Below are 56,809 nucleotides of genomic sequence, written 5' to 3' on the forward strand. Positions count from 1 at the left end.
GAAGCTCGTCACGACCTACAGCGGCCTCGCGCTGCTCGGCCCCGACTATCGCTGGAAAACGACCGCCTACACCGATGGCGAGGTCGACGCCGCGGGCACCCTGCACGGCAATCTCTACATCAAGGGCACGGGCGACCCCAAGCTCGTGCCCGAGGAACTGGTCGACCTCGTGCAGAAGATCCGCGCGGCGGGCATTGCGCGCATCGACGGCGCGCTTGTGCTCGACAAGAGCGAATTCGACGTTTCGACGCGCGACCTGCCCTCGTTCGACGGCGACGAAAATGCGCCCTACAACGTGGGGCCCGATCCGCTGATGTATGCGTTCAAGTCGCTTTCGTTCACCTTCGCGCCGTCTCGCGACGGCGTGACGATCGACGTCGTGCCGCCCGTCGCGCAGTGGCAGATCGACAACCGTATCCGCGAGCGCGCGGGCGCCTGCCGGGGCCTCATCCCCTCGCCGCAGATCGTTCCCGGCCAGAACGGCCTCGTCACCGCGAGCTTCGACGGCAGCTATGCGCTTCGCTGCGGCGAGCGCACCATCAACATGGCCGCGCCCGTCGATCACAGCACCTTCTTCGCCGACGGCTTCCTTGCGCTGTGGCAACAGGCCGGCGGCACCTTCGGCGGCACCGTGCAGAACGGCGTCGTGCCGCCTCAAGCGCGCGTCGTCGCGGTTCACGAGAGTCCGCCGCTGGCCGACGTCGTGCACGACATCAACAAGTTCAGCAATAACGTGATGGCGCGCAATCTGTTCCTCACGCTCGGCGCCGTGGAGGGCAAGCCGCCCGCCACCACCGCGAAGGCCGCGGCGGCCGTCGGCGCGTTCCTGCGCAAGAGCGGCATCAACATGCCCGAGCTCGTCCTCGACAACGGCTGCGGCCTCTCGCGCGAGGAGCATATCAGCGCCCTCTCGCTCGCGAACCTGCTGCAAGCGGCGAACGCGAGCCCCGTGGCCCAGCCGTTCATCGACTCGCTGCCGGTGCCCGGCGTGGACGGCACGATGCGCAACCGCCTCACGCATGCCGCCGTGGAAGGCAACGCCCATATCAAGACCGGCACGCTGCGCGACGTGCGCGCGATCGCAGGCTACGTCGCGGCGCAGACGGGCGAGACGTGGATCGTCGTGAGCATCATCAACGACCCGCACGCGGAAGGCGCGCGCGAAGCGCACGACGCCCTGCTCGAATGGGTCTACAACGGCATGCCCGAAGAGGCGCCGATGTACGTGCAGGCGCATCCGAAGCGCGCGCCGAAGCAGGTCCGTAAAAACCCGCAACGCCGCCACGCGTACTGAGCAAGCACCAGCCGCGCCGCCCGTCCCGGGGGCGGTGGACCGAAGCATTCCTCTAGCAAAGCCGCGTGAGGCGCGCGCGTTAGACGTGTACCCTGACGGGCATCGTCCGACAGCGCGCCACAGTCACGCGCGCCGCCGAGACAGGACAACTAAGGGACAACAACGCCGCGCTGCACCGCAGCGCCGCCACCGGGACGAGGAGGACGACGCTCATGCAGTTCGATGCGCAATGGCTGCTGCTCGCGCTCGCCCCCGTCTTTCTCGCCTGCATCGGCTGGGAGGCCTGGCACTTCGCCCGCACGCGGCCCGGCGCCGCGCTCTACAGCTGGCCCGACACGCTTTGCAACGCCGCGCTCGCGCTGATGCACCAGGGCGCCGACAAGCTTGCCTGGCTCGTCGCGATCCCCGTCTACGCTTACGTCTACCGGCATTTCCGCATTGTCTCGTGGCAGCCGGGCTGGCTCGCGTGGATCGTGCTGTTCGTCGCCCAGGACCTCCTCTACTACGGGTTTCATCGCGCGAGCCACCGCGTGCGCTGGCTCTGGGCCGCGCATGTGGTCCATCATTCGTCGGGCCGGCTCAATCTCTCGACGGCGTTCCGCCAGAGCCTCATGTACCCGGTCGCGGGCATGTGGGTGTTCTGGATTCCGCTTGCCGTGATCGGCTTCACGCCCATGCAGATCGTCGGCATCGTGCTCGTCAATCTCGCGTTCCAGTTCTTCGTGCATACCCAGGCCATCGGCAAGCTCGGCTGGCTCGAGTACGTGCTCAACACGCCTTCGATGCATCGCGTCCATCACGCCCGCAACAACCGCTATATCGACCGCAACTACGCCGGCGTGCTCGCGATCTGGGACCGTCTGTTCGGCAGCTACGTGGAGGAAAACGCGGGGGATCCGCCCGTGTACGGCATCGTCGAGCCGCTCGATACGTATAACCCGCTGAAGGCGACCTTCCACGAGTGGATTTCGATGGTGCGCGACTTCACGCAGACGCGCGGCTGGCGCGCGCGCTGCGCCGCGCTGTTCGCGCCGCCTGAATGGGCCGTGCGCCATCATGCGCAACGCATTGCGCCCGCCGGCGGAGCAGCCTGGATGCCGCAACAAAACAACACCAGGGGCGCGCAGGGATCGCGCGAAACCCGAAAGATTCGGTAGTCTGTCGGCCTCGCCCCAAGGGGAAACCGCGAGACAGGGCAAGGCCGGCGTTACATGGCATCAAAGGCCACAACAGAGGAGATGAAGTGAATATGAAGCATCGAGCATCGGGACACCGTACGCTGCTGCGCACGACGCAGATCGCCATCGCGAGCGCGGCCTTCGCGCTGCTGGCCGCCTGCGGCGGCGGTGGCGGGGGAAGCAGCAGCTCCAGTTCGACGCCGCCGGGCGGCGTCAATCTGCAGGTCGTGACGTTCGGCGACAGTCTCTCCGACGCCGGCACGTATTCGCCGAACATCCTGCCGGGCTTCGGCGGCGGCCGCTTCACGACGAACCCGGGCCAGGTGTGGACACAGAACGTCGCCCAATACTATGGCAACACACTTACACCGGCCTTCGAAGGCGGCTTCGGCGTGACGCCCTATGCCACGGGCGGCCTGGGCTACGCGCAGGGCGGCGCGGACGTGGTCCTGGCCGAAGGCGAAGGCTGGGAGCCGGACAACGCCGCGGCAACGACGATGCCGATCGTGACGCAGGTGCAGAACTACCTCAGCACCTACAAGGCGTTCAATTCGAACCAGCTCATCCTGGTCGACGGCGGCGCGAACGACATCTTCCAGTGGGCGACGACCGCGAACCTGACCGCGCTCGGCACGGCGCTGCAGACCGAATACCCGGTGGAAGTGCAGAACGGCGCACTGCCTGCCACGCAGGCCGGCCAGGTGGAATTCATCGCCGGCTACCTGCAGCAGACCAACGCCCAGATCGCAACGGCCGCCGCGGCGATGGCGCAGCAGATCCAGACCATCGTCAGTTCGGGGGCGAAGCATGTGGTGTTCATGACCGTTCCCGATATCGGCCAGACGCCGCTCGGCGTGGCCGCGAACGCCCAGCAGGCCGGCGCGGCCGCGCTGCTGACCGGCGTCAGCGCCGCGTACAACGGCATGGTCGAGCAGCTCATCGCGCCGCAGATCCAGTCCGGCGCCGTGATCATCGCCGATGCGTTCACGTGGTTCGACACCGTCCTGCTGCCGGATTACCAGTCGCTGGGCTTCACCGTGTCGAACACCGGCACCGCCTGCAACCTCGCGGCAATGGAAGCCAACGCAACGGCCTATGCGCAAAAGAACCCGGCGGTGCTCGCGGGTAGCGGCCTGACCGCGGCGGAGTACGGCTCGGCGTTCGGCTCGTCGCTGTTCTGCTCGCCGTCGACCTACACGGTCGCGGGCGCGGACCAGACCTACGTGTTCGCGGACTCGGTCCACCCGACTACCCACACGCACGCGCTCTTCGCGCAGTTCGTCGAGCAGACGATCGCGAAGACGGGGCTTGGGAAGTAAGGGTTCTGGCGCCCTTTTTTTGGGGTGCCTTCGATGTAAAAAAACCCGGCTCGCCTTCCAGCAAGCCGGGTTTTTGTTTTCGACCGATGGATTGCGCGGCGCGCAACGCGCCCTACTCCCCCTGCGCCTCGAACGCCGCCGCCGCACGCCCGAGGCGGTCGTTCACGGCGATCCACTCGATCGTCTCCGGCAACTTTTCGATCAGAATGCGCGCGACATTGGCCCGATCGAGGGCGCGCAGCAGGCTGTAGAGTTCGCGCGCGTAGGCTTGGGGATCCTCTGGCGCGGCGACGAAATGCACGTGAGGCGCGCTCGCCCACGCCAGCGCGCGCGAGGCGCGCGCCACCAGCGCCACCGTTTCGCCCTGTGCGGCTGCCGCAGCAAGCAGCGGCTCCAGCGCCTCGAACGGCAGCAGCGCGAGCGGCGTGCGCGGCGCGTAGTGCGCCTTCAGCGTGCCGGAGGCGCGCGGCGCCGTGGCGTCCGATCCGTCCGGCAAACGCGGTGCCTCGCCGAGCACGCGCGCAATATCGTCCGGCGTGATGTGCCCCGGGCGCAGCAGCGCGGGAAAACCGCGCGACAGATCAAGTATTGTCGATTCGATGCCGACGTCGCACGCCCCGCCATCGAGCACGTGCACGCCGTCGCCGAACTCGTCGCGCACGTGCTGCGCCGTGGTCGGGCTCACATGGCCGAAGCGGTTCGCCGAAGGCGCGGCCACGCCGCCGTGGCCGCCGCGACGCTTCGAGAACGCCGCCAGCAGCTTTTGCGCGACGGGATGCGACGGGCAACGCAGCCCAACCGAGTCCTGGCCGCCGCTCACCGCGTCGGGAATGCGCGCATGGCGCTTGACGATCAAGGTGAGCGGGCCGGGCCAGAATGCGGCGACGAGCTTCTGCGCCGTCTCGGGCCACTCGCCCGCCCAGTAGCCGGGATCGCCGCCTGGCGGCAGGTGCACGATCACCGGATGATTCGCCGGCCGTCCCTTGGCCGCATAGATACGCGCGACCGCGTCGGGATTCGCGGCATCGCCGCCGAGGCCGTAGACGGTCTCGGTCGGAAACGCCACGAGTTCGCCCGCGTCGAGCAGCGCGGCGGCCTTGTCGATATCGGCGTCGGTCGGAGCCGGCGCGGCGCCGGATTGCAGATCGGTCATGATGTCGGGCTGTTTAGCTCGTGACGATGTGCAGAAGGCGCGCGCAGTCGCGCGCGGCCGTGCGCGCTTCTTCGAGCGTGGCCGCCGTGAAATTCACGTGGCCCATCTTGCGGCCCGGGCGCGCGTCTTCCTTGCCATAGAGATGCAGGCGTGCGGCCGGCATCGCAGCCACCTGGTCCCACGGCGGCGTGATGGGCGCAGCGCCCGAACGCGGCCCCTGCGGAGCCCTGGCCTCGCCGGCGCCGGCCGGGAACCATACGTCGCCGAGAATATTGAGCATCACGGCCGGCGAGTGCTGACGCGTATCGCCGAGCGGCATGCCCGTCATCGCGCGCACCTGTTGCTCGAACTGGCTCGTGGCGCATGCGTCGGTCGTGTAGTGCCCGGAGTTGTGCGGACGCGGCGCCATTTCGTTGGCCACGAGCGAGCCGTCCTCCAGGATGAAAAACTCCACGCAGAGCACGCCCACGTAGCCGAGCTTCGCCGCGATCTGCAGCGCCGCCTGCTGCGCCTGCTGCACGAGCGCCGGGCTCGCGTCGGGCGCCGGAACGATCGTGTGCGACAGCACGCCGTTACGGTGCGTGTTCTGCGCGAGCGGGTAAACCACGCTCGCACCGGCGCTGCCGCGGGCGATCAGCGCGCTCACCTCGAACTTCAGCGGCAAGCGCTTTTCCAGCACGCACGGCACGCCGCCGAGCGCGGCATGCGCCTCGCGCACTTCATCGGCATTGCCCACGCGCACCTGCCCCTTGCCGTCGTAGCCCATGCGCGCGGTCTTGAGGATGCCGGGCAGCACGGCGGCGAGCGTCGCATTGTCGATGGCGGCCAGCGCCTCGGACGACTCGATCACCACATGCGGCGCCACCGGCACGCCCGCCGATGCGATAAAGCGCTTTTCCGCGATGCGGTCCTGCGCCACGGCCACGCAGCGCCCGGCGGGAGCCACGAACGTGGACTTCGCGAGCGCATCGAGGCTCGCGGACGGCACGTTCTCGAATTCGGTCGAGATGGCCGCGCACAGGCGCGAAAGCTCGGTGAGCGCGGCTTCGTCGTCGTAGGCCGCGCACAGGTGGCGGTCCGCGACGGCGCCCGCCGGGCTCGCCGCGTCGGGATCGAGCACGGCGACGCGATAGCCCATCGCCTGGGCCGCAAAACAGAACATGCGGCCAAGCTGGCCGCCACCCACCATGCCAAGCCAGGCGCCGGGCAGGATCGGTGAAACCGGAGTGTTGTCAGGGGTCATCTCAGTGGTCACTCACAGCGCCGGCAACACCATGGCGTGCGCGGCTTCGTTCTGGCGCACGCGGAAAGCCGCGAGCTTGTTCGCGTATTCGACGTCGGTGACGCTCAGGATCGAGACCGCGAAAAGCGCCGCATTGGCCGCGCCGGCCTCGCCGATGGCGAAAGTCGCGACCGGCACGCCCTTGGGCATCTGCACGATCGAATGCAGCGAATCCACGCCCTTCAGATACTTGCTCGCCACCGGCACGCCGAGCACGGGCACCGTGGTCTTGGCCGCCAGCATGCCCGGCAGGTGCGCCGCGCCGCCCGCACCCGCGATGATCGCGCGCAGGCCGCGCTCGCGGGCCTTTTCGGCATACTCGAACATCTCGTCGGGCATGCGGTGCGCCGAGACCACCTTCGCCTCATACGCCACGCCGAATTCCTGCAGCATCGCGACCGCGTGCTTCATGGTTTCCCAGTCGGAGCTGGAGCCCATCAGCACGCCGACGAGCGGCGCCGCATGCTGGTGAGCCGTCTGGACTTCACTCATTTCCTTCCCTTCCCCGCTTCTTCGCAGTTTTACGCCAGCTTCTGGCCGGTCAGGCGCTCGAGCGCCTCCTGATATTTCGCCGAGGTCTTCTCGATCACCTCGTCGGGCAGCTTCGGCGCCGGCGGCTCCTTCTTCCAGTCCTGGGTTTCGAGCCAGTCGCGCACGAACTGCTTGTCGAACGACGGCGGGTTCGAGCCCACCTGGTACTGATCGGCCGGCCAGAAGCGCGACGAGTCGGCGGTGAGCGCCTCGTCCATCAGATAGAGCTGGCCGTGGTTGTCGAGACCGAATTCGAACTTCGTGTCGGCGATGATGATGCCGCGCGTGGCCGCATAGTCGGCCGCTTCCTGATAGAGCTTGATCGAAATTGCTTTGATGGTGCGCGAAAGCTCGGTGCCGATGCGGCGCTCCATCTCTTCGTAGGTGATGTTCTCGTCGTGGTGGCCCATTTCGGCCTTCGCCGCGGGCGTGAAGATCGGCTCGGGCAGCTTTTGCGCATTCTGCAGGCCCGGCGGCAGCTCCACGCCGCACACGGCGCCCGTTGCCTGGTAGTCCTTCCAGCCGCTGCCGGCCAGATAGCCGCGCACCACGGCCTCGACGAGGATCGGCTCGAGACGCTTCACGACGACCGCGCGGCCCTTCACCTGCTCCGCTTCGTCCGCTGCCACGACCGTCTCCGGCGCGATGCCCGTGAGGTGGTTCGGCACGACATGCTTCAGCTTCTCGAACCAGAAATCGGCCATCTGGTTGAGCACCTGGCCCTTCTTCGGAATCGGCTCGCCCATGATCACGTCGAAAGCCGAGAGGCGATCGGTGGTGACGATCAGCAGCTTGTCGTTGCCCACGGCATAGTTGTCGCGGACCTTGCCGCGGCCGAGAAGCGGCAGCGAGCGGAGCGTGGATTCGTAAAGGGTAGACATCGTCGTGTTTCGCTATAAGAACGTGGCGGGACCGGCACCAAAACCGGACCAATAGGGTAAATCAAAAAGCTTGTCGCCGTTTCCCCGACCTGCGGAAACGGCGACGATCCTGCAATGCGTCGGAAAGAGGCCCGCCGTGCCGGCCAGGCCTCGTTCCAGGCAAAATCGCGGGCAAACCCGCGCTCGTTAGCGAACGATCTGCGCAAGCTCGCCCGACTTGTACTTCCCGGCGATCTTGTCCAGCGACACCGGCTTGATCTTGCCCGCCTGGCCTTCGCAGCCGAACGCGAGGAAGCGGTCCAGGCAGACCTTCTTCGCGGCTTCGCGGGCCGGCTTCAGGTAGTCGCGCGGATCGAACTTCGACGGATTCTGATACATATAGCGACGGATCGCACCGGTAATCGCGAGACGCAGGTCCGTGTCGATGTTGATCTTGCGCACGCCGTAACGAATGCCTTCCTGGATCTCTTCCACCGGCACGCCGTAGGTTTCCTTCATGTCTCCGCCGAACTCGCGGATCTCGGCCAGCAGTTCCTGCGGCACCGACGACGACCCGTGCATCACGAGGTGCGTGTTCGGAATGCGCGCATGGATTTCCTTGATACGCGCAATCGACAGGATGTCGCCCGTGGGCTTCTTCGAAAACTTGTAGGCGCCGTGCGAGGTGCCGATCGCAATCGCGAGCGCGTCGCATTGCGTCAGCTTCACGAAGTCGGCGGCCTGCTCCGGATCGGTCAGCAGTTGCTCGCGCGTCATCGTGCCTTCGGCGCCGTGACCATCTTCCTTGTCGCCCTTCATCGTTTCCAGCGAACCGAGCACGCCCAGTTCCGCTTCCACCGTCACGCCGATCGAGTGCGCCATTTCAACGACTTTGCGCGACACTTCGACGTTGTATTCGTAAGATGCCACCGACTTGCCGTCGGCTTCGAGCGAGCCGTCCATCATGACGCTGGTGAAACCGCTGCAGATCGCCGCCATGCAGACCGCCGGCGACTGGCCGTGGTCCTGGTGCATCACGACGGGGATATGCGGATACGACTCGACGGCGGCTTCGATCAGGTGGCGCAGAAACGGTTCGCCCGCATACTTCCGCGCGCCCGCCGACGCCTGCATGATCACCGGCGCGCCCACCTGGTCGGCCGCGGCCATGATGGCCTGGACCTGTTCCAGATTGTTCACGTTGAACGCCGGCAAACCGTAGCCGTGTTCAGCCGCGTGGTCGAGCAGTTGACGCATTGATACGAGAGGCATTGTGCTACTCCTTTGATATGAAACGAAATCTTGCGTTTCGCCGGCCATCTGACGCGGCCGGTCAAGGGCGGCCAAAAGGCCGCTGCCCGCGTGCTCGTCGCGGGCTTAATTTCGGGATTTTATCGCGAAGCGACACCGCGCCCGGCGCCAGACACGTAATTGGCACGAAAATGGCGTGTCTCGGCGTCAGAAACGGAAAGAGTGTGCAAAAGAGGTTGACAGCCCGCACGCGGTCTTTATGCCCGCGGGCTGCATTTGCGGCGAAAAGGCGTTCAAATAGCGCCTAAGTGGCGGCGAAGTAGCACCCATCTGGCGCCAGTGTGATACCAGTATGGCACCAGACAAGTGCCAAGGCGGCGCTGCCCTCGCCTGTCTCGAAATCCAGGCGAAGGCAGACGCCGGCAGCTTACAGCGCGTCGCCCACGCGCACGATCTTCAGCGTGTTGGTGCCGCCCGCCTGGCCCATCGGCTCGCCACAGGTCAGCACGATCATGTCGCCGCGCGCCGCGTAGCCCTTGCTCACCACGGCCTCGACCGCCTGCTGGAGCGCCGTGTCCTGGTCGTTGCTCGTGTCCAGATGCAGCGGCGTGACGTTGCGGTAGAGCGACATCGCCCGTTCGCTGCCCGCGCGCGGCGTGAGCGCGAAGATCGGCACGTGCGTCCAGTGGCGCGACATCCACAGTGCCGTCGAGCCCGACTCCGTGAGCGCCACGATCGCCTTGGCACCGAGGTGGTAGGCCGTGAAGAGCGCGCCCATGGCGATCGACTGGTCGATGCGCGTGAAGGTGCGGTCGAGGAAGTCCTTGTCGAGCTCGGACTGCTCCGACTTTTCGGCTTCGAGGCAGATGGCCGACATTGCCTCGATGGTCTGCACCGGGTACTTGCCCGCCGCCGATTCGGCCGAGAGCATCACGGCGTCGGTGCCGTCGAGCACGGCGTTGGCGACGTCCGACACTTCCGCGCGCGTGGGCACCGGCGCGTGGATCATCGACTCCATCATCTGCGTGGCCGTGATGACGAGCTTGTTCGACTCGCGCGCCATGCGGATCATGCGCTTTTGCAGCGCGGGCACCGCGGCGTTGCCGACTTCGACCGCGAGGTCGCCGCGCGCGACCATGATGCCGTCCGACGAATCGAGAATCTCCTGCAGCACCGGAATGGCCTCGGCGCGCTCGATCTTCGCGATCATCTTCGGCTTGATGCCATACGGCGCACCCGCGATATTTGCGAGCTGGCGCGCCATTTCCATGTCGGTGGCGTTCTTCGGGAACGACACGGCAACGAAGTCCGCGCCGAGCGACATGGCCGTGCGGATGTCCTCCATGTCCTTCGCCGTCAGCGCCGGCGCCGTGAGGCCGCCGCCCTGACGGTTGATGCCCTTGTTGTTCGAGAGCTCGCCGCCCACACGCACCGTCGTGTGGATCTCGCTGCCGATCACGCGCACGACGTCGAGCACGAGCAGGCCGTCGTTGAGCAGCAGCACGTCGTTCGGCTTCAGGTCGCGCGGCAGGTCCTTGTAATCGAGGCCCACGCGCTCGTCGTTGCCGAGCTCGCACTCGGCGTCGAGGACGAACGGCTGGCCCGGCTCGAGCAGCGTCTTGCCGTTCTCGAATTTGCCGACGCGAATCTTCGGGCCCTGCAGATCGGCCATGATCGCAACTTCGCGACCGGCCCTGCGGGCACACTCCCGCACGGTTTCGGCACGCTGACGATGGTCGTCGGCCGTGCCGTGCGAGAAGTTGAGACGCACCACGTCCAGTCCCGCATGAATCATCTTCTGCAGGACGTCCGGCGAGCTGGAGGCCGGACCGATGGTGGCGACTATCTTGGTGGCGCGATGCATGAATCTCCTCGTCTGGAAAGAATCGCTGGTAGAAGCGTTGCTGCGAGACGGGCTGCTGGCCGGCTCCGCCGCACGTGCGGCATGGCCGGAACGCGCGCCGGTGAGACCCGGCGTCGCTTTATGCGACGGCGCGGCAGGCGCGGCGGGGGTTCCCGCCGCACCTGCTGGCTCCGTCGGGGCGGCGTGCGCACGGACAGCCTGCGCGCCTTCGCGCGCCGCGTCCGCGGCCGCCGCCGGGGATTCTGCGTCCGCCCGCGCCGCCACCGGCGCTTCGGACGGTGCCGCATCGGCCTTGGCCGACACAGCGAGTGTTTCTGCTTGCGCTTCGACTTCCGTTACGGCAGTCGTTTCGGGCGCATCGAGCAAGTCTCGTGCGCCAATCCCCGCTGCCGGGCGCGCTTCGCGCCCCGCCGAGCCAGTCAGCGCCGCCGTGCGCGACTTCGCGCGCGCACGGGCCGGTTTTGCGGCTGCCTTTGCCGCCGGGGCGCGCGGCGCCACTTAGCCAGCCGCCCGCGTTTCGAGCACTTCCACGGCCGGCAGCTTCTTGCCCTCGAGGAATTCGAGGAAAGCGCCGCCGCCTGTGGAGATATAGCTGACCTTGTCGTGAATGCCGTACTTCGCGATGGCCGCGAGCGTGTCGCCGCCGCCCGCGATCGAGAACGCGCCGGAGCTGGCGATCGCGTCCGCGAGCGTCTTCGTGCCGTTGCCGAACTGGTCGAACTCGAACACGCCCACCGGGCCGTTCCACACGATCGTACCGGCCTGCTGCAGTTGCGAGGCCAGCGCTTTTGCGGTCTGCGGGCCGATGTCGAGGATCATGTCGTCGTCGGCGACGTCGGCCACGGCCTTGATCTCGGCCTTGGCGGTCGGCGAGAACTCCTTCGCGGTCACCACGTCGCTCGGGATCGGCACCGAGGCGCCGCGCGCGCGCGCCGCTTCGATGATCGCCTTCGCCTGGTCGACGAGGTCGGCTTCCGCGAGCGACTTGCCGATCTTGAGACCGGCCGCGAGCATGAACGTGTTGGCAATGCCGCCGCCGACGATCAGCTGGTCGACCTTCTCGGCGAGCGACTCGAGGATCGTAAGCTTGGTCGAGACCTTCGAGCCGGCGACGATCGCCACGAGCGGGCGTTTCGGCGCGCCGAGCGCCTTGCCGAGCGCATCGAGTTCAGCCGCGAGCAGCGGGCCCGCGCAGGCGATGGGCGCGTACTTCGCGATGCCGTAAGTCGTGGCTTCGGCGCGGTGCGCCGTGCCGAACGCGTCGTTCACGTAGATGTCGCAGAGCTTCGCCATCTTCTGCGCGAGTTCGTCCGAGTTCTTCTTCTCGCCCTTGTTGATGCGGCAGTTCTCGAGCAGCACGACGTTGCCCGGCGCGACGTTCACGCCGTTCTCGACCCAGTTCGCGACGAGCGGCACTTCGCGGCCAAGCAGTTCCGAAAGGCGCTTCGCGACGGGCGCGAGCGAGTCTTCGGGCTTGAACTCGCCTTCGGTCGGGCGGCCGAGGTGCGACGTAACCATGACGGCGGCGCCGGCGTCGAGCGCGGCCTTGATGGCCGGCACGGAGGCGCGGACGCGGGTGTCTTCGGTGATGTTGCCCTGATCGTCCTGCGGCACGTTCAGGTCGGCGCGGATGAACACCCGCTTGCCGTTGAGTTTGCCTTCGGAGATCAGATCGGAGAGACGCAGAACCTTGTTCATGGACTTGACTGTGCGTGATGGTGGGAAGGCGGTGGCAACACGATGCGAGGCGCCTGCCCAGGTGGCGGGGTGGCACTCAGTCTGCACGGCGCGGGATCCGGTCTGACGCTGTCTCGGGTCGCTGCTCGTTACCTGACAGACGCCGGCATCGAATTGCGAGATCGGTATTTTAGCCGATAGGCAGGGCGATCAGAGGCGTGCTCGCGCGAATGTCCCGTATTTGGGCGGCGGCCGCTGGGCTCCGGCATTTCTGTCACGGAATTGTGCATCGCAACAAAAACACCCGCAAGCGCCCGTGCCGACGCCAAATGACGCTAAAATACGCCCTTCGCCGGCCGCGGGTTTCATGACCTTCGCGGTGTCATGGCTCAACAAAGCGCATTACGAGAATTGTCCTCATGAGCGAAATCAAGGAAATGCCGCTGGTCGAACTTTCGGCCAAGGATCTGCCGGCGTATTGCCCGAATCCGTCGATGCCGCGCTGGAGCAACCATCCGCGCGTCTTTATCGACGTGACGCACGGCGAAGCGCGCTGCCCGTACTGCAGCACGCGCTACAAGCTGCGCGAGGGCGAGGTCGTGCACGGCCATTGAGCGCGGCCGGCGCCGGCAGGCCTCGCGCCGGCCGACGCGCCGCACGCGAACGGCAACGCCCTGGTTTCGCCGGCCCCCGCCCGCACAATCGCGGGCGGCTTGCCGCCAACGCCTGCGCGCCTCACGGCGCGTTTCCCCGCTAACCGTGTTCCTGCCCGCCAAAGCGCGCGCGGAACCTCTGTCATTCCCGGACTCCGACACACGATGCGCCGCGCGCTGGTAATCGCACCGAACTGGATCGGTGACGCACTGATGGCGCAGCCGCTCCTTTCGCGGCTCGTAAAACTGCATCCGCGCATGGCGATCGATGCAGTCGCGCCCACGTGGGTTGCGCCCGTGCTCGAACGCATGCCCGAGATCCGCGACGTCTACGCCACGGACCTCGCCCACGGCAAGCTGCAACTCCTGCGCCGCTGGCAGCTGGCGGCCGACTTGCGCGAGGTGCGCTACGACGCCGCCTACGTGCTGCCGAACTCCCTCAAGTCCGCACTGATTCCGTGGCTCGCGAACATTCCGCTGCGCGTCGGCTACACGGGCGAGAACCGCTACGGCTTCCTGAACGTGCGCCACGCGAATCCGCCGAAGGACGAGCGGCCGCCGATGGTCAAGCACTACGCCGCGCTCGCATGGGCGCCCGGCGCGACCGTGCCCGACGACCTGCCGATGCCGCGTCTCGAAGCGGATCCGAACGAGGCCTCGCGCGTCTCGGCGCGCTTTCACCTCGACACGCGCGTGCCGCTGCTGGTGTTTTGCCCCGGCGCGGAGTACGGCCCCGCGAAGCGCTGGCCGCCCGAGCACTTCGCGGCCCTCGCGCAGATGGTGGGACAGTCGTTCCCGTACGCGCAGATCATCGCGCTCGGTTCGCCGAAGGATGCGCCGCTCGCGCAGGCCATCGCCGACCGCGCTGCGAACGTGCGCAACCTGTGCGGCCAGACGGCGCTCGGCGAAGCCTGCGCGCTGATCTCGCGGGCGAGCGCCGTGGTCACCAACGACTCGGGCCTCATGCACGTCGCCGCCGCGCTGCGCCGCCCGCTCGTCGCGCTCTACGGTTCGACGGATCCGCGCCACACACCGCCCTTGTCGGAACTCGCAAAGGTACAATGGCTGCATCTCGATTGCAGCCCGTGTTTCCAGCGCGAATGCCCGCTCGGGCATCTGAACTGTCTGCGCGAACTGAGCCCGGAACAGGTATTCGGCGATCTGCGCGGCATGCTGCTCGGCCAGCGCTAGGCGCGCCCCCGAGGCTCGCGTCACAGGAGTGTCTCGCGATATCGGCATGCTCGCGGCAGCGAAATCCCGTGTCGATTCGCGAGTGTCGATTCGCCAACCCGCGCTCCGGCGCAACAGACCAACGAGCCATGCCACGTTTCGCCCACATCTTCGAAGCCGCCGCGGACACCCTCAACGCGTACTACCAGGCCGTCGCGGAAGTCAACATCGACAGCTTGATGGGCTTGTGGATCGACGAGGAATTCGTGAGCTGCATCTGCGCGGACGGCTCGCATCTGCATGGTCTGCCGAACATTCGCGCGGGGCTCGCCGCGCAGCTCGAAGCAGCGCCGGTCTCGATCGAGCCGCTCGACATTCGCGTCTACGACAGCCTCGGCACGGTGGTCTATGCGATCGTGGAAGCGCATCGTCCGGTCGATCCGAAGGCTATACCCGCGATGGTCTTCACGACCTACGTGATGGTTCATGAGCGCGGCGAGTGGCGCATCGCCCACATCCACGCGAGCCGCATGCCCGACGACGCGGCAACCCAGTTCTCCGCCAAGCTGCGCCACGGCCAGGGCGCGCTGCACTGATTCCCCCGGAAGCGCCGCCATGAGTACGACCGAGGACAGGCCCGCCGACCTCCGCGCGCCGGCGGCCGCGGTGGCGCGCACCGTCAAGGCGCCGCAGGCCGGCGCCTATCGCGCCCCCTTCTGGCTGCCCGGCGCTCACGCGCAAACCATCGTCCCCGCCCTCTTCTCGCGGCCGCCGCTGCCCGTGTACCGCCGCGAACGCTGGGACACGCCCGACGGCGACTTCGTCGAACTCGACTGGGTCGAGCCCGCGCAAGGCGAGCGCCCCGCACCCGACGCCCCGCTTTTCGTGCTCTTTCATGGTCTGGAGGGCGGCTCGGGTTCGCACTATGCGCGCTCGCTGGCAGCGGCCGCCGCCGCACTCGGCTGGCACGCCGTGATTCCGCACTTTCGCAGCTGCAGCGGCCCGCTGAACCTGCTGCCGCGCTTCTACCATCTCGCCGACGCCGGCGAACTGGACTGGATGCTGCGCCGCCTCGCCGCGCGCCACGGCGGACCGCTCGTTGCGGCGGGCGTCTCGTTAGGCGGCAACGTCCTGCTGCACTGGCTCGCGCAGCAGCGCGAGGACGCGGCCATCGTGGCCGCGGCCGCCGCGATCTCGGCGCCGCTCGACGTCCACGCGGGCGGCAGGATGCTCTCGCACGGCTTCGGCATGGTCTACACGCAGAGCTTCCTCAAGACGCTCAAAGTGAAGGCGCTCCAGAAGCTCCAGCAATATCCGGGGCTCTTCGACAAAGACGCCGTGCTCGCGAGCCGCACGATGGGCGAGTTCGACAATGTCGTCACGGCGCCGCTGCACGGCTTTCGCGACGTGCACGACTACTGGACCCAGGCGACGGTCAAGCCGCGCCTCGCCGAAATCGTCGTGCCGACGCTCGTGCTCAACGCGCGCAACGATCCGTTCCTGCCCGGCCACGCGCTGCCCGGCCGCCACGCGGTGAGCGCCGCCGTCGAGCTGGAACAGCCCGCGCAGGGCGGGCACGTCGGCTTTATGACCGGGCCGTTTCCGGGCCGCTCCGGCTGGCTCTCGCAACGCGTGACCGGCTGGCTGTCGGGCTTTGTCGCCCATGGATGAGATCGTCAAACAGGCGCTCGCGCGCTGGCCCGACGTGCCGCACTGCACCGGCTGGCTGCGCCTCGATGCGCGCGGCCAATGGCGCCTGCGCGACGAAGCCGATCAGGCTGCCGGCGCGCCCGGCACGGCGATCCGCCACGAAGCGCTGATCGGCTTCATCAACCGCAATTACGAGTGCGACGCGCGCGGCCAGTGGTATTTCCAGAATGGGCCGCAGCGCGTGTACGTCGAATTGGAATACACGCCGTTCGTGGTGCGGCTCGCAACGGATGCGAGCGGTGCGCTCGCGCTCGCGGACCAGACCGGCCGGCCGTTCGCGCCGGGTGGCGTGTGGGTGGACGAATCCGGCAGCGTGCTGTTTGCCGAGGCGGCTTCCGGCACGGCGGGCGCGGCGAGCGGATCGGGTCGCGTGGCGCTGCTCCACGACCACGATCTCGATCTGTTCACCGACCACGCCGCGCTCGCCGACGACGGCCAAAGCGGAAACTTCACGTGGCGTACCGACGCCAACGCCCTGCCGATCGCGCCCCTCCGGCGTGCGGACGTGCCCGCGCGCTTCGGCTTTATCGCGAGTCCCGCGGGCGAAGCCGCGGCCACTTGATTCGGACCGGACTGCAAGACGCGAGGCGCCGGTCAAGCCGTGCAGCGCTGCCAGAATATGCGCCTTCACTAAACAGAGAGCCAACCATGCCTGAACTCACTCATTTCGATGCGGCCGGCGACGCGCACATGGTCGACGTCGGCGGCAAAGCCGAGACCAGGCGCATTGCCGTCGCGCGCGGAACCATCCGCATGCTGCCCGAAACGTTCGCGCTGATCCGCAACGGCGCGGCGAAAAAAGGCGACGTGATCGGCGTCGCGCGCATCGCCGCCATCCAGGGCGCGAAGCGCACTTCGGACCTGATTCCGCTTTGCCATCCGCTCGCGATCACGCGCGTGAAGGTGGACTTCGCGCTCGACGAGACGCTGCCCGGCGTGCACTGCACGGCGCAGGTGGAAACGTTCGGCCGGACCGGCGTGGAGATGGAAGCGCTGACCGCCGTGCAGGTGGGCCTGCTGACGGTCTACGACATGTGCAAGGCCGTGGACCGCGGCATGACCATCACCGACGTGAAGGTGATGGAGAAGCACGGCGGGAAGTCGGGGGATTGGGTGGCGCAAAACTGAACCGCCGGGTTATACGACCAGGAGGGAACTATGACGATCGAAGAGCTGCTCGGGCAGGTACTGGCATTTCGCGACGAGCGCGACTGGGAGCAATTCCATACGCTGCGCAATCTGATCGTCTCCACCAGCATCGAGGCTGGAGAACTGCTGGAGACGATACAGTGGAAAACCGATTCGGAGATCGAAGCCCTGCTTCGCGACCCGAAGCGGCTCGGCAACATCAGGCACGAATGCGCCGATGTGTTCATCTACCTCCTGCTGGTCGCGCATCGGGCAGGATTCAATCTTCTCGATGCGGCTTCCGAAAAGCTGAAGCTCAATGCCCAACGCTATCCGGCGGACAAGGCAAGAGGAAGCGCCGCAAAGTATTCCGAGCTTTGATTCGGCCGGCTGTCCCGCAGCCGGCCCGCCCACAGCCTCACTCGCCCCGCCTCACCCGCCTGTCAATCGTCGGAATCGTCGTCGTCATCCTCGTCGATCTGCTTCGGCGGATTGCCGTACTGCTTCACGAGTTGCGCCTTGAAGGCCTTCAGCGCAGGCTGCTCGTCGCACAAACCGTAAAGCGCGGCTTGCTGCGTCGGCCAGTCGTGCAGCTCGGCCGCGAAAATCTTCAGACGCGCAACCGTGTCGAACGCGCCGGCCGTATCGCCGTTCAGCGCCTGCAGGACTGCATAGCGTCGCAGCACGGTCTCGCCCGGCAGCAGCGCGATCGCACGCCGATGCGCCGCGAGCTTCGCCGGGAGATTCGCTGCATCTATCGGCAGCAACGTGGCCATGCCGTAGTCGCCCCATGCGCTGAACAGGAACGACGGAGCCTCGCTGTACTGCTGGGCCGGACGTTCGCCGTAATACAGCACCTCAGCACGGTGATAGTCCTGCACGACCGGATAAAGCGCGGCGAGGCCGCCGAACACCACCACAGCGAACGCGCCGAACGACAGGCGAGGCGGCACGAAGCGCAGCGGACGCGTTTCGAGCACGCCGAACACGAACATCGCGGGCAGCAGGAAGAACATGTACTGCTGCGGATATTCGACGAGCGCATGCATGGCCAGCACGCCGATCAGCATGAAGCCGAACACGCGCTCGGGCGTATGGGGCACGCGCAGCGCGCGCACGAACCACGCCACGAGACCCAACAGGACGATGCCGCAGCCGATCACGCCGGTCTTGGCGAGCAGGTCGATAAAGACGTCATGCGAGTTGTTGGCGATCTCCACGCCGCCCAGCGAGCGCACGAGCTCGAACTGATGGACCGGGAAGTCGCCCCAGCCGACGCCGAGGATCGGATGCGTCTTGAACATCGTCAGGCCATAGCGCCAGAGGGCGATGCGCGGCGCGATCTGGCCGGCGTCCTTGAAGCGGTCGGCGGCGGACTGGTCGAGTTGCAGGTCGTAGTGAACGTTGGCCCAGCGCACGAACGCATTGACGCCGATAAAGATCAGCAGCAGCACGATAGGCAGGAGCCAGTTTCGCGCGCCGCGCCGGCCGCCTGCCTGCGCGCCGTCATGGCGCGCGAGCGCAAGCGCAATCCAGAGACCCGCGACGACGATGACGGCGATCTGCAGCCAGGGACCGCGCGAAACCGTGAGCGCGAGGCCGCCCGCGTAGACGGCGGAGAGCACGGCCCAGATCGCGAGCGGCAAGCGGCGCGTCTGCACGAGAAAGAGTCCGGCTGCCATCGCGAACGCGATATACGTCGCGAGGTGGTTGGCTTGCGCCATATTGCCGAACGGCCGCCGGTCGAACGTCACGTTATACGCCACGACAAGCGGCGTGACCTTCGTTTCGAGATGAAAGAGCTGGATGATCTGGCAGAACACCGCGAACGCGCCGCCGACCATCAGCGCAGCAGCGGCCCAGACCATCGCGGTCTCGGTCTGGCGCGCGCGCGCGATGCCGTAACCCGCATGCGTGGCCATCAGGGCCGCGAGCAGATAGCCGGCGCCGAGCCAGTTCATCGACGGCTGCGCCACCGGCAGGATGAGGGTCTGCGCAACCAGCAGCAGACCGAAGGCGAGCGGCACGAGCCCGACCGTGGGCGTGGCGAATTCGACCGCCGACCGCGCGGAGAACGCGAGCAGCACCACGGACGCGCCGACCAGCAGCCAGAGCGCCAGCGCTACGTATTCGGCATAGAACGTCGGGATGGGATACGTGTGAGCGACGACCGCGTAGGGAAGCGTCAACGCAACGGCCAGCAAGAAGAACGTAAGATAGCGCGCAAAAGTGGAAGGCATGGGTAAGCGGGGGCATCAGAGACCGGCGCACTATACAAGACTTTCGGCACGATTTGCGGACCGTGGCGGTTACTGCGTCTTGCGCATGCCGATTTGAGTTCACTTGCGCGTGCACCCTCCTCTGGCCAGCAGGCCGTCAAGACGCGCCGCCGCCTTTGCGCGACGACGGCGCGAATCCGGGGAGGCGGACCGCGCGTCATAGCACGGCCACGCTCTCGTTACCTGCGCAAACACCTTCGCGCATCAAATCTCGTCACGCCCGGCACTCCGGCGGCGCGAGATTCGAAGGCAGCGTGGCAGCTTCGGCCGGTGCCGGACCGGAGCCCGGTGCGCCCAGCGACGAAGCCGTCTTGCCGGCGGCGAAGCACTCCCACGTAACCGTGCCCGACTGGACGCTGCCTTGCGAGAGCGCGACGCGGGCAGTGGGAGCTTCCGCATTGTCGGGTATCGAGGGCACGAGTACGAGCGTATTGCTTCCGGCAGGCGCGACGCGCGTCGTGAAGGCGACCGTGATCTGCCCCGTGGTGTCGTCGACCTGCACCGATTCGACATTGCGCGTGGCCGGCGGCGAGGAGAATCCGGCCGAGAACGCGTTGCCGCTCGCCGCGTTTTCCGCGACCGCGAGCCGTGCCGACGAGGCAAGCGAAAGCCCCTCGCCGACGCGACTGCGCGCAAGATAGTCCTGATAAGCAGGTATGGCATAGGCGGCGATCACGCCGACGATGGCCAGCACGATCATCAGCTCGATCAGCGTGAAGCCTTGGACCACGACACGGCGCGCAAATCGGGCGAACCTGGCCGAAGCCAGCGTGGCGGCGCGCGACGACGCATGGCGCAAGAACCAGCGCGCGAGCGCGGCAAGGGCTGCGGGCGGGCTCGCAGCGAGTACGGATACGATCATCATCAGGGCTCCTGAAACAAGAAACGCCTGCTCACGGCCGTGAACAGGCGTTTTGATCGTATCGGCGGGTCAAGCCGCCGGGCAGTCGGCCGAATGGCCTGGATGCCGCGCAGACTGCGCCCAGACCATGAGAATCGCCGTGCATCAGTGCGAATCGGCAACCTCCGAGCGACGTGCGTTGCGGCGCCTCAACGCAAGCCCCACTGCCACAACGAACACGGCGCCCGCCACGCACATACCGTATTCGGCGAGCGGCGTATCGAGCAGCGGCCAGCGGTCGCCGGCCGGATCGTTGACGATCAGCCCGCCGGCGATCCAGCCGAGCAGCGCGGCGCCCAGCGTGACGATGACGGGAAAGCGGTCCAGCAGCCGCAACACCAGTTGGCTGCCCCACACGATGAGCGGAATGCTCACCATCAGCCCGAAGATCACGAGGCCGATCCGGTGCGCGGGATCGGCTGCCTCGGCGGCGCCCGCAATCGCAACGACGTTGTCGAGGCTCATCACCGCATCGGCGACGATGATCGTCTTGATCGCGCCGATCAGCTTCTCGGCGGGCTTCACGTTGGCGTGTTCGAGATGCGCGGGCGCGAGCAGGCGCACGCCGATCCACAGCAGCAGCAAGCCGCCCGTGAACTTCAGCAAGGGCACATTGAGCAGCACGACCGCGAACGCGATCAGCACGACCCGCAGCGCGATGGCGCCCGCCGTGCCCCAGATGATGCCGCGCAGGCGCTGCTGCGCCGGCAGGTCGCGGCACGCGAGCGCGATCACGACGGCGTTGTCGCCGCCGAGCAGGATGTCGATGACGATGATCTGGAGCACAGCGCCCCAATGGAGCGACGCGAAGAACTCGGGCATGAAGGCGACGGCGCGGCCGTGAGAATGGAGCTGCCAGGGGACGCAGCCAATAAAAAAGCGAGGGGCCATGACTGGCTCCCTCGCTTTTGTCCGGAAACCTCGTGAAAGGATTCCGCAAGCATATCAAAAAAACGCTGGCCACCCGCGCGACGTGCTGCGCGAGTGCCACCGATTCTCGAAATTACAGGATCGACTTCAGCAGACGGCCCATTTCCGACGGGTTGCGCGTCACCTTGATGCCACAGCCGTCCATGATTTCCAGCTTCGCGTCGGCCGTGTCCGCACCGCCCGAGATCAGCGCGCCGGCGTGGCCCATGCGCTTGCCCGGAGGCGCCGTGACGCCCGCGATAAAGCCAACCACCGGCTTCTTCATGTTGTCCTTGATCCAGTAAGCGGCGTTCGCTTCGTCCGGACCGCCGATCTCGCCGATCATGATCACGGCGTCCGTATCCGGATCGTCGTTGAACATCTTCATGACGTCGATGTGCTTCAGACCGTTGATCGGGTCGCCGCCGATACCGACAGCCGACGACTGGCCGAGGCCGAGCGCGCTCAGTTGACCCACGGCTTCATACGTCAGCGTGCCCGAACGCGACACGACGCCGATGCGGCCCTTCTTGTGGATGTGGCCCGGCATGATGCCGATCTTCAGCTCGTCCGGCGTGATCGTGCCCGGGCAGTTCGGTCCGAGCAGCAGCGTCTTGCGGTTTTCGCGGCGCATGCGGTCGCGCACTTCCAGCATGTCGCGAACCGGAATGCCTTCCGTGATGCAGATCGCGAGATCGAGGTCGGCCTCGACGGCTTCCCAGATCGCGGCGGCTGCGCCCGCGGGCGGCACGTAGATCACCGACACGGTCGCGCCGGTCGCTTCCTTCGCTTCGCGCACGTTCGCGTAGATGGGAATGCCTTCGAAGTCCTCGCCGGCCTTCTTCGGGTTCACGCCCGCGACGAATGCTTCGCGGCCGTTGGCGTACTCACGGCAGGCGCGCGTGTGGAACTGACCGGTCTTGCCGGTGATGCCCTGCGTGATGACCTTGGTGTCTTTGTTGATCAGAATCGACATGTATTGACCTCTGTTTGCCTGGCGCCGCGCGTCGCGTCTGCCGTGTTTTCACACTGCCGGTCGCGCCGCTGCCGCGCCATACGTACCGGTGAGAATTACTTGCCTTCGGCAGCCGCAACGACCTTCTGCGCGGCTTCTTCCATGCTATCCGCCGAGATGATCGGCAGGCCCGATTCGGCCAGCATCTTCTTGCCGAGGTCCTCGTTCGTGCCCTTCATGCGCACGACGAGCGGCACGCCCAGGTTCACGGCCTTCGAACCGGCGATCACGCCTTCGGCGATCACGTCGCAGCGCATGATGCCGCCGAAGATGTTCACGAGAATCGCCTTCAGGCCCGGGTTCTTCAGCATCAGCTTGAACGCTTCCGTGACCTTCTCGGTCGTGGCGCCGCCGCCGACGTCGAGGAAGTTGGCCGGCTCGCCGCCGAACAGCTTGATGGTGTCCATCGTCGCCATGGCGAGGCCTGCGCCGTTCACGAGACAGCCGATGTTGCCGTCGAGCGAGATGTAGGCGAGGTCGAACTTCGAGGCTTCGACTTCAGCAGGATCTTCTTCGTCCAGATCGCGGTAAGCGACGATTTCCGGGTGGCGGAACAGCGCGTTCGCGTCGAAGTTGAACTTCGCGTCGAGTGCGATGACCTTGCCGTCGCCGGTGATGATCAGCGGGTTGATTTCGGCCAGCGATGCATCGGTTTCCCACGTCGCCTTGTACAGGCCTTGCAGGATGGCGCGCGCTTGCGGGATCGAGCCTTCCGGCACGCCGATCTTGCGGGCCAGGTCGTCCGCTTCAGCGTCCTTCAGACCGGTGACCGGGTCGACGGCGACCTTGTGGATCGCTTCCGGCGTCTTTTCGGCCACTTCTTCGATGTCCATGCCGCCTTCGCTCGACGCCATCACGACGATCTTCTGCGAGACGCGATCGAGCACGAGGCCGACATACAGTTCCTTCTTGATGTCGGCGCCTTCTTCGATCAGCAGGCGGTTGACCTTCTGGCCTTCCGGACCGGTCTGGTGCGTGACGAGCTGCATGCCGAGGATCTGGTTCGCGTATTCGCGGACCTGCTCCAGCGACTTCGCGACCTTCACGCCGCCGCCCTTGCCTCGGCCGCCAGCGTGGATCTGCGCCTTGACGACCCACACCGGGCCGCCCAGCTCTTCAGCGGCCTTGACCGCGTCATCCACCGAAAACACCGGCTTGCCGCGCGGCACCGCGACGCCGAATTTCCGCAGGATTTCCTTACCCTGGTACTCGTGAATCTTCATGCGTGATTCCCTTCAGTCTGAGAGTTGGAGTGAACTTCGTTTCCGCTGTTGTTATTCATGCGTGACGGCATCGGCCCTGCCCTCGCGGCCCGGGCCTTCGTCGCGCACGCCGGCGGCGTCCGCCCCGCGCTCTATGGAGCGCGGCACATGGCCATACCAGCGCGGATAAAACTGCTTCACCGCCTCGCCGTCGAACCGCAGCGCATGGCAGCGGCCTAGCTGGAAAGGCGGCTTCTCGCCGACGGCGTCGCCGTCGGCCGTCTTGCCGATTTCCGGTCCCGCGTTTTCGCGCTTCCCTTCGTCCTTCGATTCGTCCCCGGCACGCCAGACCTCTCCGACGAACGCCTGCACCGCAGCGGTCGGCAGCACGCCCAGCATCTCGGTGAGATGCGTGCAGCCAGCCGTGCCGGCGAGTCGCCGGCCCGCTTCGCGGCGGAAATTCTGGAGGAGATTGAGCCCGATGAGGGCACGATAGGCGGGATTGGCGTTCTGGCACTGACCGTCGTAGGGCACCCAGTCGGACGACGCTTCGGCGTCGACGACGTTGAGCTTGCGATCGATCGTGATGCGGAGCCAGAGTTCATGGATCGGCAGACCTTCGGGCCGGACACCGGCGGCGAGCGGCACGTCGCGTGGCTTGTGATCGGTCAGACACGCGTCGATGTCCCACAAGCCGTCTTCGCGCTCATAGGCGACCGCCCGGATTGCACGCTGGTGGCGCAGCTGGCGGGGCACGGGCGGGGAAAGCGGCATGCTAAGGCTAAGACCGGATGGGAAAACCTCTGGATTTTAGCATACCGGGTATTTGAGACTGCCCCGAACACGCAGGCCGCTCAGGGACTTACGGGATCCTTGCAGCCTCAGCTTTCGGACCAATCGTCCTCGATGCCTTTCAGGATCTTGCCGATGATCGCCATCGAAAAGCCGCGCGCGGCGAGAAAGCGAGCCTGCCGTGCGCGTTCGGCGGGTGTTTCGGGCAGCGTGCCGTACTTCTTCTGCCAGACGGCGCGGGCGCGGGCAAGTTCGGTCTCGCGCAACTGCGCACTCACCTCCTCGATAAGCGTATCGCCCACGGCGTGGCGCTTGAGTTCGCCGACGATGCGCGTGGCGCCAAGACGTGAGGCGCGACGGTGAATGATGCTTTCGGCAAAGCGCGCGTCGGAGAGCCAGCCCTCGCGGACGAGCGAATCGAGCAGGGCCTCGAGTTCGTCGGCGTTGTCCGTGTACGGCATCAGCTTGCGCGAGAGTTCGGCGCGGCTGTACTCGCGGCGCGAGAGGTAAGCAAGCGCGCGGCCCTTGAGCGAAGGGCCGGAGCGCTGGGACGCGGCGGGGGCGCCGCCTGAGCGCTCGGCAGGCGTGCGTTGCTTGCGCGATTCGGAGGTGCGCTCGAACCGGGTGGCGGAGGTAGCGGGCTCGCTGCCCCTCGCGGCCGAACGAGCGGTGCGTGTACTCGACGTGCGTTCGAAGCGGTCCGCCTGCGCTGCATCGTCGGTCGACTCGAAGGCCCCGAACGACGACTCGAACTCATCGAAAGGGGCACCGAAAGGTCCGCCAAACTGCGCATCGAGCGGATTATCGGAGAGATTACCGGACGGACTACCGGATGAACTACCAGATGAACTACGGAGTGCGCCAGCTTGCTCGAAAGACTCGAGCGGACCGCCTGGCGCATGCGGATCCCGCGGGCGGCCCGCTTCGGTTGGCGCCGGTGGCGCCGATGCGGACCTGCCCTTGCGGATCACGACGGATTACTCTTCTTCGTCCGCGATTTCGACTTCGTCGGAATCGTTGACGCCGGCCGGCATCGCGCTCACGCCAAGCGATTCGCGAATGCGGTTTTCGATCTCGCGCGCAATGTCGGCATTTTCGCGCAGGAATTCGCGCGCGTTGTCCTTGCCCTGGCCGATGCGCTCGCCGTTATAGCTGTACCACGCACCGGCCTTGTCGACGATCTTGGCCTGCACGCCGAGATCGATGATTTCGCCCTGGCGCGAAATGCCTTCGCCGTACAGGATGTCGAACACGGCTTCGCGGAACGGCGGCGAGACCTTGTTCTTCACCACCTTCACGCGCGTTTCGCTGCCGATCACTTCGTCGTTCTTCTTGATCGAGCCGATACGGCGAATGTCCAGACGCACCGACGCGTAGAACTTGAGCGCGTTGCCGCCCGTGGTGGTTTCCGGGTTGCCGAACATCACGCCAATCTTCATGCGAATCTGGTTGATGAAGATCACCATGCAGTTCGTCTTCTTGATCGTGCCGGTGAGCTTGCGCAGCGCCTGCGACATCAGGCGCGCCTGCAGACCCGGCAGCGAGTCGCCCATTTCGCCTTCGATTTCGGCCTTCGGCACGAGCGCCGCGACCGAGTCGATCACGATCATGTCGATCGAGCCCGAGCGCACGAGCGCGTCGGCAATTTCGAGCGCCTGCTCGCCCGTGTCCGGCTGCGAAATAAGCAGTTCCGGCACGTTCACGCCGAGCTTCGAGGCGTACTGCACGTCGAGCGCGTGTTCCGCGTCGATGAACGCCGCCGTGCCGCCGATCTTCTGCAGTTCGGCGATCACCTGGAGCGTGAGCGTGGTTTTACCCGACGATTCCGGACCGTAGATCTCGACCACGCGGCCGCGCGGCAGGCCACCCACGCCGAGCGCGATGTCGAGGCCGAGCGAGCCGGTGGAAACCACCTGGATGTTCTCGACCGCCTCACCATCGCCGAGTCGCATGATCGACCCCTTGCCGAACTGCTTTTCGATCTGCGCGAGCGCGGCGGCCAGCGCCTTGCTCTTTTCAGCAGTCAGCCCAGCCGAGCCTTTCTTGCTATCTTCCATGAATCGTCCTTTGCTATGATGAACGGCGTCTCGTGACGATGCGCGAGCCCCATGTCGGCTTATGCGCACGAACGCAGACACTGTATAAAAAAACAGTGGTTTTAGCAAGCCCCAGGCTCGCCAAAAACCGCGAAATTTCGGGAGACCGCCACGCGCCGCGCAAGCCCGGCGCGGGCCTGGAGACCTGGCGAAGGCGCCGGCGCACCATGCGAATTCTCATTGCCGAAGATGACAGCATACTCGCGGATGGTCTCGTTCGATCACTCCGCCAATCGGGCTATGCCGTTGATCACGTGAGGAGCGGCGCGGACGCCGACACCGCCCTCTCCATGCAAACCTTCGACCTGCTGATCCTCGATCTCGGCCTGCCGAAAATGTCGGGGCTCGAAGTGCTGCGCCGCCTGCGCGCGCGCAACTCGAACCTTCCGGTGCTGATTCTCACCGCCGCCGACAGCGTGGACGAGCGCGTCAAGGGCCTCGACCTCGGCGCCGACGATTACATGGCCAAGCCCTTCGCGCTCAATGAGCTGGAGGCGCGCGTGCGTGCGCTCACGCGGCGCGGCGCGGGCGGCGGCCCGACGGTCGTGCGCCACGGCGCCCTCTCCTTCGACCAGATCGGCCGGGTGGCGCGCATCAACGACCAGGTGATCGACCTCTCGGCGCGCGAGCTGGGCCTGCTCGAAGTGCTGCTGCAGCGGCTTGGGCGGCTCGTCTCCAAGGAACAGCTTGTCGACCACCTCTGCGAATGGGGCGAGGAGGTCAGCAACAACGCCATCGAAGTTTATGTGCACCGGCTGCGCAAGAAGCTCGAAGCGGGCGGCGTGCGCATCGTGACCGTGCGCGGGCTGGGCTATTGCCTCGAGAAGGAGCAGGGCGCACCAAACGTCACGGCAGTCACCGCGACCACCGCGCCGCCGGCCATGCCGGCCAGCCATTACTTCAAATAACCGGGCGGGAAGATGGCCGAGCCCGCTCACGCCGCGCGCTCCGCGCCGCCAGCCGACACCCTCGACGACAACGCGCGCGACGCCCGCTACGCGAACCCGTTCGCCCCGCCCGACGAAACCGAAGCCGCGGCGCAGACGCGGCCCCGCTCGCTCTTCGGCGAGATCCTCGACTGGATGCTCGCGCCGCTCCTGCTGCTCTGGCCGATGAGCATCGCCGTGACCTATCTGGTGGCGAAATCGATCGCGAACGGCCCCTTCGACCGCGCGCTGGAAACCGATGCCTACGTGCTCGCACGCCATATCCAGCCGGTCAACGGCGTGGCCGAACTGTCGCTGCCCGCCGCGGCGAGCGAGCTGATCGGCGCCGACAACATCGACCGCACGTTCTATCAGGTGCTGGGCGGCCGCGGCGAACTCGTGGCCGGCGACCGCGACATGCCGCTGCCGCACGAGGACGACCGCCCGCCGCCGGGCCTCGTCGAATTCCGTGACGACACGCTGCACGGCATCGACATCCGCGTCGCCTATACGACGGTGGCGCTGCCGCAGTCGGGCAAGGCGCAACCAGTGCTCGTGCAGGTGGCGGAGACACTCGACAAGCGCCGCCAGCTCGCCAACGACATCATCAAAGGCGTGATCCTGCCGCAGTTCGTGATTCTGCCGCTCGCGATCGTGCTCGTGTGGTTCGGGCTCTCGCGGGGGCTCGCGCCGCTGCACGCGCTGCAGTCGAATATCCGCATGCGCCGGCCCGACGACCTCTCGCCGCTGGAGGCGCGCCGCGCGCCGCCCGAGATCGAACCGCTCGTCACGTCCTTCAACGATCTGCTGACGCGCCTCGAACAGAACATGGAACTGCAGAAGCGCTTTATCGCCGACGCGGCCCATCAGATGAAGACCCCGCTCGCGGGCCTGCGGACCCAGGCCGAACTGGCGCTGCGCCAGGACGTCTCGCCCGAGGTCCACCGCTCGCTCGAGCAGATCGCGACCAGCTCCGAACATGCCGCGCGGCTCGTCACGCAGCTGCTGGTGCTTGCGCGCGCGGAGAACCGCATGTCGGGGCAGATCTTCACGCCCGTCGACACGGCCGAAGTCGCGCGCCATGCCGTGCGCGACTGGGTCCAGCCGGCCCTCGCGAAGCGGATGGATCTTGGCTACGAAGGGCCGCACGGCGCCGACGACGAAGAGGACAGCGCGGCGCTGGAAGTCGACGGCAACCCGGTGATGCTGCGCGAAATGCTTTCGAACCTCATCGACAACGCCATCCGCTACGCGCCGCCGGGCGGACGGATCACCGTGCGCGTGCGCCCGGAGCCGGATGCGCGTCTCGTGCACCTGGAAGTCGAGGATACGGGCCTCGGCATTCCGGCCGCCGAACGCGAGCGCGTGATCGAACGCTTCTACCGGATCCTCGGCCGCGAGGGCGACGGCAGCGGGCTAGGCCTCGCCATCGTCCGCGAAATCGCGACGATGCACGGCGGCACGCTCACCATCGACGACAACGTCTACCAGCAGTCACCGCGGCTCGCGGGAACGCTCGTGCGCGTAACGCTGCGGCTTCGCGACGCCGCGTAAGCCGGCGGCGTCGGCAAATTCAGCCAACGGCGTCAGTAAGCTCAGGATGGGACTTACCCTTATCCATCTTGAATCGATTCTCGCCGAATCGGCTTATTAGCCGGCGATCAAGAAATATAGCGCACAAATAAAAGCATATTGCGCAAACTTGCGTGATTGAACCCCATTCACTTCGCGCTTACCCGTACCCTGAGCGCACGTCAGAACCGCGTAAGTTTCCGTTCCAATAATGCTCCGCAGGACCGTCGACCGCATGCTCCTCGCCCGGCGGACCCCACACATATCAAAACTGGAGACATACATGGCAACCGTAGGCGGACAGCTATCGCACGCGCCGATGACAAGCGACGAAAAACGCGTGATCTTCGCGTCGTCGCTCGGCACCGTGTTCGAGTGGTACGACTTCTATCTGGCCGGCTCGCTCGCGGCCTTCATCAGCAAGAGCTTCTTTTCCGGCGTCAATCCCACCGCGGGCTTCATCTTCACCCTGCTCGGCTTCGCCGCCGGCTTCGCGGTGCGCCCGTTCGGCGCGATCGTGTTCGGGCGGCTGGGCGACCTCGTCGGCCGCAAGCACACGTTCCTCGTGACCATCGTGATCATGGGTCTCTCGACCTTCGTGGTCGGCTTCCTGCCCGGCTATGCCGCGATCGGCATCGCTTCGCCCGTGATCTTCATCGCCATGCGCCTCCTGCAGGGCCTCGCGCTGGGCGGCGAGTACGGCGGCGCCGCGACCTACGTGGCCGAGCACGCGCCGGCCGGACGCCGCGGCTTCTACACCGCGTGGATCCAGACCACCGCGACGCTCGGCCTGTTCCTTTCGCTGCTCGTGATTCTGGGCGTGCGCCAGTCCGTGGGCGAAGAACAGTTCGCCGCATGGGCGTGGCGCATTCCGTTCGTCGCTTCGATCCTGCTGCTCGCCGTCTCCGTCTGGATCCGCCTGCAGCTCGACGAATCGCCGGCGTTCAAGCGCATCAAGGCCGAGGGCAAGGTGTCGAAGGCACCGCTCTCCGAAGCGTTCGGCCAATGGAAAAACCTGAAGATCGTGATTCTCGCCCTGATCGGCCTGACCGCCGGCCAGGCCGTGGTCTGGTACACGGGCCAGTTCTACGCGCTGTTCTTCCTCACGCAGACCCTCAAGGTGGACGGCTCAAGCGCCAACATCCTGATCGCGCTGGCACTGTTGATCGGCACGCCGTTCTTCCTGTTCTTCGGCTCGCTCTCGGACAAGATCGGCCGCAAACCTATCATCATGGCCGGCTGCCTGATCGCGGCGCTCACCTACTTCCCGCTCTTCAAGGCGCTCACGCACTTCGCGAACCCCGCGCTCGAAGCCGCCACGCAGCACGCGCCGATCGTCGTGATCGCGAACCCGGACGAGTGCTCGTTCCAGTTCAACCCGGTGGGCACGTCGAAGTTCACGTCGTCGTGTGACATCGCCAAGAGCGCGCTGTCGAAAGCGGGGCTGAACTACTCGAACGTGGCGGCGCCGGCAGGCACGATCGCGCAGATCAAGGTTGGCGACACCGTGATCGACACGTTTGACGGCAAGGCCGAAGGCGCCAAGGAAAAAGGCGCGGCGTTCGAAAAGACGCTGTCGGGCACGCTGAAGGCGGCGGGATACCCGGCCAAGGCGGACCCGGCACAGCTGAACTGGCCGATGACCGTGGTGATCCTGACGATCCTCGTGATCTTCGTGACGATGGTGTATGGGCCAATCGCGGCCATGCTCGTGGAGATGTTCCCCACGCGGATACGCTATACCTCGATGTCGCTGCCCTATCACATCGGCAATGGGTGGTTTGGCGGGTTCCTGCCGGCTACCGCGTTCGCGATCGTGGCGGCCAAGGGCGATATCTACTCTGGGCTCTGGTATCCGATCATCATTGCACTCGGGACCTTCGTGATCGGGATGCTGTTCCTCAAGGAAACCAAGGACTCGAATATTTACGCGCAGGATTGAGGCGCGCGGGGCGGCTCGGGCAGGCTGGCCGGATCGCCTTCGCGAAAAGTTATTGGGCAGGGGTTGACAGTGCCCGGAGGGCTCTGCATAATTATCTTCTTCGGCGAATTAGCTCAGTCGGTTAGAGCGACGGAATCATAATCCGCAGGTCCGGGGTTCGAATCCCTGATTCGCCACCAAATATCTTCCCAGCAATTGCTGGGAATGCCCAGAAACCCCGCTAGAGCGTAGCTCGGCGGGGTTTTCTGTTTCCAGCGTTGCCCAGATTCAGCCGGGGGCAACGGGGTCACGTGGTGGCAAGTCTGGGGGTCTGAATTTCACCTGAGGGGGAATGATGGCTTCAAACCGACTGACCGACGTGATCTGCAAATCCGCACGATACGACCCGGAAGGCAACACCAAGCGCAAGCTGTTCGACGGCGGCGGGCTCTACCTACAGTTGATGCCTACCGGCTCGAAGACTTGGTGGCTCAAATACCGCTTCAACGGCAAAGAAAATCGAATCAGCTTCGGCGGCTATCCTCTCGTCTCGCTGGGCGAAGCACGCGAGAAACGCGACGCGGCACGCAAGTTACTGCTTGATGGAATCGACCCATCAAAGCACCGGGCCGAAGCCAAGAGGCAGCAAACCTTGCAGGCCGCCAATCTGTTCTCCGTGATCGCAGACGAATGGATCGAGAACAAGCGCGACGGCTGGAGCGAGCATCACGCTGAACGCATCCGCAAGCAGCTTGACCGGGAGGTCTGCCCGCATCTGGGCTCCCGACCGATTGGCGAAATCACCTCCCCTGACCTTCTGGCGATAATCCGTCGCATCGAGGGACGCGGAGCACTGGAAACCGCCCGGAAGACGCTCCAGACGTGCGGCCAAATATTCCGCTATGCCGTGATGACAGGTAGGGCCGAACGCGACCCTTCGGGCGACCTTCGCGGAGCCTTGCGCACTCGCCCAGTAAAGAACATGACGCGCGTTGACGCCTCTGAGCTACCCGGGCTGATGCGGAAGATCGACGCGTATCAGGGGCGGCAGGAGACACGCCTCGCTATCAAATTGCTGGCGCTCACGTTTGTCCGCACCATTGAATTACGCCATGCTGAATGGACGGAAATCGACGTTGAGAAGGCGGAGTGGCGCATCCCTGCCGACAAGATGAAGATGGCGCGCCCCCACATTGTCCCCCTTGCCCAGCAAACTCTGGGGGTCATCGAGGAGCTTCGGGAGCTTACGGGCGGGGGCCGGTGGCTATTTCCGCACGCGTGGCGCGGCCTCCAGCCCATGAGCGAGAACACGGTGCTCTACGCGCTCTACCGCATGGGGTATCACTCACGCATGACGGGCCACGGCTTCCGGGGGCTCGCATCAACCATCCTCAACGAACACGGATTCTCGTCCGACTGGATCGAGCGGCAACTCGCACATATCGACGGCAACGGCGTGCGCGCCGCCTACAATCACGCACAGTATCTGGAGGGGCGACGCACGATGATGCAGTGGTGGGCCGATTATCTTGAGCGAGAGAGCCGACCGAACGTACTGCCGTTTGCAGCACACGGGTAAGGTATACCGGGGGGGGGGGGGGACGCAAATGCGCGCTCCCCCGCCTGCGTATTTCGAACAGTCGCCTGCCACGACAACGTAAAGATCGCTAATAATCTACGCGAGGCGGATTCAAATCTGCGGCAACAAAGTTGAGGTTACAGCTATGGGGCGCTGCATCTTTTGTGGTGACGAGAAAGATAAGCTCACTGACGAGCACATTATCCCGAAGGCACTGGCGAGTAACGTCTATTTGCCAAAAGCGTCGTGCGAGCAGTGTCAGCAAATCTGCAACCAGTCATTCGAACAACGATTCCTGAAGGGCTCGAATTTCGTGGCGATGGTACGCGCGCAACTCGGTATCCGGGGGCGTCGGAACGAACCGGTCTTCGGTTTCGATCAGCACGGGCATCCGTTGTCGATCGAAGTTCAGCCGGGCTTTCCGCCAATTCGCGTCGGAATGGCCGCGGCAGGATTTTATCGTCCAATGCAGGTCATCCTGGCCGACGGTCAGAGCCAGCCATTGAGCTATACGTTCCTTCCCGACGCCGTTCAGCGCCCGATTACATCCGCGTTCTTTGACGATCTGGTAGGAACCCCACACGCCGAAGCGAGCGTAGCGGCATTCTGGGCCGATGGCGATCTTCTTGTCGCGAATGCCTGGCGGGAGCTACTGGAAGCTTTCGTGGCTTGGGCAAATCGACGCTCATTGATACCAATGGCGTCGTCGATTGCCACCGGAGCAGCGAAGGTGCCGTTCTCGCTGGACTGGAACGCCCCTTACCGTGATCGCGGGCTCGCGAAAATCAGTTTCATGTACATGCTGAGTCTCCTTGATGAGCCCGCTCGTTACGACATATCTTTCAAGCCCATCAGGGATTACCTCCTAACCGGTGAGTACCGCTCCACGGCATGGAGCCACGGTCCGGTGCTGCAGTGGAGCGGCCAGTTCCCGTTGACCGAACCACAGCTGAAATTCACGTACCTGACGGCGACGGTAACCCGTGGGAGGGATGTCTTCGGTCTGGTGCAACTCCTGAATATGGGATTGTTCTGCGTAAAGCTTGCCTCGACGGCGGACGCGGCATTAGTGCCTGAAAGCCTAACCACCTATTCGCTCGATAAAGACACGGCGGGTAACTATGTCATGACCTCGCAACCGCACGTGGCGAGTGAGGTTGGCGCATTCGCGGAAGGCGTGCGAAATAGTGGTTTGTTATGCACATAGGCTCGGCGGCCATCAAGTCAGATCCCCCGAACTCGCTCGAGCATCTCCCCCTCGCCATTAATACCCATTCCCGATCGGACTCGACTTGGCGTTGTGGGTCTACCGAGAATTTCTGCCCTCTTTGGCCGTCCCGTGAAGTGCCTTGAGCCGCTCGCCCGATGTTGTGGAGGAAGTCGCAAATGATTTCCTCCTATCAACATCGCGCCGAGTCGCGCTTCGCCTTTGGAGGGCCTGATGTCATCGAAACCGTTATCCGATCTGGCGTGTCGGAACGCCAAGCATAATCCGGAAGGTAGCGGAAACAAGCTGTTCGACGGGGGTGGCCTATTCCTCGAATTGATGCCCTCCGGCTCGAAGAAGTGGCGGCTCAAATACCGCTTCAACGGCAAAGAAAACCGGATGAGCTTCGGGAGCTATCCGGTAGTTTCCCTGTCTGTCGCCCGTGAACGCCGAGAGGCCGCGAAGAAGCTGCTGGCAAGCGGGATTGATCCTGCGCGGCATCGGGACGAAGCCCGACGACAAGAGGCCGAGTCGTCCGGCGCGCAGTTGGCCGTCGTCGCTCGCGATTGGATTGAGGCTCGTCGGGCTCGCTGGAGCGACGATCACGCGAAGCGTATACAGAAGCAGTTGGAACGAGACATATACCCTGATCTAGGCAATCGGCCCATCGCCGAGATTCGCCCAGCCGAGTTACTGGCAGTCCTCCGCAAGATCGAGAAACGCGGGGCCGTAGAGGTCGCCAGGAAGAGCCTCCAGACGTGCGGGCAGATTTTCCGCTATGCGGTTGCCACCGGTCGAGCCGAGCGCGATCTGTCGGTCGATCTGCGCGACGCGCTGACAAGTCGTCCGGTCACGCCGATGGCACGGATTGACGAGCGCGACCTGCCACGATTACTCCGCGAAATCGACGCCTATCAGGGCGAGCCAGAGACGCGACTCGCTCTCCGGTTTCTCAACCTGACGTTCGTCCGGACCATCGAGCTACGGCGCGCCGAGTGGGTCGAGATAGACATGGATCGGGCTGAGTGGCGGATTCCTGCCGAGAAGATGAAGAAACGGCGTCCCCATATCGTGCCGCTGTCGAAGCAGGCGTTGGCAGTGCTGGAGGAAATCCGCCCGCTTACCGGTGCTGGCCGTTGTGTGTTCTCCAGCCCGGTGCGCCGGGGACAACCGCTTAGCGAAAATTTCGTCCTCTCTGCCCTTAGCCGCATGGGATTCCATCGTGTCATGACGGGGCACGGCTTCCGAGGGCTCGCCTCCACCATCCTCAATGAGCGTGGATTCAACTCGGACTGGATCGAGCGTCAACTCGCGCATATCGACGGCAACGGCGTGCGCGCCGCCTACAACCACGCTCAATATCTCTCCCAGCGCCGAGACATGATGCAGTGGTGGGCGGACTATCTGGACGAGAAGCGAAGGCCGAATGTATTGCAGTTCACGCATCGGGAAGCGAAACATATGGCCGAGCAAAATTAGAGTGTTTCCTCCAGCAGTGAATCAGGCTCCTTGTGCGTCTCCATGCGCAGCAACCGATAAACCACTTCGCATGGAATCCAAATGGAATCTCAATCCACACATAGTCGTTCGCTTACTTTGGCGAATGCCTCGTTTGCCCACTCTCTGCCAGCACAAGGGCCACTGTCCCGCCTCCCATCCGGTGGCTTAAGCCGATTCGGTGGGCTCGCGCCATACCTTCCTGTCGGCCGGGAGACTTGGCGTCTGCTTGTGCTCGCCGGTCGCGCGCCCCAGCCTATCCGCATTGGCTCCCGATGCACGGTCTGGCGCAACGATGACGTCAACGTCTGGCTTGCCGATCCGGCAGCCTTCACGGTGGTGGGGTGAATCATGAATACTTCGACCACAGTACTTGACGCCAATCCGGACGAGGAGCGTCGTGTAGAAATCGTCCCCAAACGCCGCAAGCATGTCCCAGGCCAAATTCGGAATGGGGCAACGGCACCGGCCGCGCTAGGTAGGTCGCTTCCCAATGCAGAGGCACCATCGGCAGATAAGGCAGACACAGACGAGACAATCAGCGCAGGAGCGAGACTGCTCGCTGAGACAGCGGACACGATTGGCGAATTCGTCAAGCTGGAGCGACATCAGCACGAAGCCGTGACGTTGTGGCTCGTGGCTTCACGGTGCACGAAATTTGCACTGGTCAGTCCGATGTTGTATTTCTCCGCGCCCGGCAAGGATTGCGGTAAGACACAGGCACTGGATACTGCGGGAGAGCTTGTCCGGAATCCGGTGAGGGTCGCCGACATTACTGCGTCAGGCGTGTACCGCGCTATCGACGCGAACGCGATAGACGATTCGTTGCCGACTATCCTGCTAGATCAGGCTTACCTGAACCTCAGAGAAAATTCGCGCATGATGGCAGTCCTCTCCGGCGGCTTCGATAGGAATTTCTCCAAGTCAATCGTATCTGGGTACCGTGACGGCGTGCCGGATGGTATCGAGGAATTCTCGTTGTGGTGCCCCAAGGTGTTGGCAGGCAATGGCGCGCTTCCGGCCAATCTTATGGATCATTCGATCGTTATCAGGCTTGCACGCAAGCCACATGGCGAGCCGGTCAAACGAATCACCTATGAGCGGACAAGGCTCGCCTATTTGCGTGAAAAAATCGACGCGTGGTGGGATTGCAACAAGACGCACATCCGGGCTGAATTGAGGATGCTCTCAGATGGCCGCGATAATCGCGTCGGCGACAAATGGGCGGCAATGCTTGCAGTCGCCCGGGTAGCAGGCGGAGATTGGGAGCAGAAGGCCCGGAAAGCCATGTCGCTGATCGAGCGTTCGGACGACGACTCGATGGACATACATGAGCGAGTGCTCCAAGCGGTACAGCGCTATTTCCGCGAGCACGACGGAAGCTACGCCTTGTCAGAGAAGATCGTTGCGTGGATGAATGCTGATCCGGAGGCTCCTTGGTCATCATTCGGCAAGCGTGGCGAGCCGTTCAGCGTCTATAACCTTCGGGACAGCTTGGCAAAATTCCAGGTACGCGCGACCAATGTTGAGCCCGTAACTCGGCGACGGGGATATAGACGGGCAGACTTGCAGCCCATCTTCGATCGTTACCCCCTGCCCGACGATGAGTTAGGCGAAGAGTCTGGGCCAATCAGCGAGTGAGACAAAGCTCGGGAACGCATGGTGAACGGATGGCAGCACACATCCGTTCACCTTCTGGGCCTCACCGGATAAGGCCGTGAACGGATGAACACATGGAGGGGAGTACTTGCCCCAACCTGATCCGAGTTACTTTCCTTAATATACATATTATAAGGAATCCGATTTAATCATTGAATCCGATTAAAATTACCGCTCACGGTAGCGCGCAAAAATATCAGTAATTCGATTATTTCTGCGCACTCTTCTCGGCAGATTTTTCCTCGTCACTCGGGGCATAGTCATCCGGACGGGCGTTTGCGCCATCGTCGTCCGTTACCGTATCTGCCGACGCAGCGGCGGGAGTCGATGCTGATTGCGCCTGCCTTGCAGCGGCATACTGCGCATTTTGTGCCTCTTGCGCGGCTTGGATCTTCAAGATTTTGTCGATTTGAGGCCAGACCGTTACGGAAGCAGCGTCGATCTCTGGATACTCTCCGTACTTGGAGACATAGTCACTCTGCATGCTATCAGCCTTGGACGCCTTCTCCTTCAACTGATCGCTAATATCTCCGTTGTCCTTGCGAGCAGCAACATCGGCCAGCGCAGCGGCGATCTGTCGTGCCAGTTGCGCCCGGTCACCGTCCGCGCTCATTGCGTCATATTCGCGCTTAAACATAGCGCGTACTTGTTGCTGTTCGTCTGCCGTAAGCGGCACATTGCCGTAGTTTTTGTTGTACAGGGCTCGATCGGTCTCGGCCCGATCATTGTTTGACGTCACCGCTTGTGTACTGTCCTTTGCGTTTGGGCCGAAGCTGCCATCCGCGTGAAATTTATAACCTGATACGGCGCTGATAATAGCCAGCACACCGAGCGACGGCCAAATGATGCGACGAAGTGATGCCACAATAATCTCCGGTAAGGTTGTGATGCAATTGCTCACGGGGATCACCTTCAGGTGCTCCCCATCTATATGTTGCTATTGGAATTTCGATCTTGATTCGGATTCCGATTGCCACGTGTAGCCGCAAAATTTGCAGTGGTTGTGATGGCGATACGCCGTGTACTTGACCGGGATAATTTCGGTCCGCTCTTTCGTCCCGGTGATCTGGCCGCTCCGGTTACGATAGGTGTCAGTGAGATGCTGCTGCTCGTACCTGACGCTTGAGCCGGTCTCCTGCGAACTCTCGGTAACTCTCGCGGACCACTTCCCGCAACTCGGGCACCGCCGGTCATTGATGTACTTGAAGATCGCCCCGATGATTGAGAGGGAGATCACGATGCCAATCCCGATACCGATGAAGTCATGGCTGGCTTGCGGCACTCGGTTACCCGGGTTCGGCTCAACCTGCTGCACGGACGGAATTTGTGGTGCTTGATCGATGTGCGGTATGCCTTGCTGGCTCATCTGTTGAGCAGCCAACTCGGTCATAGCACGCGGACCGGGTTGCTCTTGCGATGCGGATTGCGATTCGACTTGCTGCCCCGTCTGTTGCGCGGCCGAGGCGGGCTGCGTGGTCACGTCGCTCTCGCCCTGATTGAGGGTTTCGCCGGAGGCGGCCTGTGCGGGGCGCTGACCCAATTCGAGCTGATAGCGCAACTGGCCGCTGCGCTGTATGTAGGCGTTCATCACGCATTGCGTCGAGTCGCATTCGTTGCGCGTAGCGATCCACGCACGCTGCTCCTCGACCGCGTTCGAGTTAATCGACTTTACTTTTGCGTAGTCGTTGGCGAGTAGGTCGTCGAGGTGCGAGATATAGGCATTCGAGCAGATGATGCCTTCCACTGGGGTGGATGCTGCCGAGCAGTCGAAGCTAGCGGCATTAGCAATGCCCGGCGTTGCTACGGCGATTAATACAGACAGCGCAAGCGGGCGAATCTGTAACGGGATCATGGGGAGAATCGGCTCCGGTCGATGATTGGTCTGTGGGGTAAGGGGGTTAGCTGCTCCTGGCCGACCGGCGGGCGAGCCATCGCTCGGTATCCTCCAGCGCGAGTCGCTCGGCTTCCGGTCGAGGCAAGCCGCCGTCGAACTCCCGAATCGCCGCACGCTCCACGAACCACTCGCGGGCGTCCTCGTCGTACTCGGCGACTCTGGCGGCGACAGCCGGATCGGTGGGCGTGGATTCGTCATCGCGCGTCGTCATTGCTCGGTAGGATGCGAAGCATGCGTAACCGCGCGACGCTCACCCATGACTCGCGCCTTGAGCAGCGGCGAGTAGAAAGCCTCCGCCCGCTCGCACCCGGATTCGATCCCGTTGCGTGTTGCCAAGACCGCTGCGAGATCGGCCTCAGGCGTTCCTTCCAGATCGGCAGCCTTCTCCGCCCAGACGGAGCCAATATCGACGTAGCTCGTAACTGAGTCGGCGGGAGGCTGGGCAGGACCGACGCGCTCATGCAGCGAGATCGTCATCCAGATCCCCTGCGCCTCCCTCACGATGGCCGCTAATCGGCACGCCTCGCGATAGACAGCCGCCTCGTCCGGCGTGACCGGAATCGGCAGCAGCAATTCGTCCGGCAGGAATTCGCCGACCGACACGCGCAAGGCGAATAACTGCTCCGGCAAGATCATGTCCCGCCAGACCAGCTTGCGAAGCTCTGCGCCGTCCTCCCGGCATAGATAGAGGTAGCCGCTCGACCCAATGACCGTATCAATTCGGTCCCCGACGATCAGCAGGACGCGTCGCCCCGGCTGCTTGATGATTGGCAATTCCTGTCTGCCGTTAGGGGTATTCAATATCTTCGCCATTGCCTGTACGCAATCCCAATTAGTTGCCTAGTCAATTAATTCGGCGAAAAAATTAACACACCGCATGGATTGCGCGCGCGCGAGGCTGACCGTTGCATTCACGCTCGATAGCTGCCCGGTGGAAACGGCACAAGGGGGCTATCCTGCTTCACGTACAGAGGATGGCGCGGCGAGCCATCAGCCGTGAATCCAAGGCAGAACAGGGGGACGCCTTCAGCTTCCAGAGCGGAGACGAGTGCGGCGGCATACGTGCGCTGCTGGCGGTTGCCTAGCGCACCGAACCCGAGCACCACGTATTTGGCACGCCGGGCCTGCTCAAGAATCACCGCCAGATTCCGACCGCTTCTGGGCTCGATGCCCGGCTCCAGCAGCGTCTTCGGATCGGTCGCCCGGTAGTCCATTACGTTTGCCTTGGCATAGGCGGACAGACCGAGCCGGACACGGGTGTATGTCCACTCCCGCTGGACGGTCGGGTCGTCCACCTCCTCCGTAGCCGTGGAGGGATTCATACCGATCCAGAGGGCGAAGTCGTCGCCGTCCGCCCAGCGCCGTGTAAGTAGATGGCGATAGCGCCCACAAGGCGAAAAGCTGGCTTCCCCGGTCACGTTCGCCGGGAGCTTGATGCGGACTTTGCCGCCGGGGTCATGGGATTCGGCCGCCACCGTTGCCGCCTCTACAGACTAAGGAAGTCTTAGTGTATAGAAACTCGACTACTAAGAATATCTTAGCCTTTGGTCGGAGGCTAATTTGGACTTGGTCGCGAAGCGCCTGAAGGAAGCCCGGCTGCGCTCCGGGCTGTCGCAGGAGCGATTGGGAGTAGCGGCAGGAATAGACGAGATGTCCGCAAGTGCGCGGATGAATCAGTACGAGCGGGGCAAGCATATCCCCGACCTCGGGACGCTCACGCGAATCGCGGACGTGCTTGACGTGCCGGTGTCGTACTTCTATGCAGTCGGGGACGACGAAGCCGAGTTGGTCCGGCTATTTCACGGCCTACCCGAGAAAGCGAGAGGGAAAATTCTCGAATTAGCCGAGCAGCTAGCGGGCAATGAGTAAATTTAGGGTCACATCAAATTGCTGTACGCGCGCAGCTCGCAAGTGATCTCAACAGCGCTGTTCAAAACTCGTAGCCGATAACGCTCATCTCGTGCTGGACCATTGGGTGACTGAAGCTGACGTAGAAGGTTTGTGGCTCGACAACCATCAGCTTTGCTACACCCGAAGGGCCGGAAAGCTCCTGACTCAAGGTCCCTTCTGCATTGGACGAAATTCGTAGCAGCAACGGAATCCCCCGGACATCGCTCCAGAGGCGATACTGAAGAGAAGCAACATGTGCATTGAGCGGAATCCCCGAGCGAGCATCGACCTTAACCAACTCCGTCCATTGCACTTGGTGATGCGCGAGATTTGACGGTGCAACGCTTTCGCCAGGGCGAGAGTTTGGTCTCAACCAGATATCATCCCCTTGCATAAAAACTTGGACCTTCAGGATCAGGAAACCGTACTTAACATCGCCCTTGGTTCGCGATGGATCTGAGCGATAGTCGTAGACATGATCCTTTCCTAGCTCCGCCACGTGATTACTTGTCAGATTACGAAGATTGATCGTGTCCGCAGAAATACTCTCGATGAGCCATTCTTCGTGTGACTCAGGAAGTATGTGTCCCGCGTCATTAAGCCGACAGGCAGGCGGCTCAATTCGCACGCGCATACCAATATTCTTCTGAAATTGATTCCAATTCATCGTTCGGCACCCCGGCTTCTATCGATGTTGAACACGCACATCATAGCGCCGCCGACTGGCTTCCAATTCAGATAGACACTCTACGAATTCGTGGGCGCTGACGGCTTGTGTCGGTACGGCGACGTCGATGATTGCTCCGCCCGGCATCGGGTGTTGCAAGACACAGGCAAAAAATTAACCGCATCATCCATTCCCCGATATTGCCCAACAACAACCGAAGGCCATGGGGGTCTATCTGGGGGCACTGCGACTCAGCGAAAACTGTAAGCTCATGTTATAATTTGGTTTTTCGGCTGAGTGTGAGTCCCTGATTCCCAACGCGAAGGCCCGCACTCTCACGAGTTGCGGGCTTTTTCGTTTCAGAACGCCGCGCATTCTCCGCAAGCGCTTTTCTCTTGCCCCCTTGCATTGCCGTGTCCGGTTCGCGATCTAATCGGCGCACGTCCCACCACGCTCTCTTCGCTCCAACATTACCGGGAATCAATCTACGCGTCCCGCCGACATGGCGAATGCCGCGATCGCTGCAAGTGCGAATTTCTTCAATTCGGCTTCCCGGAAAATCGAGTTCGTCAGCGTTCGATGCGCTCCCGCGTCATGCGTAACAGCCCAGCCATCGCCGCTGCCGCGGCGCCCCCATCACGCCGCGCAATCGCTTCGAACACGATCGTGTGCTCGGGCAGCGCCGCGTTGAACACGTCGGCGCGTTTTGCGTTCACGCGCAGTTGGCCCTCCAGCGTGCGCGCAATCAGCGCGCCGAGCGGCACCAGCAGTTCGTTGCGGCACGCCGCCAGCACCGCGAGGTGAAACCGCAGGTCGGCACGCACCCACTCGTCCACGTTGCGCGCACTCGCCATCGCAGCGTGCGCGTCGCCGATGGCGCCCAGCGTATCCGCGTCGTGCGCGCTCGCGGCAAGCCCCGCCGCATGAGGCTCGATCATCTCGCGCATCTCCTGCAGCTTGAGCGCGAACGCGAGCGGCGGCGCCACGAGCGCATACCACTCGAGCACGTCCGCATCGAGGAGGTTCCATGCATCGCGCGTGCGCACCCGCGTACCGACGCGCGGGCGCGATTCCACGAACCCCTTCGAGGTGAGCGTGCGCAGCGCCTCGCGCAGCACCGTGCGGCTGACGTCGAAGGCGTCCATGAGTTCGGCCTCGCGTGGCAGCACCTCGCCCGGCAGGTAATCGCCGCGCAAGATCGCACTGCCGAGTTCGAAAGCTACCGTGCCATGCAGGTCGCGCTGAATCGCCATTCTCCAGATAGTGGGAAGTCCCGGCAAATAATACTATTAATAGCACGAAAAGGCGATTTATCCATTAGCATGTATTCCTCAAGACATGCCGCTCCACGCGCCGTCACCCCCAATCCGGAGACCCCGCCATGAAAATCACCAGGCTCGAAACCTTCGTCGTCCCGCCCCGCTGGCTCTTTCTCAAGATCGAGACGGACGAAGGCATCGTCGGGTGGGGCGAGCCCATCGTCGAAGGCCGCGCGCATACGGTCGAAGCCGCCGTGCACGAACTCGCCGACTATCTGATCGGCAAGGATCCGTTGCTCATCGAGGACCACTGGCAGGTCATGTACCGCGCAGGCTTCTATCGCGGCGGCCCGATTTCGATGAGCGCCATCGCAGGCGTCGATCAGGCGCTGTGGGACATCAAGGGCAAGCACCATGGCGTGCCGGTGCATGCGCTGCTGGGCGGCCAGGTGCGCGACAAGATCAAGGTGTATTCGTGGATCGGCGGCGACCGTCCGAGCGATGTCGCGAACAACGCGCGCGCCGTGGTCGAGCGCGGCTTCAAGGCGGTCAAGATGAACGGCTCGGAGGAGCTGCAGATCATCGACACCTTCGACAAGGTTCAAGGCGTCATCAACAACGTCGCGGCCGTGCGCGAGGCCGTGGGCCCGAACGTGGGCATCGGCGTGGACTTCCATGGCCGCGTCCACAAGCCGATGGCCAAGGTGCTCGCGAAAGAACTCGATCCGTACAAGCTGATGTTCATCGAGGAGCCCGTGCTTTCGGAGAACGTGGAAGCCCTGCGCGACATCGTCAACCAGACGAGCACACCCATTGCGCTCGGCGAGCGGCTCTACTCGCGCTGGGACTTCAAACACATTCTCGCGGGCGGTTATGTGGACATCATCCAGCCCGATGCGTCGCATGCCGGCGGCATCACCGAATGCCGCAAGATCGCCGCGATGGCCGAGGCCTATGACGTCGCGCTAGCGCTGCACTGCCCGCTCGGCCCGATCGCGCTCGCCACCTGCCTGCAGATCGACGCCGTGAGCTACAACGCGTTCATCCAGGAGCAGAGCCTCGGCATCCACTACAACAAGGGCAACGATCTGCTCGACTACATCCGCAATCCCGAGGTCTTCCAGTACGAAGACGGCTTCGTGTCGATTCCGCAAGGGCCGGGCCTCGGCATCGAGGTGAACGAGGAGAAGGTGCGCGAGATGGCAAAGACCGGCCACCGCTGGCGCAATCCTGTGTGGCGCCACGCAGACGGCAGCGTCGCCGAGTGGTAAGCGCCGGATCACGGCGAGCACGCCCCGACCCAAGGCTCGCGTGCCGCGCTGTGTACGTTACGTGACGCCTCGCGCGCAGCACGTTTCACCGCCGTAACGTTTGAGGCCGCATCGAACCCGATTCGCCGCGTGACGCCCCCGGGCGCACGCGGCGAATGTCGTTTACGCACATAAGCAGAACGCGGCCCGAGTCGCGCAAACGCCCGCCACACAAGGCCCGGCACCCTTGCGCACCACGCCGCGCCGCATCGCACCGCATTGCACGACAGGGCCGCCGCACGACTGGCCTGCTCCTTGCTGAATCTCCTGCGAGACCACGACAAATCGCAGGGACACACATGGAAGCGATGCTCCCCGACTATCTGATTCGCGAACAAGCCGCCGTCGGTGCGCTGGTCGCTTTCGGGATCATGCGCGTGATCGCGGCGGCCATGGCCTGCACGCGCGGCTGGCGCATCCTCACGGTCGAGCACGCCTTCATCGGCTTCGCGGTGCTGTGGTGTGCGCCCGAGCTTCTCGACCTGCTCTCGCATCCGTCCTCGGCGCTCGCGCTCGCCGGGCTCGAGGGCAAGGCCATCGGCTGCGCCATCGCCCTCTTCTTCGCGCCCATCCTCAGCCACCGGCTAGGCTACGAGTGAGGCCGCGGCGCGCCGGACCCGCCGGCGCGCGTATCAGCCCTGCAACACATAGCCCGGCACGCTGCGCGCCAGCACGGCCGCGACCACGAGCACGCCGATCATCACGATCGCTTCCAGATGGATCAGGTTCACGAAGCGGCGCGCGGCGGCTGTCGAGGCCGAGCGGCGCAGTTCCGGCATCGCGATGATCCGGTTGTAGCCGCCCAGCACGAGTGCGAGCGTCACGAGGCTCAGCTTGAGCAGCAACACGTGGCCCCACGAGCTGCCGGTGAGCGCGGCAAACGAGCCGCCCGTGCCGCGCAAGGCGTTGAACACGCCGGTCGCAAACACGATCCCGACAGCGAAAAGCGCCACGTTCGACACCTGCGCCGAGGTGCGGATCAACATGCCGCGCGCGGTCGAGGCGCCGAGCGCCGGCAGCACGGCGAGTCCGCCTGCCATGACGATGCCGCTCCATGCGCTCGCGCTCAGCACGTGCAGCGTGTGCAAGCCGAGCGCGGCCGAGGCAAAGCCGGCGTCGGCGGCATGGCCGAGCGCGGCGCGGCCGCCCGCGGTCACGATGAGCGCGATCCACAGCACGCCGTCGCGCAGCGCACCGCCCGCGGCAAATACGGTCACGAGGAACAGAAGCGCGCCGCCGAACGCGACGCTCCACGCCTGCCCCACATGCGTCTGCGCGAGTACCGTCGAAACCACGCCGAAGGCCGAAGGCAACGGTTCGCCGCTGATCGACGCACTCTCGTAGAGCAGCCACATGAGAAGCGCGACCACGAGCACGAGGGCCGACGCGCGCTGCGAGCGTTGCGCGCGCAGCCATGCCGCGCGGGCGGGCGAGACGGGACTGTTGCCGTCCTTGCCGAGCCACGCGCCATAGAGCGCCGAGCCTAGCGCGAACGCATACGAGACGTTGACGAGGGCGGCCATCGCGACCTGCCCGATCCAGAGCCAGTCAGCCTTCATCGGGCCAGCCCCTCCTCGCTCACCGCACAGGAAGCGGGCAAGGAAACGATGGCCTTGCGGGCATGCCGCATCGAAAAGGAAAGAGCAATTAGAGTCATCGAGAGCAGTGGCAGGGAAACAACATGAAAACAAAGCTGCGCGAAACCGTCAGGCCGTGCCGTAACCGTCTCACAGGCGGCACCTGACAGACGGGCCTCGTTCGATAGATACCGCGCCAATCGGTTCAATCGGCGACGAGACCTCGGCACGCGGCGACGGTCGCGAGAAGACAAACTCACCCGCCGGCGCCTGGCGCGACCCGGCCGAGTGTGAGCAATCCCGCACCACGGATCGGTCATTGGGTGCAGAATGATACCGACGAAAGCGTGTCGATTTGCCGCGAACACATCGGGAAGCCTCGTCACAGGGCCGACTGGCGGGTGCGTCAAATAGTCGCTATCAGGTCGCAATGATAGAATCGCTGCGTCACCGCAGCGCGCACGGTCTTCTGTTTTTCATCGCGCGCAGCCTAAAACCCGGGCTCCTCGAGGCCTGGTTCAGGTTCACGATAAAAGATGGAGTTACGCGTGTCCCCAAGACGTATCCTCCGACCGCTCATTCCGCTCGTTGCGCCGCTGGGAGCCGTACTGCTCATCGGGACGACCGGCCTCCTCACCGCCGCTCACGCGCAGACGCCCCCGCAGCCCAAAGCCCCCGACACGATCGAAGCGCGCGTGCAGGGCTGCACCGCGTGCCACGGCACGCACGGCCAGGGCACCGACAACGACTACTTCCCGCGTCTCGCCGGCAAACCGGCCGAGTACCTGTACAACCAGTTGATGAACTTTCGCGAGGGGCGCCGCAAGTACCCTCCGATGAACTACCTCGTCACCTATCTCTCCGACGACTACCTGCACGAGATCGCCACGTACTTCTCGCAGCAGCGGCCGCCCTATCCGCCGCCCGCGCAGCCGACGGTGGCAGGCAGCACGCTCGCGCACGGACGTGACATCGTCCTGCACGGCGACCCGGGCAAGGAAGTCCCGGCCTGCGCGGCCTGCCACGGCGCGAAGCTGACCGGGATGGAGCCGGCGATCCCCGGGCTCGTCGGCCTTCATGCGGACTACATCAGCGCGCAGATCGGCGCCTGGCGCTCGGGTTCGCGCCACGCCAAGACGCCGGACTGCATGCATGAAATCGCCACGCGACTCACCGACGACGACGTGAACGCGGTCGCGGCCTGGCTCTCGACCCAGCCCGCTCCGCAGAATCCCGTGCCGGCACCGGCGAACTCGTTGAAAACGCCGCTTGCCTGCGGCAGCGAACCGCAATAAGGCGCCGGGGGAGACAGCCATATGAACCGCAAGTCCCTGTTCGCACTTTCCGCCGTGATCGCCGCGGCCGCCGCGGTGCTCGTGCCGGCGCTGTGGTCCGGCAGCCGCTATCTGCACGACGGCGTGGCCTTCGCGGCAACGTCCGCCGACCAGACCGGAGATGCCGATCTCATCAAGCGCGGCGAGTATCTTGCGCGCGCCGGCGATTGCGTCGCCTGCCACACGGTGCGCGGCGGCAAGCTCTTCGCGGGCGGCCTGCCGATGGCCACGCCGTTCGGCACGCTCTACACGCCCAACATCACGCCCGACGACCAGTACGGCATCGGCAAGTGGAGCGCCGACGACTTCTACCGCGCCATGCATACGGGCCGCTCGAAGGACGGCAGCCTGCTCTATCCGGCGTTCCCGTTCGCGAGCTACACGAAGGTCACGCGCGCCGATGCGGACGCGATCTACGCCTATCTGCGCTCGGTGGCGCCCGTGCACGTGGCGAGCCGTCCGCACGAGCTGAAGTTCCCGTTCAACAACCGCAACCTGCTGATCGGCTGGCGCACGCTGTTCTTCCATGAGGGCGAGTACAAGCCCGACCCGAGCCAGTCGGTCGAATGGAACCGCGGCGCCTATCTGGTGGAAGGCCTCGGCCACTGCAGCATGTGCCACACCTCGATCAACGCGGTAGGCGGCCCGGTCAACTCGGCGGCCTTCGCGGGCGGCCTGATCCCGCTGCAGAACTGGTACGCGCCTTCGCTCACGTCGAGCGAAGGCGGCCTCGGCCACTGGGACATCACGGAGATCTCGAGCCTCCTGAAGACCGGCATCTCGGAGCGCGGCGCCGTGTTCGGCCCGATGGCCGACGTGATCCACAACAGCCTGCAGTACCTCTCGGACGACGACATCAAGGCGATGGCCACGTACCTCAAGACCATCCCGCAGAAGAAGGAGGCGCCCGAGACGATGCAGATGGAGACTTCGGAGGCTTTCGGCGGCGAACTGCTGCAGCAAGGCCAGAAGATCTACCACGACAATTGCGCGAAGTGTCACGCGGAAAACGGCCTCGGCATGCCGCCGAACTTCCCGCCGCTCGCGAACAACCAGTCGATCCAGATGATTTCCGCCGTGAACCCGATCCGCATGGTGCTCAATGGCGGCTATCCGCCGAGCACCGAGCGCAATCCGCGGCCTTACGGCATGCCGCCGTTTGCCCAGGCGCTGTCGAACCAGGAAGTCGCGGCCGTGGTGACCTTCATCCGCATGTCCTGGGGCAACAAGGGCAAGCCGGTGTCGCCGCAACAGGTGGCCGATCTGCGCTCCGCGCCGCTCGACTAGGCACGCTGCGGTCCCGCGCAAGCCGTTACTGCTATAGTTGCGTCTGCCTGAAGGGGCGCAGCCTGCTGAACAACGCGGGCTGCGCCCTTCGCTATTGGGATCCGGAAGGTTGCGGCAGGCTCGCGGACCCGGCCTGCGGCGTGTCGCGCGGCGCTCGAGACGGGTAGAGCCTGGGGCGGTAAAGCTTGAGGCAGGTAGAAGAAGAAGGAGTTGGTATGCACGCCGGTGAGCGTCTGAACAGCATTACTCACCTCGTGGGCGCAATGTTGTCGGTGGCGGGCCTCGTGTCGCTCGTGACGATAGGCGCGCTCGATCACGACGCGTACAAGGTCGTGAGCTTCAGCGTTTATGGCGCCATGCTTTGCGCCTTGTACACGATTTCAACGCTGTATCACGGCGTGCGCGGGCCGCGTCTGAAGGCGTTTCTGCAGAAATGCGATCATTCGGCAATCTATCTGCTGATCGCGGGCAGCTATACTCCGTTCACGCTCGTGACGTTGCGCGGGCCGTGGGGCTGGTCGCTGTTCGGCGTGAGCTGGGGGCTGGCCGCGCTCGGCATCGTGCAGGAACTCACGCTCGGCCGGCGCACGCGCCTCGTTTCGATGATCCTGTATGTGGTCATGGGCTGGCTCGCGATAGTGGCGGTGCGCCCGTTGCTCGAAGCCTTGCCGGCCGCGGGCACGGCCTGGCTCCTGACCGGCGGCATCATCTATAGCGTCGGCATTTATTTTTTCGTCAACGACGAACGCATCCGGCACGGACACGGTATCTGGCATCTGTTCGTACTGGCCGGGAGCGTCTGTCAATTCGTCAGCGTCGCGCGCTACGTCGCGTGACGCATCATTAGCGAAGCCATCGCATGACCGCCGCAGTGTCCGCGGCCACGCGATGCAACTCAACGCCAGCCGGCGGGCCCTGATAGCCCGCCGTCCAGACGGCGCGCGCACTGGCGCACCGTTTTCGTAACGCGAGAAGGCCGGGGCCACAAGGGCTCCTCGCAGCCGCGCGCAAGCGCGCCGCGCTGCGCCGCTCGCGCCATCGCAACAAGAAAGAGTATTTATGTCCTTCGATTCCCTCGGCTTGTCCGAACCCCTGGTCCGCGCCGTCAACGAACTCGGCTACACGACGCCCACGCCCATCCAGCTGCAAGCGATCCCCGCCGTGCTGAACGGCGGCGACCTGCTGGCCGGCGCCCAGACGGGCACCGGCAAGACCGCCGGCTTTACGCTCCCGATCCTCCAGCGCCTCTCGGAAATGCCGCCTGCCGCCGGTGGCAAGCGCGTGGTGCGCGCGCTGATCCTCACGCCCACGCGCGAACTCGCCGCCCAGGTGGAAGAAAGCGTGCGGGCCTACGGCAAGTACCTGAAGCTGCGCTCCACGGTGATGTTCGGCGGTGTCGGCATCAATCCGCAGATCGACGCCTTGAAGCGCGGCGTGGATATCGTCGTCGCGACGCCTGGGCGCCTGCTCGATCACATGCAGCAGAAGACCATCGACCTCTCGCAGCTCGAGATCCTCGTGCTCGACGAAGCCGACCGCATGCTCGACATGGGCTTCATCCACGACATCAAGCGCGTGCTCGCCAAGCTGCCGCCGAAACGCCAGAACCTGCTCTTCTCGGCCACCTTCGCCGACGAGATCAAGGCGCTCGCCGACAGCCTGCTCGATTCGCCCGCGCTCATCGAAGTCGCGCGGCGCAACACCACGGCCGAGACCGTGGCGCAGAAGGTCTACCCCGTCGACCGCGACCGCAAGCGCGAACTGCTCACGCACCTGATCCGCCAGCACAACTGGTTCCAGGTGCTCGTGTTCACGCGCACGAAACACGGTGCGAACCGCCTTGCCGAGCAGCTCGCGAAAGACGGCATCAGCGCGCTCGCGATTCACGGCAACAAGAGCCAGTCGGCGCGCACGCGCGCGCTTGCCGAGTTCAAGGACGGCACGCTGCAGGTGCTGGTCGCAACCGACATCGCGGCGCGCGGCATCGACATCGACCAGTTGCCGCACGTCGTCAATTTCGACCTGCCGAACGTGCCCGAGGACTACGTGCACCGCATCGGCCGCACGGGACGCGCAGGGGCGACGGGCGAGGCGGTGTCGCTCGTGTGCGTCGACGAGCACCAGTTGCTCAAGGATATCGAGAAGCTCATCAAGCGCGCCGTTCCGCAAGAAGTGATTCCCGGCTTCGAGCCGGACCCGAACGCCAAGCCCGAGCCGATCCAGCGGCGCAGCCAGGGAGGCGGCGCGCGCGCGCCGCGCCAGGCGCAAGGTAACGGTCAGGCGCGCAGCAACGCGGGTAGCGGCCAGGGCAAGCCTGCCCAGGCGCGCGGCGAGGGGCGTGGCGAATCGCGCAATGGCGGCAACGGTAATGGCTCGGGCGATCGGGGCGGCAATCGCGGTGGCGATCGGGGCAGCAATCGGAACGGTCAGCCTGGCGGCAACCGGAGCGCCGACGGCAACGGCGCACAACGTGCATCGAAGCCCAGCGGTGGTGCGCGGCCTGTGAAGGCGCAAGGCCCGGGCGCCGGCGCATCGCGCGCGGAGCACACGCGCCGCGAAAGCGCGCACGATCACGACCGCCCGCGCGGCGCATCCCATGAAGGCGCCGCCGCACGCCCGCCACGCAAAGCGCAGTCGAATCCCGGCGCGCTGCTGAGCGGACGGCCCGGCGGCGACGCGCGCCGCAACGGCCGCGGCACCCACGACCGTTGATCGCGACACGGCGGTCGGCCACACCCTGGCCGACCGTCGTCGACATCGTCTAAAGGACTGCGCGAGAGAGTCTTCGCGCAACAGAAAGGCCCGCCGAACATCCGGCGGGCCTTTTGCCTGCAACGCGCAGCGCGCTTGCCTAGCGGAAGAACACGTGCTGCGTGATCTTGGCGAGCGGGTAATGCACGCCAGGCTGAATCCGCGCGGGAATATCGAGCGGCTTGAGCAACATCTTCACGCACATGTCAGCCGAAAGATTGTGCCGCACGAGCCGGTTCACGCGCGCAGTCAGTTCGCGGTTGTAAGCGGGGTCGTTCACGCGGTCCGGATAACGTATGGCGAACACGTGACGCAGCGCGATCTCCGAATCCTCGTTCTTGATCTCCATTACCCGGCGCAGCAACGCGCCGAGCACCGCCAGCCGGCCCTGCCCCTCAATCTGGTTGTACTTCTTGAAGTAGCGGAAAAAGTGCTTGTAGTGGCGCACTTCGTCGGAGCGGATGTGGTCGGTGATCTCCTTGAGCACCGGCTCGTTCGAGCATTCGCCAATCGCACGATACAGCGTGGCCGTGCCCGTTTCGACCACGCAGCGCGCCACCATTTCGAGCCCGCGCGTCTTCTCGAACTCCTCGAACGAGCAGGTCTTCGAATACTCCGCGAAGAAGTTGTGGAACGCGGTGTCCCAGTCGAACTCGGGCCACACGTACTGGATGTAGGTCTTCAGCGCGCGGCCGTGCTGAAGCTCCTCCGGCTCCCACTCGGTGTTGAGCCATTCCGAGACCTCGGGGTCGCCATTGAAGAACACGCTCAGATTGCTGGTGTACAGGTCCGAGCCGCTCTCGATGAACGACGAGGCACACAGCAGCAGCATCAGATCTTCGTTGGCCGCGGCGCGCCGACGATCGATGCGTGTAAGGTCAATGTCTTCGATGCGCCAAGGCATCACGTGGCGAGGCTCAATGTCGTTATGCATTGTCTTGTGCTCCCAAAGCGGTATCCGTATCCGCGCAGCGCGCGGCGCAGCGTGCGACCTGCACCGGCCTTCCTGCGCGGTGGAAGGTACCAGCCATCTGTGATCCATCTTAGCTGTTGTTTCGCCAGGTTGCAGTCAAAGAGCACAGACCGCTCCCGGCGGGTCCAGTTCCGGAAAAGACGCCTTGAACGGTCCCCACCGAGGTCATCGGTCGGCGGCGATGGGCCGGCACTTTGGCACGCTGCGCGCATTAAGCGAACCCGGCGCACGGAGTCGACCCGCCGTCGCGACATTCCGGGCATCGGCCCACGGCCCGCGCAAACGCTCGACCCACCGCGCATTGCGGCACCGCGGTGCAAACTTGAAGTGAAATCAAGGATTTGCCCGCTCGCATAACCCGCTGCTCGATAGGGCGAATGTCAAACGGAAAATTTTCGGGGCGTGGTTTGTACAACGCAGGCCCTTTGACTACACTCCAGTTCCCCGCCGCCGATCCCGGGCTGGATGCTGTTTGGCCACTGTTCTGGCCGCCGGAACTGGCCGATGTGTTCAGCAAACGATCCGCGCGGTTGCAGGCTTTCGCTCACACCCACCGCATTCTGTCGCCGGACTGCCCATGAGGCTCACCGCGGCGACCTCTGATGCGGTAACACGGAGAGAACGATGCTGAGTCCGCATGAATTTGCCACTTTGCTGCTAGTGAAGGACGCCCCCAATCAGATCGACATGGAACGAGAAGAACTGGACGCATTGCTCGAGCGCCAGTTGGTTCAGCTGGAACGGCTGGCCTCGGGCCGACAGCAATGGCGACTCACCGAAAGCGGCGACACCGCGCTGCGAGCCATCAAACGGTGCTCCTAGGCGAGCGGGCGCCGCATGCAAGGCGCTCTCCCACTGCCCTTTAAACGTTTTCGGCCGCAGCGGCACGCGGGAAGCACCCGCCGAACCGCTTCGTCGAATCCATCCCCGATGCAGGCGCACGGCTTCAGACGAACGCGCCTGCAGTGCATGGTCACGCGGACCCGCGCGCTTCATGCCCGCGTGACCACTTTTTCCAGCTGCATTGCCTTGGGCGTTCCGCGGCAGTGCCACCGTGCTGTATTCGCAATCGCTTCGTCCGACACCCCGCCCGGCTCTCAGCCGGCGCGCAAGGTGGGGTCCACCGCTGCGCGCCAGCTGATGGCCGCGGCCCGCTGCTGATTGAGATACGTCACCCACTGATTGCGCGCCTCAGGATCGTGGCTCGTGCCAAGCGCGCTGTAATGCTGCGCGAGCGCCGCCTGGAAGCCGCAGTACTGCTCCTGCGAGAGCTTGCCGCGCCGGTTGGCGACGTACGCATCGAAGGTCGCGGCATAAACCGCCTGAGTGTCGGCGCCGAAGTCGGCTGGTTGGCCGCCGCACATCTGCTGCAAAGCGGCAAAGGACGGGCCGCCGAACCCACCGCCCTCCGGCGCCGGCGTGCTCGCGCATCCCGCCAGCAATGCCGCCGCGCCGATCATCGCCAGTCCACGCATGTCTTCTCCTTTTTCCGGTTGAACGATCCGTCAGTCGGGCTCGATGGGCCATTGTCGCATTGCACGGCCCGCCCGACCTCCTGGCCGTTCGGGCGAGGCGCACAAAAGCACGTATCATGATGCTTTCAGCCCTCCCGCCCACCCGGATCTGCCGCATTGCCGACGGTCCGCCGTTTTGCCCGCTCTCTTACGCATGATCGACCACCTTATTTGCGACTGCGACGGCGTGCTCGTCGACAGCGAAGTCATTGCCGATCGCGTGCTGTTCGAAACGCTGAGCCGCACCTTCCCCGGCGTCGATTTCCACCCCGTCGTGAAATCGGCTTTCGGCCAGCAAACGTCGCGCTTTCTCGACGACGTCGCCGCACGCTTTCAGCTTACGATGCCCGACGATTTCCTCGATACCATCGACCACAATATCGAGATTGCGCTCGCGGAGTCGCTATGCCCGATCAACGGCGTGCGCGATGCCTTGCGCCAGATCGCACTGCCGGCCGCCGTGGTGTCGAACAGCCGCCTCGCGCGCGTCAGGTCGTCGGTGCACCGCGCGGGGCTCGATGCGATCTTCGGCGAACGTGTGTTCAGCGCCGAGCAGGTCGCGCGCCCCAAGCCTTATCCGGACGTCTATCTGCATGCCGCTCAGACGCTCGACGTCGAGCCGGCACGCTGCGTCGTCGTCGAGGACAGCATTTCCGGCCTGAATGCCGCGCGGGCAGCCGGCATGAAGACGATCGCGTTCGTCGGCGCGAGCCACATTCCCGCGGGCTATGCGGACGTGTTGCGGGAAATGGGCATCAACCGGATCATCGAGCGGATGGAGGCGTTGCCCGCGCTCGTCGAGGCGGGCGTGCGCGGGGAATTCGGCGACGTGCAGTCCTAGCCTCGCCGGCCGTAGCGCAGTCCGGCCAGACCGGCGCACTGCTCAGCAGGCATCCTGCCTGACCGCGACGCGCGCACTGCGCGCCGCCGCCGTGCGTCCGTCGAGGCGCGCCGCAAACGCCGTCAGCAGCAATGCCGCCACCGACACCGCCGCGGCCACCCACGGCAGCGCATCGAGCGCCACGCCGTGCGCGATCGCCAGGCCGCCGAGCCACGCACCCATCGCATTGCCGACGTTGAAGGCGCCGATGTTGAGCGTCGAGGCGAGATTCGGCGCCGCCGCGGCCTTCGCCACCACGCGCATCTGCAGCGGCGGCACGGTCGCGAACGCGGCAACACCCCAGACGAACACGGTGATGGCGGCGGGCACGCTCGCGTGGCTCGTCTTCGTGAATACGGCCATGACGACGACCAGCAGCACGAGGATGCCCATCAGCGAGGGCATCAGCGCGCGGTCGGCGAGCTTGCCGCCCAAGGTATTGCCGAGCGTGAGCCCGAGGCCGAACAGCACGAGCATCAGCGTGACGCCGCGCGGCGAGAAGCCGCTCACCTGCTCGAGGATCGGCGCGATATAGGTGAACACCACGAACACGCCGCCGAAACCGAGCACCGTCATGCCGAGCGCCATCCAGACCTGCGGATCGCGCAGCACGCGCACCTCATGGCCGAGCCCGGCGGGCGCGCTGTCGTGATGGTTCGGCACGAGCGCGCTCACGCCCGCGAGCGAAATCACGCCGAACGCGCTGACGATCCAGAAGGCCACCCGCCAGCCGAACTGCTGCCCGATGGCCGTGCCGAACGGCACGCCCAGCACGGTCGCCAACGTCAGGCCCGTGAACATCAGCGCGATCGCGCTGGCGCGCTTCTCGGCGCTCACGAGCGAGGCGGCCACCACGGCGCCGATGCCGAAGAACGACCCGTGCGCGAACGAGGTGACGACGCGCGCGACCATCAGCAGCGGATAGTTCGTGGCAACGGCGCACAGCACGTTGCCGACGATGAAAATGCCCATCAGCAGTTGCAGGGCGAGCTTGCGCGGCATGCGGCTCGTGAGCACGGCGAGCAGCGGCGCGCCGGCGGCAACACCGAGCGCATAGCCGGTCACGAGGAGACCGGCGGCGGGAATCGACACCGAAAGGTCGTGCGCGACCTCGGGCAGCAGGCCCATGATCAGAAACTCGGTGGTGCCGATGGCAAAAGCGCTGATCGCCAGCGCAAGCAGAGGAACGGGCATCGCGGACTCCAGAATCGTTCGGGCATTGTCGCTGCGCCGCGTCAATTTGATAATTGGCGTAGCATTTGAATCATTTTCAAACAGAATCTGATAATCGCGGCGATGGACAATCTGGGCGACATCCGGCTTTTCGTCGAGGCGGCACGGCTCGGCAGCCTTTCGGCCGCGGGGCGCAAGCTGGGGCTCACGCCCGCGGCGGCAAGCGCGCGGCTCGCGCGCCTCGAAGCCGGCCTGCATGCGCGTCTCTTCGACCGCACCACGCGCCAGCTGCGCCTCACCGACGAAGGCCGTCTTTACCTGAACTGCAGCGAGCAGGCGCTGCGCTCGCTCGACGACGCCAAGGCCGCGCTTCAGGAGGGCCAGAACGTCGTGCGCGGGAAGGTGCGGATTTCGGCAACGTCCGACTTCGGCCGCAACCTGCTGATGCAGTGGCTCGACGAGTTCCGCCAGCAGTATCCCGAAGTGCGTTTCGCGCTGATGCTCACCGACTCGCTGGCGAATCTCGTGCAGGAGGACATCGACCTGGCGATCCGTTTCGGCACGCCGCAAGACAGCTCGCTGATCGCGCGGCCCCTCGCGCCGAACCGGCGCGTGCTGTGCGCATCGCCCGCCTACCTCGCGCGGCGCGGCGAACCGCGCGAGCCGCACGATCTGGCCGGGCATGACTGCATCGTGATCGGCTCGGCGGCGGGTCCCGTCAACGAGTGGCGCTTCGCGCGCGGCGACGTCATCCAGCAGCACACGGTGCCGCTGGAGACGGCGCTCGAGACCAACGACGGCGCCGTCGCGCGCCAGTGGGCGCTATGCGGCTATGGCCTCGCGGTGAAATCGATCTGGGACGTCGCCGACGACCTGCGCGCCGGGCGCCTCAAAATCCTCATGCCCGACTGGCGCTATCCGGATGCACCGCTGCACGCGCTCTACCACCGCAACCGCTTCGTTGCGCCGCGCGTGCGCGTCGTGCTCGATTTCCTTACCGCGCGCTTCGCGCAGGTCGCCGACGAACTGGACGCGCTCGTGCCGTGCGCACCCGTTTCGGCCCCCCGGGGCGGACGGCGCAAAAGGCTATAATGCTGGATTGCTGAACCGCGGTCCGGCTTCACAAAACGCGTACAAAACAAGCATGTGCGAGCGAAACGCACGGGAAAACAACGCACCACGGAGCAAAGGCAAACCAGAAGCACACCGCGCAATTCAGTCCCCTTTTCACCGTAGTCCAGACCCGCAGCACCCGGACGACGCCCCCAGGTCAACCACTGCGAACGGCGAATCCCCGATGACCAAGAAAGTTTATGTAAAGACCTTTGGCTGCCAGATGAACGAGTACGACTCCGACAAGATGGTCGACGTGCTCGGCGCCGCCGAAGGCCTCGTGAAAACCGACACGCCCGAAGACGCGGACGTGATCCTCTTCAACACCTGCTCGGTGCGCGAGAAGGCCCAGGAGAAGGTGTTCTCCGACCTGGGCCGCGTGCGCGAACTCAAGGAAGCGAACCCGAACCTGCTGATCGGCGTGGGCGGCTGCGTGGCGAGCCAGGAAGGCGCGGCGATCGTCGCGCGCGCGCCCTACGTCGACCTCGTGTTCGGCCCGCAGACGCTGCACCGCCTGCCGCAGATGATCGACGCGCGCCGCGCGAGCGGCCGCGCGCAGGTG

Annotated in this window: 54 protein-coding genes and 1 tRNA gene (2 of these 55 cut by a window edge); 29 read left to right on the forward strand and 26 right to left on the reverse strand. The window is 64.8% G+C overall.

The features are described 5' to 3' along the window. The 3 genes from dacB to BAC01S_RS07800 all read left to right on the forward strand — a co-directional run. On the forward strand, positions 1–1,294 hold the 3' portion of the coding sequence (gene dacB, locus BAC01S_RS07790) for a D-alanyl-D-alanine carboxypeptidase/D-alanyl-D-alanine endopeptidase (RefSeq protein ID WP_027794252.1). Its footprint begins 338 nt before the window's first position; only the last 1,294 of its 1,632 coding nucleotides appear in the window; its start codon lies off the left edge, out of view; the stop codon is at positions 1,292–1,294. 212 nt (positions 1,295–1,506) lie between these two features. Continuing rightward, positions 1,507–2,451, forward strand: a complete 945-nt coding sequence (locus BAC01S_RS07795) for a sterol desaturase family protein (RefSeq protein ID WP_027794253.1) — start codon at positions 1,507–1,509, stop codon at positions 2,449–2,451. Between the two features lie 92 nt (positions 2,452–2,543). Beyond that, on the forward strand, positions 2,544–3,791 hold the full coding sequence (locus tag BAC01S_RS07800; protein WP_027794254.1) for an SGNH/GDSL hydrolase family protein: 1,248 nt from the start codon (positions 2,544–2,546) through the stop codon (positions 3,789–3,791). 112 nt (positions 3,792–3,903) lie between these two features. Here BAC01S_RS07800 and BAC01S_RS07805 read toward each other — a convergent pair whose 3' ends face one another. The 7 genes from BAC01S_RS07805 to BAC01S_RS07840 form a co-directional block, all read right to left on the reverse strand. Beyond that, complete coding sequence (locus tag BAC01S_RS07805) at positions 3,904–4,944, reverse strand: L-threonylcarbamoyladenylate synthase (RefSeq protein ID WP_043201569.1); 1,041 nt, start codon at positions 4,942–4,944, stop codon at positions 3,904–3,906. Between the two features lie 13 nt (positions 4,945–4,957). Next, positions 4,958–6,187, reverse strand: coding sequence for a 5-(carboxyamino)imidazole ribonucleotide synthase (locus BAC01S_RS07810; RefSeq protein WP_027794256.1), 1,230 nt, complete (start codon positions 6,185–6,187; stop codon positions 4,958–4,960). Positions 6,188–6,199: 12 nt separating this feature from the next. Then, positions 6,200–6,718, reverse strand: coding sequence for a 5-(carboxyamino)imidazole ribonucleotide mutase (gene purE, locus BAC01S_RS07815; RefSeq protein ID WP_027794257.1), 519 nt, complete (start codon positions 6,716–6,718; stop codon positions 6,200–6,202). A gap of 29 nt (positions 6,719–6,747) precedes the next feature. Continuing rightward, on the reverse strand, positions 6,748–7,638 hold the full coding sequence (locus BAC01S_RS07820; RefSeq protein WP_027794258.1) for a phosphoribosylaminoimidazolesuccinocarboxamide synthase: 891 nt from the start codon (positions 7,636–7,638) through the stop codon (positions 6,748–6,750). A gap of 186 nt (positions 7,639–7,824) precedes the next feature. Then, entirely contained in the window at positions 7,825–8,889 is a 1,065-nt protein-coding gene (fba, locus tag BAC01S_RS07825) for a class II fructose-bisphosphate aldolase (protein ID WP_027794259.1), read from the reverse strand. Positions 8,890–9,295: 406 nt separating this feature from the next. After that, on the reverse strand, positions 9,296–10,732 hold the full coding sequence (pyk, locus tag BAC01S_RS07835) for a pyruvate kinase (protein ID WP_027794260.1): 1,437 nt from the start codon (positions 10,730–10,732) through the stop codon (positions 9,296–9,298). A gap of 498 nt (positions 10,733–11,230) precedes the next feature. Then, complete coding sequence (locus BAC01S_RS07840) at positions 11,231–12,430, reverse strand: phosphoglycerate kinase (RefSeq protein WP_027794261.1); 1,200 nt, start codon at positions 12,428–12,430, stop codon at positions 11,231–11,233. A gap of 398 nt (positions 12,431–12,828) precedes the next feature. Here BAC01S_RS07840 and BAC01S_RS07845 point away from each other — a divergent pair, with 398 nt between their 5' ends. The 7 genes from BAC01S_RS07845 (at position 12,829) to BAC01S_RS07875 (ending at position 17,451) form a co-directional block, all read left to right on the forward strand. Further along, complete coding sequence (locus BAC01S_RS07845; protein ID WP_027794262.1) at positions 12,829–13,023, forward strand: zinc-finger domain-containing protein; 195 nt, start codon at positions 12,829–12,831, stop codon at positions 13,021–13,023. A gap of 204 nt (positions 13,024–13,227) precedes the next feature. Continuing rightward, complete coding sequence (gene waaF, locus BAC01S_RS07850) at positions 13,228–14,253, forward strand: lipopolysaccharide heptosyltransferase II (protein WP_027794263.1); 1,026 nt, start codon at positions 13,228–13,230, stop codon at positions 14,251–14,253. A gap of 128 nt (positions 14,254–14,381) precedes the next feature. Next, positions 14,382–14,828 (forward strand): nuclear transport factor 2 family protein, encoded by a 447-nt coding sequence (locus BAC01S_RS07855; protein WP_027794264.1) that lies wholly within the window; start codon positions 14,382–14,384, stop codon positions 14,826–14,828. 19 nt (positions 14,829–14,847) lie between these two features. After that, positions 14,848–15,903 carry a YheT family hydrolase gene (locus BAC01S_RS07860; protein WP_027794265.1) on the forward strand — a complete coding sequence of 352 codons (1,056 nt, stop codon included), beginning with the start codon at positions 14,848–14,850 and terminating at the stop codon, positions 15,901–15,903. Further along, positions 15,896–16,504 carry a DUF2946 family protein gene (locus BAC01S_RS07865; protein WP_027794266.1) on the forward strand — a complete coding sequence of 203 codons (609 nt, stop codon included), beginning with the start codon at positions 15,896–15,898 and terminating at the stop codon, positions 16,502–16,504. Before BAC01S_RS07860 ends, BAC01S_RS07865 begins: the two co-directional genes overlap by 8 nt. Positions 16,505–16,590: 86 nt before the next feature. After that, entirely contained in the window at positions 16,591–17,070 is a 480-nt protein-coding gene (gene moaC, locus BAC01S_RS07870; protein WP_027794267.1) for a cyclic pyranopterin monophosphate synthase MoaC, read from the forward strand. 30 nt (positions 17,071–17,100) lie between these two features. After that, positions 17,101–17,451 carry a nucleotide pyrophosphohydrolase gene (locus BAC01S_RS07875; protein ID WP_027794268.1) on the forward strand — a complete coding sequence of 117 codons (351 nt, stop codon included), beginning with the start codon at positions 17,101–17,103 and terminating at the stop codon, positions 17,449–17,451. Positions 17,452–17,513: 62 nt separating this feature from the next. Here BAC01S_RS07875 and BAC01S_RS07880 read toward each other — a convergent pair whose 3' ends face one another. The 8 genes from BAC01S_RS07880 to recA all read right to left on the reverse strand — a co-directional run bounded on the left by BAC01S_RS07880 (position 17,514) and on the right by recA (position 26,225). Further along, positions 17,514–19,310, reverse strand: a complete 1,797-nt coding sequence (locus BAC01S_RS07880; protein WP_027794269.1) for a PglL family O-oligosaccharyltransferase — start codon at positions 19,308–19,310, stop codon at positions 17,514–17,516. Between the two features lie 253 nt (positions 19,311–19,563). Then, complete coding sequence (locus tag BAC01S_RS07885; protein ID WP_407667912.1) at positions 19,564–20,214, reverse strand: pilin; 651 nt, start codon at positions 20,212–20,214, stop codon at positions 19,564–19,566. A gap of 141 nt (positions 20,215–20,355) precedes the next feature. After that, positions 20,356–21,072: a TerC family protein gene (locus tag BAC01S_RS07890; RefSeq protein WP_027794271.1), complete on the reverse strand. Its 717-nt coding sequence runs from the start codon at positions 21,070–21,072 to the stop codon at positions 20,356–20,358. Positions 21,073–21,253: 181 nt separating this feature from the next. Further along, on the reverse strand, positions 21,254–22,135 hold the full coding sequence (gene sucD, locus BAC01S_RS07895) for a succinate--CoA ligase subunit alpha (RefSeq protein WP_027794272.1): 882 nt from the start codon (positions 22,133–22,135) through the stop codon (positions 21,254–21,256). 95 nt (positions 22,136–22,230) lie between these two features. Then, on the reverse strand, positions 22,231–23,397 hold the full coding sequence (gene sucC, locus BAC01S_RS07900; protein WP_027794273.1) for an ADP-forming succinate--CoA ligase subunit beta: 1,167 nt from the start codon (positions 23,395–23,397) through the stop codon (positions 22,231–22,233). 51 nt (positions 23,398–23,448) lie between these two features. Then, a complete protein-coding gene (locus BAC01S_RS30630; protein ID WP_043201572.1) occupies positions 23,449–24,150 on the reverse strand; it encodes a DUF2889 domain-containing protein in 702 nt (233 codons plus the stop codon). Between the two features lie 107 nt (positions 24,151–24,257). After that, positions 24,258–25,139, reverse strand: coding sequence for a recombination regulator RecX (gene recX / locus BAC01S_RS07910; RefSeq protein ID WP_027794274.1), 882 nt, complete (start codon positions 25,137–25,139; stop codon positions 24,258–24,260). A gap of 6 nt (positions 25,140–25,145) precedes the next feature. Next, positions 25,146–26,225: a recombinase RecA gene (gene recA / locus BAC01S_RS07915; protein ID WP_027794275.1), complete on the reverse strand. Its 1,080-nt coding sequence runs from the start codon at positions 26,223–26,225 to the stop codon at positions 25,146–25,148. Positions 26,226–26,431: 206 nt separating this feature from the next. Between recA and BAC01S_RS07920 the strand changes: the two genes are divergently transcribed. The 8 genes from BAC01S_RS07920 to BAC01S_RS07955 all read left to right on the forward strand — a co-directional run bounded on the left by BAC01S_RS07920 (position 26,432) and on the right by BAC01S_RS07955 (position 36,607). Further along, positions 26,432–27,172, forward strand: a complete 741-nt coding sequence (locus tag BAC01S_RS07920) for a response regulator transcription factor (protein WP_027794276.1) — start codon at positions 26,432–26,434, stop codon at positions 27,170–27,172. Between the two features lie 12 nt (positions 27,173–27,184). Then, entirely contained in the window at positions 27,185–28,744 is a 1,560-nt protein-coding gene (locus BAC01S_RS07925) for a sensor histidine kinase (RefSeq protein ID WP_027794277.1), read from the forward strand. A gap of 301 nt (positions 28,745–29,045) precedes the next feature. Next, the gene (locus BAC01S_RS07930) at positions 29,046–30,704 is read left to right on the forward strand and encodes an MFS transporter (protein ID WP_027794278.1); all 1,659 of its coding nucleotides are present in this window, start codon (positions 29,046–29,048) and stop codon (positions 30,702–30,704) included. Between the two features lie 102 nt (positions 30,705–30,806). Then, positions 30,807–30,883, forward strand: a tRNA-Met gene (locus BAC01S_RS07935). A gap of 155 nt (positions 30,884–31,038) precedes the next feature. Further along, positions 31,039–32,262 carry a tyrosine-type recombinase/integrase gene (locus BAC01S_RS07940; protein ID WP_043201631.1) on the forward strand — a complete coding sequence of 408 codons (1,224 nt, stop codon included), beginning with the start codon at positions 31,039–31,041 and terminating at the stop codon, positions 32,260–32,262. Positions 32,263–32,407: 145 nt separating this feature from the next. After that, entirely contained in the window at positions 32,408–33,469 is a 1,062-nt protein-coding gene (locus tag BAC01S_RS07945; RefSeq protein ID WP_027794280.1) for an HNH endonuclease, read from the forward strand. A gap of 234 nt (positions 33,470–33,703) precedes the next feature. After that, a complete protein-coding gene (locus BAC01S_RS30635) occupies positions 33,704–34,948 on the forward strand; it encodes a tyrosine-type recombinase/integrase (protein ID WP_043201575.1) in 1,245 nt (414 codons plus the stop codon). 369 nt (positions 34,949–35,317) lie between these two features. Further along, positions 35,318–36,607: a DUF3631 domain-containing protein gene (locus BAC01S_RS07955; protein ID WP_084168341.1), complete on the forward strand. Its 1,290-nt coding sequence runs from the start codon at positions 35,318–35,320 to the stop codon at positions 36,605–36,607. Positions 36,608–36,833: 226 nt separating this feature from the next. On the opposite strand, the gene BAC01S_RS34475 is transcribed toward BAC01S_RS07955, so the two are convergent. From BAC01S_RS34475 to BAC01S_RS07980, 5 genes are all read right to left on the reverse strand, one after another. Beyond that, positions 36,834–37,526: a hypothetical protein gene (locus BAC01S_RS34475; protein ID WP_156954347.1), complete on the reverse strand. Its 693-nt coding sequence runs from the start codon at positions 37,524–37,526 to the stop codon at positions 36,834–36,836. Positions 37,527–37,562: 36 nt separating this feature from the next. Continuing rightward, positions 37,563–38,477 carry a lysozyme inhibitor LprI family protein gene (locus BAC01S_RS07965; RefSeq protein ID WP_027794283.1) on the reverse strand — a complete coding sequence of 305 codons (915 nt, stop codon included), beginning with the start codon at positions 38,475–38,477 and terminating at the stop codon, positions 37,563–37,565. Positions 38,478–38,523: 46 nt separating this feature from the next. After that, positions 38,524–38,730, reverse strand: a complete 207-nt coding sequence (locus BAC01S_RS07970; RefSeq protein WP_027794284.1) for a hypothetical protein — start codon at positions 38,728–38,730, stop codon at positions 38,524–38,526. Further along, positions 38,727–39,332, reverse strand: a complete 606-nt coding sequence (locus tag BAC01S_RS07975; RefSeq protein ID WP_027794285.1) for a hypothetical protein — start codon at positions 39,330–39,332, stop codon at positions 38,727–38,729. The genes BAC01S_RS07970 and BAC01S_RS07975 overlap by 4 nt, the downstream gene beginning before the upstream one ends. 98 nt (positions 39,333–39,430) lie before the next feature. Next, a complete protein-coding gene (locus BAC01S_RS07980; RefSeq protein ID WP_027794286.1) occupies positions 39,431–39,994 on the reverse strand; it encodes a DUF1643 domain-containing protein in 564 nt (187 codons plus the stop codon). 85 nt (positions 39,995–40,079) lie between these two features. Here BAC01S_RS07980 and BAC01S_RS07985 point away from each other — a divergent pair, with 85 nt between their 5' ends. After that, positions 40,080–40,388, forward strand: coding sequence for a helix-turn-helix domain-containing protein (locus BAC01S_RS07985; RefSeq protein WP_043201577.1), 309 nt, complete (start codon positions 40,080–40,082; stop codon positions 40,386–40,388). Between the two features lie 61 nt (positions 40,389–40,449). Here the strand turns inward: BAC01S_RS07985 and BAC01S_RS34480 are convergent, their stop codons facing one another. Beyond that, positions 40,450–41,076 (reverse strand): hypothetical protein, encoded by a 627-nt coding sequence (locus BAC01S_RS34480; RefSeq protein WP_156954348.1) that lies wholly within the window; start codon positions 41,074–41,076, stop codon positions 40,450–40,452. Between the two features lie 569 nt (positions 41,077–41,645). After that, positions 41,646–42,329 (reverse strand): FadR/GntR family transcriptional regulator, encoded by a 684-nt coding sequence (locus BAC01S_RS07995; RefSeq protein WP_027794288.1) that lies wholly within the window; start codon positions 42,327–42,329, stop codon positions 41,646–41,648. Between the two features lie 128 nt (positions 42,330–42,457). Between BAC01S_RS07995 and dgoD the strand changes: the two genes are divergently transcribed. Together dgoD and BAC01S_RS08005 are read left to right on the forward strand one after the other, a co-directional pair. Next, a complete protein-coding gene (dgoD, locus tag BAC01S_RS08000) occupies positions 42,458–43,606 on the forward strand; it encodes a galactonate dehydratase (protein WP_027794289.1) in 1,149 nt (382 codons plus the stop codon). 338 nt (positions 43,607–43,944) lie between these two features. Next, entirely contained in the window at positions 43,945–44,244 is a 300-nt protein-coding gene (locus BAC01S_RS08005) for a hypothetical protein (protein WP_027794290.1), read from the forward strand. 33 nt (positions 44,245–44,277) lie between these two features. On the opposite strand, the gene BAC01S_RS08010 is transcribed toward BAC01S_RS08005, so the two are convergent. Then, on the reverse strand, positions 44,278–45,204 hold the full coding sequence (locus BAC01S_RS08010) for a CopD family protein (RefSeq protein ID WP_027794291.1): 927 nt from the start codon (positions 45,202–45,204) through the stop codon (positions 44,278–44,280). Positions 45,205–45,758: 554 nt separating this feature from the next. Between BAC01S_RS08010 and BAC01S_RS08015 the strand changes: the two genes are divergently transcribed. The 4 genes from BAC01S_RS08015 to BAC01S_RS08030 all read left to right on the forward strand — a co-directional run bounded on the left by BAC01S_RS08015 (position 45,759) and on the right by BAC01S_RS08030 (position 50,555). After that, entirely contained in the window at positions 45,759–46,517 is a 759-nt protein-coding gene (locus tag BAC01S_RS08015; protein ID WP_043201579.1) for a c-type cytochrome, read from the forward strand. Positions 46,518–46,538: 21 nt separating this feature from the next. Next, positions 46,539–47,843, forward strand: coding sequence for a c-type cytochrome (locus BAC01S_RS08020; RefSeq protein WP_027794293.1), 1,305 nt, complete (start codon positions 46,539–46,541; stop codon positions 47,841–47,843). A 215-nt stretch (positions 47,844–48,058) separates the two neighbouring features. Then, positions 48,059–48,679 carry a PAQR family membrane homeostasis protein TrhA gene (gene trhA, locus BAC01S_RS08025; protein WP_027794294.1) on the forward strand — a complete coding sequence of 207 codons (621 nt, stop codon included), beginning with the start codon at positions 48,059–48,061 and terminating at the stop codon, positions 48,677–48,679. Between the two features lie 223 nt (positions 48,680–48,902). Beyond that, positions 48,903–50,555, forward strand: coding sequence for a DEAD/DEAH box helicase (locus BAC01S_RS08030; protein WP_027794295.1), 1,653 nt, complete (start codon positions 48,903–48,905; stop codon positions 50,553–50,555). Between the two features lie 139 nt (positions 50,556–50,694). Here BAC01S_RS08030 and BAC01S_RS08035 read toward each other — a convergent pair whose 3' ends face one another. After that, positions 50,695–51,498, reverse strand: coding sequence for a ferritin-like domain-containing protein (locus BAC01S_RS08035; RefSeq protein ID WP_407667913.1), 804 nt, complete (start codon positions 51,496–51,498; stop codon positions 50,695–50,697). Positions 51,499–52,191: 693 nt separating this feature from the next. Between BAC01S_RS08035 and BAC01S_RS08040 the strand changes: the two genes are divergently transcribed. Then, positions 52,192–52,389, forward strand: a complete 198-nt coding sequence (locus BAC01S_RS08040; RefSeq protein WP_027794297.1) for a hypothetical protein — start codon at positions 52,192–52,194, stop codon at positions 52,387–52,389. 275 nt (positions 52,390–52,664) lie between these two features. Here the strand turns inward: BAC01S_RS08040 and BAC01S_RS08045 are convergent, their stop codons facing one another. After that, positions 52,665–53,042 carry a hypothetical protein gene (locus BAC01S_RS08045; RefSeq protein ID WP_027794298.1) on the reverse strand — a complete coding sequence of 126 codons (378 nt, stop codon included), beginning with the start codon at positions 53,040–53,042 and terminating at the stop codon, positions 52,665–52,667. 193 nt (positions 53,043–53,235) lie between these two features. Between BAC01S_RS08045 and BAC01S_RS08050 the strand changes: the two genes are divergently transcribed. Then, on the forward strand, positions 53,236–53,922 hold the full coding sequence (locus tag BAC01S_RS08050; RefSeq protein WP_027794299.1) for an HAD family hydrolase: 687 nt from the start codon (positions 53,236–53,238) through the stop codon (positions 53,920–53,922). 42 nt (positions 53,923–53,964) lie between these two features. Here the strand turns inward: BAC01S_RS08050 and BAC01S_RS08055 are convergent, their stop codons facing one another. After that, complete coding sequence (locus BAC01S_RS08055; RefSeq protein ID WP_027794300.1) at positions 53,965–55,155, reverse strand: MFS transporter; 1,191 nt, start codon at positions 55,153–55,155, stop codon at positions 53,965–53,967. Between the two features lie 102 nt (positions 55,156–55,257). Between BAC01S_RS08055 and BAC01S_RS08060 the strand changes: the two genes are divergently transcribed. Together BAC01S_RS08060 and miaB are read left to right on the forward strand one after the other, a co-directional pair. Continuing rightward, positions 55,258–56,226 carry a LysR family transcriptional regulator gene (locus tag BAC01S_RS08060; protein ID WP_027794301.1) on the forward strand — a complete coding sequence of 323 codons (969 nt, stop codon included), beginning with the start codon at positions 55,258–55,260 and terminating at the stop codon, positions 56,224–56,226. A gap of 205 nt (positions 56,227–56,431) precedes the next feature. Further along, on the forward strand, positions 56,432–56,809 hold the 5' end (the start) of the coding sequence (gene miaB / locus BAC01S_RS08065; RefSeq protein ID WP_027794302.1) for a tRNA (N6-isopentenyl adenosine(37)-C2)-methylthiotransferase MiaB. Its footprint extends 996 nt past the window's final position; 378 of the gene's 1,374 nt are visible here — the first part of the coding sequence; it begins with the start codon at positions 56,432–56,434; its stop codon lies beyond the right edge, outside the window.

The organism is Paraburkholderia acidipaludis NBRC 101816 (genome assembly GCF_000684975.1).
Classification (GTDB): domain Bacteria; phylum Pseudomonadota; class Gammaproteobacteria; order Burkholderiales; family Burkholderiaceae; genus Paraburkholderia; species Paraburkholderia acidipaludis.

Bases quoted from the DNA above. Each gene is read 5' to 3' on its own strand.
- BAC01S_RS07795 (WP_027794253.1), top strand. From the start codon at position 1,507: ATGCAGTTCGATGCGCAATGGCTGCTGCTCGCGCTCGCCCCCGTCTTT.
- BAC01S_RS07800 (WP_027794254.1), top strand. From the start codon at position 2,544: ATGAAGCATCGAGCATCGGGACACCGTACGCTGCTGCGCACGACGCAG.
- BAC01S_RS07805 (WP_043201569.1), bottom strand. From the start codon at position 4,944: ATGACCGATCTGCAATCCGGCGCCGCGCCGGCTCCGACCGACGCCGAT.
- BAC01S_RS07810 (WP_027794256.1), bottom strand. From the start codon at position 6,187: ATGACCCCTGACAACACTCCGGTTTCACCGATCCTGCCCGGCGCCTGG.
- purE (WP_027794257.1), bottom strand. From the start codon at position 6,718: ATGAGTGAAGTCCAGACGGCTCACCAGCATGCGGCGCCGCTCGTCGGC.
- BAC01S_RS07820 (WP_027794258.1), bottom strand. From the start codon at position 7,638: ATGTCTACCCTTTACGAATCCACGCTCCGCTCGCTGCCGCTTCTCGGC.
- fba (WP_027794259.1), bottom strand. From the start codon at position 8,889: ATGCCTCTCGTATCAATGCGTCAACTGCTCGACCACGCGGCTGAACAC.
- pyk (WP_027794260.1), bottom strand. From the start codon at position 10,732: ATGCATCGCGCCACCAAGATAGTCGCCACCATCGGTCCGGCCTCCAGC.
- BAC01S_RS07840 (WP_027794261.1), bottom strand. From the start codon at position 12,430: ATGAACAAGGTTCTGCGTCTCTCCGATCTGATCTCCGAAGGCAAACTC.
- BAC01S_RS07845 (WP_027794262.1), top strand. From the start codon at position 12,829: ATGAGCGAAATCAAGGAAATGCCGCTGGTCGAACTTTCGGCCAAGGAT.
- waaF (WP_027794263.1), top strand. From the start codon at position 13,228: ATGCGCCGCGCGCTGGTAATCGCACCGAACTGGATCGGTGACGCACTG.
- BAC01S_RS07855 (WP_027794264.1), top strand. From the start codon at position 14,382: ATGCCACGTTTCGCCCACATCTTCGAAGCCGCCGCGGACACCCTCAAC.
- BAC01S_RS07860 (WP_027794265.1), top strand. From the start codon at position 14,848: ATGAGTACGACCGAGGACAGGCCCGCCGACCTCCGCGCGCCGGCGGCC.
- BAC01S_RS07865 (WP_027794266.1), top strand. From the start codon at position 15,896: ATGGATGAGATCGTCAAACAGGCGCTCGCGCGCTGGCCCGACGTGCCG.
- moaC (WP_027794267.1), top strand. From the start codon at position 16,591: ATGCCTGAACTCACTCATTTCGATGCGGCCGGCGACGCGCACATGGTC.
- BAC01S_RS07875 (WP_027794268.1), top strand. From the start codon at position 17,101: ATGACGATCGAAGAGCTGCTCGGGCAGGTACTGGCATTTCGCGACGAG.
- BAC01S_RS07880 (WP_027794269.1), bottom strand. From the start codon at position 19,310: ATGCCTTCCACTTTTGCGCGCTATCTTACGTTCTTCTTGCTGGCCGTT.
- BAC01S_RS07885 (WP_407667912.1), bottom strand. From the start codon at position 20,214: ATGATGATCGTATCCGTACTCGCTGCGAGCCCGCCCGCAGCCCTTGCC.
- BAC01S_RS07890 (WP_027794271.1), bottom strand. From the start codon at position 21,072: ATGCCCGAGTTCTTCGCGTCGCTCCATTGGGGCGCTGTGCTCCAGATC.
- sucD (WP_027794272.1), bottom strand. From the start codon at position 22,135: ATGTCGATTCTGATCAACAAAGACACCAAGGTCATCACGCAGGGCATC.
- sucC (WP_027794273.1), bottom strand. From the start codon at position 23,397: ATGAAGATTCACGAGTACCAGGGTAAGGAAATCCTGCGGAAATTCGGC.
- BAC01S_RS30630 (WP_043201572.1), bottom strand. From the start codon at position 24,150: ATGCCGCTTTCCCCGCCCGTGCCCCGCCAGCTGCGCCACCAGCGTGCA.
- recA (WP_027794275.1), bottom strand. From the start codon at position 26,225: ATGGAAGATAGCAAGAAAGGCTCGGCTGGGCTGACTGCTGAAAAGAGC.
- BAC01S_RS07920 (WP_027794276.1), top strand. From the start codon at position 26,432: ATGCGAATTCTCATTGCCGAAGATGACAGCATACTCGCGGATGGTCTC.
- BAC01S_RS07925 (WP_027794277.1), top strand. From the start codon at position 27,185: ATGGCCGAGCCCGCTCACGCCGCGCGCTCCGCGCCGCCAGCCGACACC.
- BAC01S_RS07930 (WP_027794278.1), top strand. From the start codon at position 29,046: ATGGCAACCGTAGGCGGACAGCTATCGCACGCGCCGATGACAAGCGAC.
- BAC01S_RS07940 (WP_043201631.1), top strand. From the start codon at position 31,039: ATGGCTTCAAACCGACTGACCGACGTGATCTGCAAATCCGCACGATAC.
- BAC01S_RS07945 (WP_027794280.1), top strand. From the start codon at position 32,408: ATGGGGCGCTGCATCTTTTGTGGTGACGAGAAAGATAAGCTCACTGAC.
- BAC01S_RS30635 (WP_043201575.1), top strand. From the start codon at position 33,704: ATGTCATCGAAACCGTTATCCGATCTGGCGTGTCGGAACGCCAAGCAT.
- BAC01S_RS07955 (WP_084168341.1), top strand. From the start codon at position 35,318: ATGAATACTTCGACCACAGTACTTGACGCCAATCCGGACGAGGAGCGT.
- BAC01S_RS07965 (WP_027794283.1), bottom strand. From the start codon at position 38,477: ATGATCCCGTTACAGATTCGCCCGCTTGCGCTGTCTGTATTAATCGCC.
- BAC01S_RS07970 (WP_027794284.1), bottom strand. From the start codon at position 38,730: ATGACGACGCGCGATGACGAATCCACGCCCACCGATCCGGCTGTCGCC.
- BAC01S_RS07975 (WP_027794285.1), bottom strand. From the start codon at position 39,332: ATGGCGAAGATATTGAATACCCCTAACGGCAGACAGGAATTGCCAATC.
- BAC01S_RS34480 (WP_156954348.1), bottom strand. From the start codon at position 41,076: ATGAATTGGAATCAATTTCAGAAGAATATTGGTATGCGCGTGCGAATT.
- BAC01S_RS07995 (WP_027794288.1), bottom strand. From the start codon at position 42,329: ATGGCGATTCAGCGCGACCTGCATGGCACGGTAGCTTTCGAACTCGGC.
- dgoD (WP_027794289.1), top strand. From the start codon at position 42,458: ATGAAAATCACCAGGCTCGAAACCTTCGTCGTCCCGCCCCGCTGGCTC.
- BAC01S_RS08005 (WP_027794290.1), top strand. From the start codon at position 43,945: ATGGAAGCGATGCTCCCCGACTATCTGATTCGCGAACAAGCCGCCGTC.
- BAC01S_RS08010 (WP_027794291.1), bottom strand. From the start codon at position 45,204: ATGAAGGCTGACTGGCTCTGGATCGGGCAGGTCGCGATGGCCGCCCTC.
- BAC01S_RS08015 (WP_043201579.1), top strand. From the start codon at position 45,759: ATGGAGTTACGCGTGTCCCCAAGACGTATCCTCCGACCGCTCATTCCG.
- BAC01S_RS08020 (WP_027794293.1), top strand. From the start codon at position 46,539: ATGAACCGCAAGTCCCTGTTCGCACTTTCCGCCGTGATCGCCGCGGCC.
- trhA (WP_027794294.1), top strand. From the start codon at position 48,059: ATGCACGCCGGTGAGCGTCTGAACAGCATTACTCACCTCGTGGGCGCA.
- BAC01S_RS08030 (WP_027794295.1), top strand. From the start codon at position 48,903: ATGTCCTTCGATTCCCTCGGCTTGTCCGAACCCCTGGTCCGCGCCGTC.
- BAC01S_RS08035 (WP_407667913.1), bottom strand. From the start codon at position 51,498: ATGCCTTGGCGCATCGAAGACATTGACCTTACACGCATCGATCGTCGG.
- BAC01S_RS08040 (WP_027794297.1), top strand. From the start codon at position 52,192: ATGCTGAGTCCGCATGAATTTGCCACTTTGCTGCTAGTGAAGGACGCC.
- BAC01S_RS08045 (WP_027794298.1), bottom strand. From the start codon at position 53,042: ATGCGTGGACTGGCGATGATCGGCGCGGCGGCATTGCTGGCGGGATGC.
- BAC01S_RS08050 (WP_027794299.1), top strand. From the start codon at position 53,236: ATGATCGACCACCTTATTTGCGACTGCGACGGCGTGCTCGTCGACAGC.
- BAC01S_RS08055 (WP_027794300.1), bottom strand. From the start codon at position 55,155: ATGCCCGTTCCTCTGCTTGCGCTGGCGATCAGCGCTTTTGCCATCGGC.
- BAC01S_RS08060 (WP_027794301.1), top strand. From the start codon at position 55,258: ATGGACAATCTGGGCGACATCCGGCTTTTCGTCGAGGCGGCACGGCTC.